The sequence below is a fragment of the Burkholderia sp. AU44665 genome, from assembly GCF_030504405.1.
In the GTDB taxonomy this organism is placed as follows: domain Bacteria; phylum Pseudomonadota; class Gammaproteobacteria; order Burkholderiales; family Burkholderiaceae; genus Burkholderia; species Burkholderia semiarida.
The window spans coordinates 57672-105660 of record NZ_JAUJRI010000019.1; the positions used below are offsets into that span (position 1 = coordinate 57672).

The 47989-nt window shown below is 67.9% G+C and carries 43 protein-coding genes and 1 tRNA gene (1 of these 44 running past the window's edge); 28 read left to right on the plus strand and 16 right to left on the minus strand.

The features are described 5' to 3' along the window. From kdsD to QZM15_RS27255, 11 genes are all read left to right on the plus strand, one after another. Positions 1–852: the 3' portion of an arabinose 5-phosphate isomerase KdsD gene (gene kdsD / locus QZM15_RS27205; RefSeq protein WP_059575664.1), read on the plus strand. Its footprint begins 132 nt before the window's first position; the window shows 852 of its 984 coding nt (coding positions 133–984); its start codon lies off the left edge, out of view; it ends in the stop codon at positions 850–852. Further along, a complete protein-coding gene (locus QZM15_RS27210; protein ID WP_059575662.1) occupies positions 852–1388 on the plus strand; it encodes an HAD family hydrolase in 537 nt (178 codons plus the stop codon). The genes kdsD and QZM15_RS27210 overlap by 1 nt, the downstream gene beginning before the upstream one ends. Before the next feature lie 3 nt (positions 1389–1391). Next, complete coding sequence (gene lptC, locus QZM15_RS27215) at positions 1392–2006, plus strand: LPS export ABC transporter periplasmic protein LptC (protein WP_059506659.1); 615 nt, start codon at positions 1392–1394, stop codon at positions 2004–2006. Positions 2007–2026: 20 nt separating this feature from the next. Further along, the gene (gene lptA / locus QZM15_RS27220) at positions 2027–2692 is read left to right on the plus strand and encodes a lipopolysaccharide transport periplasmic protein LptA (RefSeq protein WP_049030379.1); all 666 of its coding nucleotides are present in this window, start codon (positions 2027–2029) and stop codon (positions 2690–2692) included. Then, positions 2689–3465 (plus strand): LPS export ABC transporter ATP-binding protein, encoded by a 777-nt coding sequence (lptB, locus tag QZM15_RS27225; RefSeq protein ID WP_059575659.1) that lies wholly within the window; start codon positions 2689–2691, stop codon positions 3463–3465. The genes lptA and lptB overlap by 4 nt, the downstream gene beginning before the upstream one ends. 172 nt (positions 3466–3637) lie before the next feature. Further along, a complete protein-coding gene (locus QZM15_RS27230; protein ID WP_059642617.1) occupies positions 3638–5143 on the plus strand; it encodes an RNA polymerase factor sigma-54 in 1506 nt (501 codons plus the stop codon). Between the two features lie 159 nt (positions 5144–5302). Next, a complete protein-coding gene (gene raiA, locus QZM15_RS27235; protein ID WP_006477786.1) occupies positions 5303–5662 on the plus strand; it encodes a ribosome-associated translation inhibitor RaiA in 360 nt (119 codons plus the stop codon). A gap of 194 nt (positions 5663–5856) precedes the next feature. After that, on the plus strand, positions 5857–6369 hold the full coding sequence (locus QZM15_RS27240; RefSeq protein WP_179231743.1) for a PTS sugar transporter subunit IIA: 513 nt from the start codon (positions 5857–5859) through the stop codon (positions 6367–6369). A gap of 129 nt (positions 6370–6498) precedes the next feature. Further along, positions 6499–7467 (plus strand): HPr(Ser) kinase/phosphatase, encoded by a 969-nt coding sequence (gene hprK / locus QZM15_RS27245; RefSeq protein ID WP_006483133.1) that lies wholly within the window; start codon positions 6499–6501, stop codon positions 7465–7467. 74 nt (positions 7468–7541) lie between these two features. Beyond that, positions 7542–8450, plus strand: coding sequence for an RNase adapter RapZ (gene rapZ, locus QZM15_RS27250; RefSeq protein ID WP_059575656.1), 909 nt, complete (start codon positions 7542–7544; stop codon positions 8448–8450). A gap of 27 nt (positions 8451–8477) precedes the next feature. Further along, positions 8478–9113: an LON peptidase substrate-binding domain-containing protein gene (locus tag QZM15_RS27255; protein WP_011546241.1), complete on the plus strand. Its 636-nt coding sequence runs from the start codon at positions 8478–8480 to the stop codon at positions 9111–9113. Between the two features lie 149 nt (positions 9114–9262). On the opposite strand, the gene mutY is transcribed toward QZM15_RS27255, so the two are convergent. Both mutY and mutM read right to left on the minus strand, forming a co-directional pair. Further along, positions 9263–10369: an A/G-specific adenine glycosylase gene (gene mutY / locus QZM15_RS27260; RefSeq protein ID WP_059642623.1), complete on the minus strand. Its 1107-nt coding sequence runs from the start codon at positions 10367–10369 to the stop codon at positions 9263–9265. 24 nt (positions 10370–10393) lie between these two features. Then, positions 10394–11221 (minus strand): bifunctional DNA-formamidopyrimidine glycosylase/DNA-(apurinic or apyrimidinic site) lyase, encoded by an 828-nt coding sequence (gene mutM / locus QZM15_RS27265; RefSeq protein ID WP_059575651.1) that lies wholly within the window; start codon positions 11219–11221, stop codon positions 10394–10396. Between the two features lie 246 nt (positions 11222–11467). Between mutM and QZM15_RS27270 the strand changes: the two genes are divergently transcribed. The 8 genes from QZM15_RS27270 to hisC all read left to right on the plus strand — a co-directional run bounded on the left by QZM15_RS27270 (position 11468) and on the right by hisC (position 18631). Further along, positions 11468–13291 (plus strand): tetratricopeptide repeat protein, encoded by a 1824-nt coding sequence (locus QZM15_RS27270; RefSeq protein WP_059642629.1) that lies wholly within the window; start codon positions 11468–11470, stop codon positions 13289–13291. After that, positions 13291–13911, plus strand: coding sequence for a lipoprotein insertase outer membrane protein LolB (gene lolB, locus QZM15_RS27275; protein WP_059575648.1), 621 nt, complete (start codon positions 13291–13293; stop codon positions 13909–13911). Before QZM15_RS27270 ends, lolB begins: the two co-directional genes overlap by 1 nt. A gap of 28 nt (positions 13912–13939) precedes the next feature. Further along, positions 13940–14821: a 4-(cytidine 5'-diphospho)-2-C-methyl-D-erythritol kinase gene (ispE, locus tag QZM15_RS27280; protein ID WP_302107605.1), complete on the plus strand. Its 882-nt coding sequence runs from the start codon at positions 13940–13942 to the stop codon at positions 14819–14821. A gap of 55 nt (positions 14822–14876) precedes the next feature. Continuing rightward, positions 14877–14953, plus strand: a tRNA-Gln gene (locus QZM15_RS27285). A gap of 44 nt (positions 14954–14997) precedes the next feature. After that, on the plus strand, positions 14998–15960 hold the full coding sequence (locus tag QZM15_RS27290; protein ID WP_059575643.1) for a ribose-phosphate pyrophosphokinase: 963 nt from the start codon (positions 14998–15000) through the stop codon (positions 15958–15960). 161 nt (positions 15961–16121) lie between these two features. Beyond that, positions 16122–16727, plus strand: coding sequence for a 50S ribosomal protein L25/general stress protein Ctc (locus QZM15_RS27295; protein WP_059575641.1), 606 nt, complete (start codon positions 16122–16124; stop codon positions 16725–16727). Between the two features lie 118 nt (positions 16728–16845). Beyond that, positions 16846–17445, plus strand: a complete 600-nt coding sequence (gene pth, locus QZM15_RS27300) for an aminoacyl-tRNA hydrolase (RefSeq protein ID WP_060009005.1) — start codon at positions 16846–16848, stop codon at positions 17443–17445. A gap of 118 nt (positions 17446–17563) precedes the next feature. Beyond that, positions 17564–18631, plus strand: coding sequence for a histidinol-phosphate transaminase (hisC, locus tag QZM15_RS27305; RefSeq protein WP_302107606.1), 1068 nt, complete (start codon positions 17564–17566; stop codon positions 18629–18631). An 80-nt stretch (positions 18632–18711) separates the two neighbouring features. Here the strand turns inward: hisC and QZM15_RS27310 are convergent, their stop codons facing one another. From QZM15_RS27310 to rsmD, 3 genes are all read right to left on the minus strand, one after another. Then, complete coding sequence (locus QZM15_RS27310; RefSeq protein ID WP_006477774.1) at positions 18712–18978, minus strand: YfhL family 4Fe-4S dicluster ferredoxin; 267 nt, start codon at positions 18976–18978, stop codon at positions 18712–18714. Positions 18979–19037: 59 nt separating this feature from the next. Then, the gene (gene coaD, locus QZM15_RS27315; RefSeq protein ID WP_014895999.1) at positions 19038–19535 is read right to left on the minus strand and encodes a pantetheine-phosphate adenylyltransferase; all 498 of its coding nucleotides are present in this window, start codon (positions 19533–19535) and stop codon (positions 19038–19040) included. Positions 19536–19646: 111 nt separating this feature from the next. Next, positions 19647–20261 (minus strand): 16S rRNA (guanine(966)-N(2))-methyltransferase RsmD, encoded by a 615-nt coding sequence (gene rsmD / locus QZM15_RS27320; RefSeq protein ID WP_124862546.1) that lies wholly within the window; start codon positions 20259–20261, stop codon positions 19647–19649. A 218-nt stretch (positions 20262–20479) separates the two neighbouring features. Here rsmD and ftsY point away from each other — a divergent pair, with 218 nt between their 5' ends. After that, positions 20480–21625 (plus strand): signal recognition particle-docking protein FtsY, encoded by a 1146-nt coding sequence (gene ftsY / locus QZM15_RS27325; protein WP_275905553.1) that lies wholly within the window; start codon positions 20480–20482, stop codon positions 21623–21625. A gap of 59 nt (positions 21626–21684) precedes the next feature. Here ftsY and maiA read toward each other — a convergent pair whose 3' ends face one another. Further along, positions 21685–22329 (minus strand): maleylacetoacetate isomerase, encoded by a 645-nt coding sequence (gene maiA / locus QZM15_RS27330; RefSeq protein WP_302107607.1) that lies wholly within the window; start codon positions 22327–22329, stop codon positions 21685–21687. A 180-nt stretch (positions 22330–22509) separates the two neighbouring features. On the opposite strand from maiA, the gene ybiB reads away from it, so the two are divergent. Then, positions 22510–23481: a DNA-binding protein YbiB gene (gene ybiB, locus QZM15_RS27335; RefSeq protein ID WP_060312535.1), complete on the plus strand. Its 972-nt coding sequence runs from the start codon at positions 22510–22512 to the stop codon at positions 23479–23481. 378 nt (positions 23482–23859) lie between these two features. Further along, positions 23860–25506: a 2-isopropylmalate synthase gene (gene leuA, locus QZM15_RS27340; protein WP_059575628.1), complete on the plus strand. Its 1647-nt coding sequence runs from the start codon at positions 23860–23862 to the stop codon at positions 25504–25506. A gap of 155 nt (positions 25507–25661) precedes the next feature. On the opposite strand, the gene QZM15_RS27345 is transcribed toward leuA, so the two are convergent. Together QZM15_RS27345 and QZM15_RS27350 are read right to left on the minus strand one after the other, a co-directional pair. Further along, on the minus strand, positions 25662–26045 hold the full coding sequence (locus QZM15_RS27345; protein ID WP_059642650.1) for a nuclear transport factor 2 family protein: 384 nt from the start codon (positions 26043–26045) through the stop codon (positions 25662–25664). A gap of 45 nt (positions 26046–26090) precedes the next feature. Continuing rightward, the gene (locus QZM15_RS27350; protein ID WP_059575624.1) at positions 26091–26660 is read right to left on the minus strand and encodes an acyloxyacyl hydrolase; all 570 of its coding nucleotides are present in this window, start codon (positions 26658–26660) and stop codon (positions 26091–26093) included. 359 nt (positions 26661–27019) lie between these two features. Here QZM15_RS27350 and rpoH point away from each other — a divergent pair, with 359 nt between their 5' ends. The 6 genes from rpoH (at position 27020) to QZM15_RS27380 (ending at position 34584) form a co-directional block, all read left to right on the plus strand. After that, on the plus strand, positions 27020–27955 hold the full coding sequence (gene rpoH, locus QZM15_RS27355) for an RNA polymerase sigma factor RpoH (protein ID WP_060966632.1): 936 nt from the start codon (positions 27020–27022) through the stop codon (positions 27953–27955). Positions 27956–28324: 369 nt separating this feature from the next. Then, positions 28325–28606, plus strand: a complete 282-nt coding sequence (gene cydP / locus QZM15_RS27360) for a cytochrome oxidase putative small subunit CydP (protein ID WP_226224961.1) — start codon at positions 28325–28327, stop codon at positions 28604–28606. Beyond that, a complete protein-coding gene (locus QZM15_RS27365) occupies positions 28596–30176 on the plus strand; it encodes a cytochrome ubiquinol oxidase subunit I (RefSeq protein WP_059575619.1) in 1581 nt (526 codons plus the stop codon). Before cydP ends, QZM15_RS27365 begins: the two co-directional genes overlap by 11 nt. Positions 30177–30207: 31 nt before the next feature. Then, entirely contained in the window at positions 30208–31344 is a 1137-nt protein-coding gene (gene cydB / locus QZM15_RS27370) for a cytochrome d ubiquinol oxidase subunit II (RefSeq protein ID WP_059575617.1), read from the plus strand. A 69-nt stretch (positions 31345–31413) separates the two neighbouring features. Further along, positions 31414–31536, plus strand: coding sequence for a cytochrome bd-I oxidase subunit CydX (cydX, locus tag QZM15_RS27375; RefSeq protein WP_006477761.1), 123 nt, complete (start codon positions 31414–31416; stop codon positions 31534–31536). A 597-nt stretch (positions 31537–32133) separates the two neighbouring features. Continuing rightward, positions 32134–34584, plus strand: coding sequence for a family 20 glycosylhydrolase (locus QZM15_RS27380; RefSeq protein WP_302107608.1), 2451 nt, complete (start codon positions 32134–32136; stop codon positions 34582–34584). 176 nt (positions 34585–34760) lie between these two features. On the opposite strand, the gene nagE is transcribed toward QZM15_RS27380, so the two are convergent. From nagE to imuA, 8 genes are all read right to left on the minus strand, one after another. Next, positions 34761–36521, minus strand: a complete 1761-nt coding sequence (gene nagE, locus QZM15_RS27385) for an N-acetylglucosamine-specific PTS transporter subunit IIBC (RefSeq protein WP_180278213.1) — start codon at positions 36519–36521, stop codon at positions 34761–34763. An 87-nt stretch (positions 36522–36608) separates the two neighbouring features. Continuing rightward, a complete protein-coding gene (gene ptsP, locus QZM15_RS27390) occupies positions 36609–39191 on the minus strand; it encodes a phosphoenolpyruvate--protein phosphotransferase (protein ID WP_302107609.1) in 2583 nt (860 codons plus the stop codon). Between the two features lie 15 nt (positions 39192–39206). Next, positions 39207–40223: an SIS domain-containing protein gene (locus QZM15_RS27395; RefSeq protein WP_302107612.1), complete on the minus strand. Its 1017-nt coding sequence runs from the start codon at positions 40221–40223 to the stop codon at positions 39207–39209. Then, positions 40216–41319, minus strand: coding sequence for an N-acetylglucosamine-6-phosphate deacetylase (gene nagA, locus QZM15_RS27400; RefSeq protein WP_099316839.1), 1104 nt, complete (start codon positions 41317–41319; stop codon positions 40216–40218). Before nagA ends, QZM15_RS27395 begins: the two co-directional genes overlap by 8 nt. 123 nt (positions 41320–41442) lie before the next feature. After that, a complete protein-coding gene (locus QZM15_RS27405; RefSeq protein WP_059575605.1) occupies positions 41443–42177 on the minus strand; it encodes a GntR family transcriptional regulator in 735 nt (244 codons plus the stop codon). Positions 42178–42488: 311 nt separating this feature from the next. After that, entirely contained in the window at positions 42489–45707 is a 3219-nt protein-coding gene (locus QZM15_RS27410) for an error-prone DNA polymerase (RefSeq protein WP_302107610.1), read from the minus strand. A 6-nt stretch (positions 45708–45713) separates the two neighbouring features. Then, a complete protein-coding gene (locus QZM15_RS27415; protein WP_302107611.1) occupies positions 45714–47210 on the minus strand; it encodes a DNA polymerase Y family protein in 1497 nt (498 codons plus the stop codon). After that, positions 47143–47850 (minus strand): translesion DNA synthesis-associated protein ImuA, encoded by a 708-nt coding sequence (gene imuA, locus QZM15_RS27420; RefSeq protein ID WP_060966623.1) that lies wholly within the window; start codon positions 47848–47850, stop codon positions 47143–47145. The genes QZM15_RS27415 and imuA overlap by 68 nt, the downstream gene beginning before the upstream one ends. Between the last annotated feature and the right edge of the window lie 139 nt (positions 47851–47989).

Below are 47989 nucleotides of genomic sequence, written 5' to 3' on the forward strand. Positions count from 1 at the left end.
GGCTGCCGCGGCCGCGTCGTGGTCTCGGGCATCGGCAAATCGGGGCATATCGCCCGCAAGATCGCGGCCACGCTGGCCAGCACCGGCACGCCGGCCTTCTTCGTCCACCCTGCCGAGGCCAGCCACGGCGACCTCGGGATGGTCACCTCCGACGACGTCTTCATCGGCATCTCCTATTCCGGCGAATCGGAAGAACTCGTCGCGATCCTGCCGCTCGTGAAGCGGATCGGCGCGAAGCTGATCGCGATCACGGGCCGTGCGGAGTCGAGCCTCGGCACGCTCGCCGACGTGAACCTGAACGCCGCGGTCTCGAAGGAAGCATGCCCGCTGAACCTCGCGCCCACCGCGAGCACGACCGCCGCGCTCGCACTCGGCGACGCGCTCGCCGTCGCCGTGCTCGACGCGCGCGGCTTCGGCTCGGAAGATTTCGCGCGCTCGCATCCGGGCGGCGCGCTCGGCCGGCGCCTGCTCACCTACGTGCGCGACGTGATGCGCTCGGGCGACGACGTCCCGGCCGTCGGGCTCGACGCGACGCTATCGGACGCGCTGTTCCAGATCACCGCGAAGCGCCTCGGCATGACGGCCGTGGTCGACGCCGACGGCAAGGTCGCCGGCATCTTCACGGACGGCGACCTACGCCGCGTGCTCGCGCGCGACGGCGATTTCCGCACGCTGCCGATCACCGAAGTCATGACGCGCGAGCCGCGCACGATCGCGCCGGATCACCTGGCGGTCGAGGCCGTTGAACTGATGGAGCGCCACCGGATCAACCAGATGCTGGTCGTCGATGCCGACGGCGCGCTGATCGGCGCGCTGAACATGCACGACCTGTTTTCGAAGAAGGTGATCTGATGAGCGCAGCGCTGACTGCGGCCGAACGCGCGAGCCGCGTGAAGCTGATGATTTTCGACGTCGACGGCGTGCTGACCGACGGCGGCCTGCTGTTTACCGCGGCCGGCGACACGATGAAGTCGTTCAATTCGCTCGACGGCCACGGCGTGAAGCTGCTCGGCGAGGCCGGCATCGCGACCGCGATCATCACGGGCCGCCGCTCGGACATCGTCGCGGCGCGCGCGAAGGAAATGAAGATCGCGCACCTGTTCCAGGGCGTCGAGAACAAGCTCGCCGTGTTCGCCGACCTGATCGCATCGCTCGGCCTGACGGCCGACGCATGCGGCTACATGGGCGACGACTGGCCCGACCTGCCGGTGATGCTGCGCTGCGGCTTCGCCGCGGCCCCCGCGAACGCGCACCCCGAGGTGATCGCCCGCGCGCACTGGGTCGCCGAGGCCCGCGGCGGCCACGGCGCGGTGCGCGAAGTCTGCGATGCGGTCCTGCGCGCGCAGCGCCGCTACGACGCGCTGCTCGCCGCCGCCTGCGGAGCCTGACCGATGAGCACGCATTTCCGCTGGACCCAGATGCTGCCGCTCGCCGCGGTCGCCGCGCTCGCGGGCGTCACGTGGTGGCTGCTGCAGGCCACGCTGCCGCCGCCCGGCGAGGGCGCCGCGCAGCCGAAGCGCCACACGCCCGACTATTTCGCGGACAACTTCTCGGTCACCGAGCTCGACCAGTCCGGCACGACCCAGTACCGGCTGACGGCCGCGAAGCTGGTCCATTACGAAGATACCGAAAGCAGCGACCTGACCGATCCGGCCATGCGCGCGTTCCAGCCCGGCAAGCCGGTCGTGACGACCACCGCGAAGCGCGGCACCGTCAACGGCGACGTGTCGATCGTCGACTTGTACGACGACGCGCGCATCCTGCGCGCGGCCGGCGGCGGCGATCCGCAGATGCAGGCCGATTCCCAGCATTTCCGGATCTTCGTCAATGACGATGTGATCCAGACCGAAAAGCCGGTTAAACTTCAGCGCGGCCTGTCGCTCGTCAACGCGACCGACGGCATGAAGTACAACAACGTCACCCGGGTCATCGAGCTTTACGGCAACGTGCGCGGCACGATCGCCGCGGCGGACACGTCCGGCGGCTCGAAAGGTCAACCCAAGTGACGCATCCCTCACGTGACTGCATGAACGAACCGTTCCCTCGACAGATTTCCGGCGGCGCTGCGCGCGCCGTCCGCGTCGCGCTCGCCGCGACGCTCGTGGCGCTCCCGCTCGTCGGGCTGGCGCCGCTCGCCCATGCCGAGAAGGCCGACCAGAACAAGCCGATCAACGTCGAGGCCGACAACCTGACCTATGACGATCTGAAGCAGGTCACGGTCGCGACCGGCAACGTCGTGATCACGAAGGGCACGATCATCATCAAGGGCGATCGCGTCGAAGTGCGCCAGGACCCGGAAGGCTATCAGTACGCGACGTCGTTCGGCAGCGGCAAGAAGCACGCGACGTTCCGCCAGAAGCGCGAAGGCCTCGACGAGTACATCGACGGCGACGCCGAACGCATCGACTACGACGGCAAGCAGGATCTGACCACGCTGACCACCGCCGCGACCGTGCGCCGCCTGCAGGGCACGTCGACGGTCGCCGACACCGTGCACGGCAGCGTGATCACGTACGACGGCCAGCGCGACTTCTACACCGCGAAGGGCGGCAAGGACGTCGCCGCGCCGGGCAACCCGAACGGCCGCGTGCGCGCGATGCTGTCGCCGAAGAACGGCGGCCCCGCGCCGCTGAACGGGGCGCCGGCCAAGCTGTCGCCGTCGACCACGATCCAGGGAGCGCCGGGCCAATGAACGCGCTCCCCAACCGCCAGCCGGCCGGCACCACGAGCTCGCTCGTCGTCCGCAACCTGAAGAAGCGCTACGGCTCGCGCACGGTCGTCAAGGACGTGTCGCTCGACGTGAAGAGCGGCGAGGTCGTCGGCCTGCTCGGCCCGAACGGCGCCGGCAAGACCACGTCGTTCTACATGATCGTCGGCCTCGTACCGACGGACGCGGGCGAAATCTCGCTGAACGGCAGCTCGATCGGCCTGCTGCCGATCCACAAGCGCGCGTCGCTCGGCCTGTCGTACCTGCCGCAGGAAGCGTCCGTGTTCCGCAAGCTGACCGTCGAGGAAAACATCCGCGCGGTGCTCGAGCTGCAGCACGGCGAAGACGGCAAGCGGCTGTCGAAGGACGCGATCTCGGCGCGCACCGAAGCGCTGCTCGACGAGCTGCAGATCGGCCACCTGCGCGAGAACCCCGCGCTGTCGCTGTCGGGCGGCGAACGGCGCCGCGTCGAAATCGCGCGCGCGCTCGCGACCAACCCGAGCTTCATCCTGCTCGACGAACCGTTCGCCGGCGTCGACCCGATCGCCGTGCTCGAGATCCAGAAGATCGTCAAGTTCCTGAAACAGCGCAACATCGGCGTGCTGATCACGGACCACAACGTCCGCGAAACGCTCGGCATCTGCGACCACGCTTACATCATCAGCGACGGTTCGGTGCTGGCCGCTGGCGCGCCGAGCGAAATCATCGAAAACGAAAGCGTGCGCCGCGTGTACCTCGGCGAGCACTTCCGCATGTAACGTCCTCCTCGTGGCTGGCTGCACCCCGCCCGGCAGCGCCGCGCGGGGCTGCGCCCCGCTTTGCATCCACGCCCGCGGGCATGCCCGCGGCCGGGCGGCGCGCCACGCGTAATCGCGGATGGCTCAACGCGCCTGGGTCGTGGCAAACTGCCGGTATGACTCCCTCCTTGCCATGAAAGCCAGCCTTCAACTCCGCCTGTCGCAACATCTTGCGCTGACGCCCCAGCTGCAGCAGTCGATCCGGCTCCTGCAGTTGTCGACGCTCGAATTGCAGCAGGAAGTCGCGATGGCCGTCGCGCAGAACCCGCTGCTCGAGAACGACGACGAATGGATCGCGAGCCCGCTGCGCGTCGCCGCGGACGGATCGCTGATCGCGCAGACGCCACCCGCATCGAACACCGAACCCGCCGCGGCCAACGGCACCAGTACGTCCAGCGATCGCGCGGAACGCGACGAGCCGGCAGGCGCCGACGAATACGACGGCTATGCGTCCGGCGACGGCAGCGACGGCCCGCAGTGGAATCTCGACGAATACGGCCGCTCGAGCGGCGCGTCCGACGACGACGATCTGCCGCCGCTGCAGGTGCAGGAAGCCGCGACGTCGCTGCGCGACCACCTGTCCGCGCAGTTGCGCGTCACGCAGGCCGGCCCGCGCGATCGCGCGCTCGTGATGTTCCTGATCGAATCGCTCGACGACGACGGCTATCTGACCGCCACGCTCGACGAAGTGCTCGCCGATCTGCCGCCCGAGCTGGAAATCGACTGCGACGAACTGAACGCGGCGCTCGCGCTGCTGCACAGCTTCGACCCGGCCGGCGTCGGCGCGCGCTCGGCCTCCGAATGCCTGAAGCTGCAGTTGCTGCGTCTCGATCCGTCCCCCACGCGCACGCTCGCGCTCGAGATCGTGTCGCAGCATCTCGAACTGCTCGCCGCACGCGACTTCACACGGTTGCGCAAGCACCTGAAGGCGACCGACGACGCGCTGCGCGACGCGCACGCGCTGATCCGCTCGCTGGAGCCGTTCCCCGGTGCCGCTTACGGGAAGGCCGAGGCCGACTACGTCGTGCCCGACATCATCGTGAAGAAGGCCGGCCAGGGCTGGCTCGCGGAGCTCAATCCGGAGGTCGTGCCGCGCCTGCGGATCAACAACCTGTACGCGAACATCCTGCGCAACAGCCGCGGCGACCCGTCGGCCGGATCGTTGAAACAGCAGCTCCAGGAAGCGCGCTGGCTGATCAAGAACATCCAGCAGCGTTTCGACACGATCCTGCGTGTCGCGCAGGCTATTGTCGAGCGTCAGAAGAATTTCTTCGCGCACGGTGAAATTGCCATGCGCCCCTTGGTTTTGCGGGAAATAGCTGATACGCTGGGCCTACACGAGTCGACTGTCAGCCGTGTGACAACCGGGAAGTACATGCTGACCCCGTTCGGGACGCTTGAATTTAAGTACTTCTTCGGATCTCACGTCTCGACCGACACCGGTGGCGCCGCCTCGTCGACCGCCATCCGAGCCCTCATCAAGCAACTGATAGGAGCTGAAGACCCAAAATCGCCACTTTCGGATAGCCGCATTGCCGAGCTGCTGGCAGAACAGGGTTTCGTGGTCGCGCGCCGCACGGTTGCGAAATATCGCGAAGCCCTCAAGATCCCGGCAGTGAATCTGCGCAAGTCTCTTTAAGCCTGCTGCCTGCCCGGCGGCAGGCGTGTCCCGACCACCGCGCACACGGGGAACAGGCCGGGCGACCTGTCCGCGATACGCCGCCTTCGTGCGGCACGGGCAAGTCGACCGGAGCGCCGCCTCGATGCGGCCGGGTGGTCACTCGCTTGGAGAAGCACTATGAACCTGAAGATCAGTGGACATCATCTCGAAGTCACGCCTGCAATTCGCGAATACGTGATCACCAAGCTGGACCGGGTGCTACGGCATAGCGATCAGGTGATCGATGGCACTGTGATCCTCTCGGTCGACAACCACAAGGAAAAGGACAAGCAGCAGCGCGCGGAAATCAACCTGCACCTGAAGGGCAAGGACATCTTCGTCGAAAGCGCGAACGGCAACCTGTACGCCGCGATCGATCTGCTGATCGACAAGCTGGATCGCCAGGTCGTCAAGCACATGGAGCGCCTGCAAACGCACGCGCACGACCCGATCAAGCTTCAACCGTCGATCGACCAGATCGAACTGCCGCCGCAGTAATCGTCACCGCAACACGCACGCCGCCCGGTTCGCCGGGCGTTTTTTTTGCCACTCCGAGCGCAGGTGCAACCGGTCCGACCGTGCTGCGCCACGCGCGCGGCTGTGCTCTATAATGTCCCGGTTATCGCCGGGGGGTGTTGGATGCGGTAGCGGCGTTGCAGGTTGCCATGCCACATGCCTTGATATCGCCGAACATGGAAAATCAGTCCGCCGCCGCAAGGAGACCCCAGGCCGCCCAATCGCCTGCCAACATGAATCGCCTAGCCAAAATCCTGCCCATAGAGAACGTCGTCATCGACCTCTCGGTCACCAGCAAGAAACGCGTCTTCGAACAAGCCGGGCTGATGTTCGAGAATCAGAACGGCATCGGCCGCAGCACCGTCACGGACAACCTGTTCGCGCGCGAGCGCCTCGGTTCGACCGGGCTCGGCGAAGGTGTCGCGATTCCGCACGGCCGCATCAAGGGCCTCAAGCATCCGCTCGCCGCGTTCGTCCGCCTCGCCGATGCGATTCCGTTCGAAGCGCCCGACGGCCAGCCGGTCAGCCTCCTGATCTTCCTGCTCGTCCCCGAGCAAGCCACGCAGCAGCACCTCGAGATCCTGTCGGAGATCGCGCAACTGCTGTCCGATCGCGACGCGCGCGAGCGTCTGCACAACGAAACGGATATCGCCGAGTTGCATCGCCTGCTCACTCAGTGGCAACCTTGAGTTGTTCCGGGCGGAATATTTCCCCGTACGAGGCGGCGCATGCCGCCGTCCAGGGCCGCCCGGCGCCGGCCCGGCATGGCGACGTCCGTCGCCGCGCGCCCGCACCGGCCCATTGGAGTGACGAGAGTCATGGATACGTCCAGCATCAACGCCCAGAGCATCTTCGACGACAACGCAGCCACGCTGAAACTGAGCTGGCTGACGGGGCATGAAGGCTGGGAACGCGGCTTTTCGGCCGACACGGTCGGCAACGCGACATCGAGCGCCGACCTCGTCGGCCACCTGAACCTGATCCACCCGAACCGGATCCAGGTGCTCGGCGAAGCCGAAATCGACTACTACCAGCGCCAGACCGACGAAGACCGCTCGCGCCACATGGCCGAGCTGATCGCGCTCGAGCCGCCGTTCCTCGTCGTCGCCGGCGGCGCGGCGGCGCCGCCCGAACTGGTGCTGCGCTGCACGCGCTCGTCCACGCCGCTGTTCACGACGCCGATGTCGGCCGCCGCGGTGATCGACAGCCTGCGGCTCTACATGTCGCGCATCCTCGCGCCGCGCGCGACGCTGCACGGCGTGTTCCTCGACATCCTCGGGATGGGCGTGCTGCTGACCGGCGATTCGGGCCTCGGCAAGAGCGAGCTCGGCCTCGAGCTGATCAGCCGCGGCCACGGCCTCGTCGCCGACGACGCGGTCGATTTCGTCCGTCTTGGCCCCGATTTCGTCGAAGGGCGCTGCCCGCCGCTGCTGCAGAACCTGCTCGAAGTGCGCGGCCTCGGCCTGCTCGACATCAAGACGATCTTCGGTGAAACCGCGGTGCGGCGGAAAATGAAGCTGAAGCTGATCGTCCAGCTCGTGCGGCGCCCCGACGGCGAATTCCAGCGCCTGCCGCTCGAAAGCCAGACCGTCGACGTGCTCGGCTTGCCGATCAGCAAGGTCACGATCCAGGTCGCGGCCGGCCGCAACCTCGCGGTGCTCGTCGAGGCGGCCGTCCGGAACACGATCCTGCAGTTGCGCGGAATCGACACGTTGCGCGATTTCATGGATCGGCAACGACTCGCGATGCAAGATCCCGACAGTCAGTTCCCCGGCAAACTGGTGTAACCCGCACGCGCCGGCCGCGCAACGCCGACGCGTCGAGCCGGTGCTATGATGAAACGTCAGGATTCTCTGTTCCCATGCGCATCGTCCTCATCACCGGCATCTCCGGCTCAGGCAAGTCCGTCGCGCTGAACGCGCTCGAGGACGCAGGCTATTACTGCGTCGACAACCTGCCGCCGCACGTGCTCCCCGAACTCGCCCGCTACCTTGCGCAGGACGGCCAGCGCCGGCTCGCGGTCGCGATCGACGCGCGCTCGAGCGCGTCGCTCGATGAAATGCCCGGCCTGATCCGCGAGCTGTCCCGCGAGCACGACGTGCGCGTGCTGTTCCTCAACGCGAGCACCCAGGCGCTGATCCAGCGCTTCTCCGAAACGCGTCGCCGCCATCCGCTGTCCGGCTCGCGGTCGCACGATGCCGACGTCGGCCTGCTGTCGTCGCTCGAGGAAGCGATCGAGCGCGAGCGCGAGCTCGTCGCGCCGCTCGCCGAATTCGGCCATCAGATCGATACCAGCACGCTGCGCGCGAACGCGCTGCGCACCTGGGTCAAGCGCTTCATCGAGCAAAAGAACAACGACCTGATGGTGATGTTCGAATCGTTCGGCTTCAAGCGCGGCGTGCCGCTCGACGCCGACCTGATGTTCGACGTGCGCGCGCTGCCGAATCCGTACTACGACCACGAGTTGCGCCCGCTCACCGGGCTCGACCAGCCGGTCATCGCCTTTCTCGACGCACTGCCGATCGTCCACCAGATGATCGACGACATCCATGCGTTCCTGATGAAATGGCTGCCGCACTTCCGCGATGACAACCGCAGCTACCTGACCGTCGCCATCGGCTGCACGGGCGGCCAGCATCGCTCGGTGTTCATCGCGGAAACGCTCGCCGCGCGCCTGGCGCGCGAGGCGAACGTGATCGTGCGGCATCGTGACGCGCCGGTGGATGTCGACGCGTCGTCGCGGCTCGTCTCCGAGGTCGACCGACCCTAGCGACACCCGCCCCCACGCCCGCGCGCCATGTCCTCCCTATCGACCACCCTGATCGACCTGCCGCTGTTTCCGCTGCACACGGTGCTGTTTCCGGGAGGGCTGCTCCCGCTCAAGGTGTTCGAGGCGCGCTATCTCGACATGTCGCGCGCCTGCCTGCGCGACGACGCACCGTTCGGCGTATGCCTGCTCAAGAGCGGGCCCGAAGTCGCGCAGGATGGCGCGGTGTCGGTGCCCGAGACCATCGGCTGCATGGCGCGCATCACCGAGTGCGATACCGGCGAATTCGGGATGCTGTATCTGCAGGCGGTCGGCACGCAGCGTTTCGAGCTGCTGTCGTATCGCGTCGAAGGCAACGGGCTGCTGGTCGGCATCGCGGAGCCGCTGCCCGACGACATCCCGCTCGAAGGCGAACAGGCGCTCGCGCAGTTCGGCTCGTGCGCCGAGGTGCTCGAGCGCATCATCGACGCGCTGAAGAAGTCCGATCCGGAGAAAATGCCGTTCGGCGAGCCGTTCCGCCTCGACGATCCGAGCTGGGTATCGAACCGCCTCGCGGAACTGCTGCCGCTCGACCTGCGCGCACGGCAGAAGCTGATGGAGTTTCCGGACGTCGGCGCGCGCATCGACGCCGTGCACCACGTGCTCGACCGGCACGGCTGGCTGTAACGCCCGCGCCCGCTCCGTCGCGCATCGCGCGTCGCGCCCGCCCGAAAACCTCTCCTGCGCGCGGCCACCCGGCGCCTTCCCGCACGCGGCCCGCGCCGCGCCCTTCCCGTTCGTTACAGCAGCGGCCCGCGCCGCGCCCTTCCCGTTCGTTACAGCAGCGGCCCGCTCAGCGCGTCGAGCAGCTTGCGCACGGGCGCCGGCACGCCGTACGCGTCGAGCCGGCTCAGCGGCACCCACGCGGTGTCCGCGTCCCGCGCCTGCGACGGCAGGCCGCCGCCGTCCGCCACATCGCTCAGCCGCGGCTCGATCTCGAGCCGGAAATGCGTGAACGTGTGCGTGAGCGGCGCGAGCGGCACCGTGCCGCCGCCGCCGAAGCCGCGCGCGAGATCGGCCAGCGCGGCATCGCCGTCCGCTTGCGGCAGGCTCCACAGCCCGCCCCAGATGCCGGTCGGCGGCCGTCGCTCCAGCAGCACGGCGTCGCCGTCGCGCAGCACGAGCATCCAGGTCTTGCGCGTCGGCACGGCCTTCTTCGGCCGCGCGGCCGGCAGTTCGCGCTGGCGGCCGGTCGATTGCGCGACGCAGTCGCCCGCGAACGGGCAGCGCGCGCAGTCGGGCTTGCCGCGCACGCACAGCGTCGCACCCAGATCCATCAGCCCCTGCGTATACGCGCTCACGTCGGCCGCGTTCGCGGCATCGGGCAGCAGCGATTCGGCGAGCGCCCACATGTCGTTCTCGACACGCTTCTCCCCCGGAAAGCCCTCGACGCCGAATACCCGCGCAAGCACGCGCTTCACGTTGCCGTCGAGGATCGTCGCGCGCGCGCCGTACGCGAACGACGCGATCGCGGCGGCCGTCGAGCGGCCGATGCCCGGCAGTTCGGCCAGCGCGTCGGGCGTCGCCGGAAACGCGCCGCCGTGCTCGGCGACGACGACCTGCGCGCAGCGGTGCAGGTTGCGCGCGCGCGAGTAGTAGCCGAGCCCCGCCCACAACGCCATCACGTCGTCGCTCGGCGCGGCCGCGAGCGCGGCGACGTCGGGGTAGCGGTCGAGAAAGCGCGTGTAATACGGAATGACGGTCGACACCTGGGTCTGCTGCAGCATGATTTCCGACAGCCAGATCCGGTACGGATCGCGGGTGTTCTGCCACGGCAGGTCATGGCGGCCATGCTCGCGCTGCCACGCGACGAGACGCGTGGCGAACGTGCGATGCAGCGGCGTGACGGGGAACGGAGCGGGGGCGATGCGGGGCGGCTTCAAGTTGTCTGATCGTGGAAAAGGGTTTCAACGCTGGCACGTCGGGCAGAAATAGGTCGACCGCTGGCCCTGCACGATCTGGCGAACCGACGTGCCGCAGACGCGGCACGGCTGGCCCGCACGATCATAGACGAAGCAGTCGAGCTGGAAGTAGCCGCTTTCGCCGTTGCTGCCGACGAAGTCGCGCAACGTGCTGCCGCCGCGCTCGATCGCGTCGGCGAGCGTCGCGCGCACCGCGTCGGCCAGCCGCTCGTAGCGCGCCAGCGAAACCTTGCCGGCGGCCGTCGTCGGCCGGATGCCCGCGCGAAACAGGCTCTCCGACGCATAGATGTTCCCGACGCCGACGACCATGTCGCCCGCGAGCAGCGCCTGCTTGACCGATACCGTGCGGCCGCGCGTGCGCGCGTGCAGCAGCGCGCCGGTGAACGCCGGCGAGAACGGCTCGACGCCGAGGCTCGCGAGGAGCGGATGCGCATGCACGTCGCCTGCTTCGCGCGGGTGCCACAACACGGCGCCGAAACGGCGCGGGTCGCGAAACCGCAGCACGAACTCGTCGAAGATCCAGTCGATGTGGTCGTGCTTCGCGGCGACCGGCACGCCGGCCGCGGGCAGCACACGCAGCGTGCCGGTCATCCCGAGATGGACGATGAACCAGCCGGCATCGACTTCGAACAGCAGGTACTTGCCGCGGCGCTCGACGGCGAGCACCTCGCGCGCGCGCAACTGCTCGGCGAGCCCCGCCGGCACGGGCCAGCGCAGCATCGCGGTACGGACGTCGACACGCTCGACGCGGCGGCCCGCGACAAAGGGCTCGATGCCCCGGCGCGTGACTTCGACTTCTGGCAACTCTGGCATGTTTTGCGGGTCTGAGGCTACGGTCTGCTTGCATGGGGAACGCGCATGCGCTGCCGCGCGAGCGGCCGCTCTCGCGACTCCCCCGAATGAAACACGGGAATGCCCGAAATCGCCCGCCCGGCAGCACGCGAGGCGCGCGATTTCGGGCATTCGCATGGGGATTCCACAGGCAAGCGGACCCTATCACGATCGTGCGTGTATTGTAGCGAGCGCGTTACAATCGGTTGAAACATCGAACGGATTTCCATGACTCTGCCCTCGAAGCTGCTTCAGAAGCGCCCCGCCGCCGTGCGCGGCGCGCGCGCCTTCCCGGTCCGTCGTGCACTCGGCGCCGCGCTGTTTGCCGCCTGGACCCTCACCGCCTTCCCGGCCCACGCGCAGGATCCGGCATCGGACGACGCGCAGCCGCAGGGTGCGTTCGAGCATGTGATGCCGGACGAGCAGAAGAATCTCCCCGGCGTGCCGCTGACGAGCCAGATCGTCTACCAGGTGCTCGCCGCCGAGGTCGCGCTCCAGCGCAACCAGCCGGCGCCGGCCTACCAGACCTACCTCGCGCTTGCCCGCGACACGCGCGATCCGCGCATGGCGCAGCGCGCGACCGAAATCGCGCTCGGCGCACAGAGCCCGGCCGACGCGCTGTCCGCCGCGAATCTGTGGCGTCAGTACGCGCCGGATTCGAACCGCGCGTCGCAGGTCGACGCCGCGCTGCTGGTGCTCGCCGGCAAGCCGGCCGACGCGCAGCCGATGCTCGCGCGCGAGCTGGCCCGCGCGACCGGCGAGACGCGCGGCCCGGCGATCCTCGCGCTGCAGGCGCTGCTCGTGCGCGGCCCCGACCGCGTCGGCGGCCTCGCGGTGCTGAAGGACATGCTGAAGAACGACATGAGCCGCCCCGAGGCGCAGCTCGCGATCGCACGCCAGCAGCTCGCGGTCGACGACAAGGACGGCGCCGCGCAGTCGCTGAAGCAGGCGCTGCAGATCCGCCCCGACTACCTGCCGGCTGCGTTGATGCTGTCGCAGATGGGGCCGGCGGAACGCGCGGCGGGCATCGCGTCGTTCGAGAAGTATGTTCAGCAGAATCCGAAGTCGCGCGACGCACGGCTCGCGCTGTCGCAGCTCTATCTCGCCGACGACCGCCTCGACGATGCGCAGAAGCAGTTCGAGACGATGCGCAAGCTCGACGCGAAGGATCCGACGCCGCTGATGGCGCTCGCGCTGATCAAGATCCAGCAGAAGAAACTCGACGAGGCGACCGGCTACCTGAAGCAGTACGTGCAGCTCGGCGACAAGCAGCCGAACCTCGACGTCGGCCAGGGCTACATCTACCTCGCGCAGATCGCGATCGACCAGAACAACGATGCGCAGGCGTCGCAATGGCTCGACAAGGTCGACCAGACGAGCCAGCACTACCTGCCCGCGCAGATCACGCGCGCGCAACTGCTGCAGAAACAGGGCAAGACCGACGAGGCGCGCAAGGTGCTCGACAACCTGCCGATCACGGATCCGCGCGACGCGGCCGTGGTGGCGCGCACGGATGCGTCGATCCTGTTCACCGCGAAGCGCTATCCGGAAGCGGAAGCGCGGCTCGGACAGGCCGTCCAGGACTTCCCGGACGATCCCGACCTGCGCTACGACTACGCGATGGCGGCCGAAAAGACGGGCCACTACGCGACGATGGAAAAGCAGTTGCGCGAGCTGATCCGTACGCAGCCCGACAACCCGCAGGCCTACAACGCGCTCGGCTATTCGCTCGCCGACCGCAACCAGCGCCTGCCCGAGGCCAGCAAGCTGATCGACAAGGCGATGTCGCTCGCGCCGAACGACGCATACATCATGGACAGCCTCGGCTGGGTGAAGTACCGGATGGGCGACACGGCCGGCGCGACGAAGGTGCTGCAGCGCGCATACGAACTGCAGCCGAACGCCGAAATCGGCGCGCATCTCGGCGAAGTGCTGTGGAAGAGCGGCGCGCAGGACGACGCGCGCAACGCGTGGCGTGCCGCGCGGAAGCTCGAACCCGACAACGAAACGCTCGTGCAGACGCTGAAACGCCTACAGATCAACGACCTTTGATGCGGATGTTCCCGATGTTTTCCCTGCCCTCGCGCGCGCAGCGCACGCTGGCCGCGGCCGGCGCGGCGCTCGCGCTCGCCGGCTGCGCGAGCACGCCGCCGTCGGCCAACGCGCCGACGGGCGCCGTGCTGCAGACGGCGGCGACCCATGCGTACCACGGCCGCTTCGCGGTGCGGTACGACGATCGTCTCGGCAACCCGCAGAACGTGTACGGCAACTTCGACTGGCAAGAGCACGGCGACGACGTGTCGCTCGAACTGCGCAGCCCGCTCGGCCAGACGCTCGCGGTCGTGAAATCGACGCCGCGCGCGGCGTCGCTCGAATTGCCGAACCGCCCGACCCAATATGCGCCCGACGTCGGCGACCTGATGCAGAAAGCGCTCGGCTTCGAGCTGCCGCTCGCGGGCCTGCGCTACTGGCTGCTGCCCACCGCCGCCCCGGCGACGCCCGCGGAAACGGTGCGCGACCCGGCCGACGGCACGCGCATCAAGCAGCTCCGCCAGGACGGCTGGACGATCGACTACCTTGCCTACGCGGATGCCCCGGCCACGGGCGTCAAACGCGTCAACCTCGTGCGTGCGACGCCGCCGCTCGACATCAAGCTCGTGCTCGATCAGTGAGCACGCGCGCTTAAGCCTCGATACCCGCATGACCGATTCGACCCGCTCGCTGCGCAACTGCCTGGCGCCCGCGAAACTCAACCTGTTCCTGCACATCACCGGCCGCCGTCCGAACGGCTATCACGATCTGCAGAGCGTATTCCAGCTGCTGAACTGGGGCGACACGCTGCACTTCACGCGCCGCGACGACGGCCGCGTCGCACGCGTCACCGACGTGCCCGGCGTGCCCGAGGAAAGCGATCTCGTCGTGCGCGCGGCCAATCTGCTGAAAGCGCATACGGGCGCGGCGCACGGCGTCGACATCGAGATCGACAAGATCCTGCCGATGGGCGCCGGGCTCGGCGGCGGCAGCTCCGACGCGGCGACGACGCTGCTCGCGCTGAACCGCCTGTGGCAACTGGATCTGCCGCGCGCGGAACTCCAGTCGCTCGCGGTCAAACTCGGCGCCGACGTCCCGTTTTTTATTTTCGGAAAAAATGCGTTCGCGGAGGGTATCGGAGAAGAATTAGCTGAGGTAGAATTGCCGACTCGCTGGTTCCTGGTTGTGACGCCACGCGTTCATGTCCCGACCGCTGAAATATTTTCAGATGAGTTGTTGACAAGAGATACGAAGCCCGTCACAATTGCTGACTTTCTTGCACAGCAAACCAGCGATGCGGGATGGCCAGATAGCTTCGGCCGGAACGATATGCAGGAAGTTGTAACAAGGAAGTACGCGGAAGTTGCGCAGGCGGTCAAATGGTTGTATGATGTGACCCCCGCGAGGATGACCGGCTCCGGAGCAAGCGTGTTTGCAGCGTTTCACAGCAAGCACGAGGCAGAAGCGGCGAAAGCCAAACTGCCCGCCAGTTGGAATGGCGCAGTTGCCGAGAGCCTGAACGAGCATCCGCTCTTCGCTTTCGCGTCATGAAGTTTTACTTTGCCGAACGGCCTACACGAGTTCGGTGAAGTTATCAGTTAAGTGTAGGGGAGTCGCCAAGTTGGTCAAGGCACCGGATTTTGATTCCGGCATGCGAGGGTTCGAGTCCTTCCTCCCCTGCCAAAAATTTTCCCGCATTTCCCGCCCAAGCCTGAAGCAGGTGCACGATGAGCAGCCACAGCCATGATGGCCTGATGGTCTTTACTGGCAACGCGAATCCCGCGCTCGCCCAGGAAGTCGTCAGTATCCTTGGTATTCCCCTCGGCAAAGCAATGGTCAGCCGTTTCTCCGACGGCGAGATCCAGGTCGAGATCCAGGAAAACGTGCGCGGCAAGGATGTCTTCGTCCTGCAATCCACGTGCGCACCGGCGAACGACAACCTGATGGAACTGATGATCATGGTCGATGCGCTCAAGCGCGCATCCGCCGGCCGGATCACCGCTGCCATCCCCTACTTCGGCTACGCCCGTCAGGATCGCCGCCCGCGTTCGGCGCGCGTCGCGATCTCGGCGAAGGTCGTCGCGAACATGCTGGAAATCGCCGGCGTCGAGCGGATCATCACGATGGATCTGCACGCCGACCAGATTCAAGGCTTCTTCGACATCCCGGTCGACAACATCTACGCGACGCCGATCCTGCTGGGCGACCTGCGCAAGCAGAACTACTCGGATCTGCTCGTCGTGTCGCCGGACGTCGGCGGCGTGGTGCGTGCCCGGGCGCTCGCGAAGCAGCTCAACTGCGATCTCGCGATCATCGACAAGCGTCGCCCGAAGGCGAACGTCGCCGAAGTGATGAACATCATCGGTGAAGTCGAAGGCCGCACCTGCGTGATCATGGACGACATGGTCGATACGGCCGGCACGCTCTGCAAGGCCGCGCAAGTGCTGAAGGACCGCGGCGCGAAGCAGGTGTTCGCCTACGCGACGCACCCGGTGCTGTCGGGCGGCGCCGCGGACCGCATCGCCGCATCGGCACTCGACGAGCTGGTCGTCACCGATACGATCCCGCTGTCGGCCGAATCGCTGGCGTGCTCGAAGATCCGCTCGCTGACGAGCGCGAGCCTGCTGGCCGAGACGTTCTCGCGGATTCGCCGCGGCGATTCGGTGATGTCGCTGTTCGCGGAATCCTGATCGCGAATCGACGCAACAAAGCATGCGCGAAAAGCGAAGCGGCAACGCTTCGCTTTTTGCACAATCGGACGGGATAGACGAAACCCCGGCCGTTTCATCGGGGGCCGCCATTTGATGGCCCCGTTTTACTGCCTGGTCGCGGGCAGCCATTGGAGAATCACATGAAAGTCGTCGCTTTCGAGCGCCAACAGCAAGGTACGGGTGCGAGCCGCCGCCTGCGCAACGCCGGTAAGACCACGGGTATCGTTTACGGTGGCGAAGCCGCCCCGCAAAAGATCGAACTCGATCACAACGCCCTGTGGCACGCCCTGAAGAAGGAAGCTTTCCACTCGTCGATCCTCGATCTCGAAGTGGCCGGCCAGTCGCAACAGGTTCTGCTGCGCGACGTGCAATACCACCCGTTCAAGCAACTGGTGCTGCACGTGGACTTCCAGCGCGTCGACGCGAAGAAGAAGCTGCACACGAAGGTGCCGCTGCACTTCCTGAACGCTGAAGTCAGCCCGGCCGTCAAGCTGTCGAGCGCGGTCGTTTCGCACGTCGCGACGGAAATCGAAGTCGAGTGCCTGCCGGCTGCCCTGCCGGAGTTCCTCGAAGTCGACCTGTCGAAGATCGAAGCCGGTCAGTCGCTGCACGCGAAGGACATCGCACTGCCGAAGGGCGTGACGCTGGTCGCGCACGTCGACGCGGAAAACCCGGTTGTCGCGTCGGCGACGATCCCGGCTGGTGCCGTGTCGGACGCAGCAGAAGGCGAAACGCCGGCTGCCTGAGCGGCTGCCTGCGCCCCATCGATCCGTTTCGCGAAACGGTCGACGCAACCCGCCGCGGCTTGCCCGGCGGGTTTTTCTTTTTCTGCGCCCAGGCGGCCGCCGCCGCCTTCGAAACGTCATGATCAAACTGATCGTCGGCCTCGGCAATCCCGGGGCGGAATACACCGCGACGCGCCACAACGCCGGTTTCTGGCTGGTCGACCAGCTCGCCCGCGAAGCCGGCACGACGCTGCGCGACGAACGCCGCTTCCACGGCTTCTACGCGAAAGCGCGCCTGCACGGCGAGGAAGTCCATCTGCTCGAGCCGCAGACCTACATGAACCGCTCCGGCCAGTCGGTCGTCGCGCTCGCGCAATTCTTCAAGATCCTGCCCGACCAGATCCTCGTCGCGCACGACGAGCTCGATCTGCCGCCCGGCACCGTGAAGCTGAAGCTCGGCGGCGGCAGCGGCGGCCACAACGGGCTGAAGGACATCACCGCGCATCTGTCGTCGCAGCAATACTGGCGGCTGCGGATCGGCATCGGCCATCCGCGCGATCTGATTCCGGAAAGTGCGCGCGCCGGCGCGAAGCCCGACGTCGCGAACTTCGTGCTGAAGCCGCCGCGCCGCGAGGAACAAGACGTGATCGACGCATCGATCGAACGCGCGCTCGCCGTGATGCCGATGGTCGTCAAGGGCGAACTCGACCGCGCGACGATGCAACTGCATCGCAACTGATCGCCCGTCGCACCGGCCCGGTGCATCGGCCGTCCCGCGCAACCCGGCGGCCTCGCCCGCCCCACCGCGACGCGCACATGCGGTAATCTGGACGTTTTTGCCCGACAGGAGCCAAGCGGTGAGCCGTTACTGGAGCGACGTCGTTCAGCAACTCGTGCCTTACGTGCCGGGCGAACAGCCCGCGCTCGCGCACCCCGTCAAGCTGAACACCAACGAGAATCCCTATCCGCCGTCGCCCCGCGTCGTCGCGGCGATCGCACGCGAACTCGGCGACACCGGCGACACGCTGCGCCGCTATCCGGACCCGGTCGCGCGCGCGCTGCGCGAGACGGTCGCGGCCCATCACCGCATCCAGCCCGGGCAGGTGTTCGTCGGCAACGGCTCCGACGAGGTGCTCGCGCACGCGTTCCAGGCGCTGCTCAAGCACGACCGGCCGCTGCGCTTTCCCGACATCACGTACAGCTTCTACCCGACCTACGCGCGCCTGTACGGCGTCGAGACCACGGTCGTGCCGCTCGCGGACGATTTCTCGATCCGCGTCGACGATTATCTCGACGACGCCGGCGGCGTGCTGTTTCCGAACCCGAATGCGCCGACCGGGCGCGCGCTGCCGCTTGCGGACGTCGAGCGGATCGCGGCCGCGAATCCGTCGTCGGTCGTCGTGATCGACGAAGCGTACGTCGATTTCGGCGCGCAGTCGGCGATTACGCTGATCGACCGTCATCCGAACCTGCTCGTCGTGCATACGACGTCGAAGGCGCGCTCGCTCGCGGGCATGCGCGTCGGCTTCGCGTTCGGCGATGCGGCGCTGATCGACGCGCTGAACCGCGTGAAGGACAGCTTCAACTCGTACCCGCTCGACCGGCTCGCGCAGGTTGCCGCACAGGCCGCGTATGAAGACACCGATCATTTCAACGCCACCTGCCGGCGCGTGATCGACAGCCGCGCGCGGCTCACGCAGGCACTCGGCGCACTCGGCTTCGAGATCGTGCCGTCGGCCGCGAATTTCGTGTTCGCGCGCCATCCCGCGCACGATGCGGGCACGATCGCGGCGAAGCTGAAGGAACGGGAAATTTTCGTGCGGCACTTCCGGCTGCCGCGGATCGACCAGCACCTGCGTATCACCGTCGGCACCGATGCCGAATGCGATGCGCTCGTCGCGGCGTTGCGCGCGCTGCTGGCCTGACACGGAAAGATCGGCGCCGGGCGGCGCCGATCCGACAGCGCGGCGCGCGGGCCAATCGAGACGCGCGCGTCAGCGCAGAATCACGATGCGTCGTCGCCCTTCACGGCGATCAACGCGTGATACTTCTCCATCAATTGCGCGTGCGATTCGTCATGCTGCGGATCGCGCGGAATGCATTCGACCGGACACACCTGCTGGCACTGCGGTTCGTCGAAATGGCCGACGCACTCGGTGCACTTGTTCGGGTCGATCACGTAGATGTCCGGGCCCATCGAAATCGCGCCGTTCGGGCACTCGGGCTCGCACACGTCGCAATTGATGCACTCGTCGGTAATCATCAAAGCCATACTGATCTCACTTCTTCAGGCCGTCGGCCGGCCTCGCAACGAAACCGGCCGACGCCGCGTCACGCGGCGGGGCCTCCCATCGCGGCGACTTTCTCGGTCAACCATTTCTCGACGGACGGAAACACGAATTTGCTGACATCGCCGCCCAATTGCGCGATTTCACGCACGATCGTTCCCGAGATGAACTGGTACTGATCGGACGGCGTCATGAACATCGTCTCGACGTCGGGCAGCAGATAGCGGTTCATCCCCGCCATCTGGAACTCATACTCGAAATCGGACACGGCGCGCAGCCCGCGCACGATCACGCGCGCATTGTTGACGCGGACGAAATCCTTCAGGAGGCCTGTGAAACTCATCACCTTCACGTTCGGGTAATGGCCGAGCACCTCGTTCGCAATCGTCAGACGTTCTTCGAGCGAGAAAAACGGCTTTTTCGCGCGGCTGTCGGCAACGCCCACCACCAGCGTATCAAAAATGCTCGACGCGCGCCGCACGAGGTCTTCGTGCCCGCGCGTCAGCGGATCGAACGTACCGGGATACACGGCGACTACCATGTCGCTCCTCCTGTCATCACGCAAACGGGATGGCAGCCGTGCGATGCACGCGCCGCTGCCGAGATGGGCATGCGTCGCCTTTGCGGCGCGCCGCCTCGTATGGAACGCGCATTATTCATCATTTTCGCGCCGCAGCAAATGATAGTGAACCGCCCCCGCCTTGCCGCGCTTCACCACCTGCCAGCCAGCCAGCGCGTCGTGCGCGGCCGGATCGAGTTCCGCCCCCGTTTCGACGTACAGCGCGCCGTCCGCCGCGACGAGCGGCGCCGCCAACGCGATCGCGCGCTCGAGCGCGGCCAGGTCGTCGAACGGCGGATCGAGGAACACGACGTCGAACGCGCCCGGCGTAAGCCCGGCCGCGAGCCGCAGCGCATCGGCTTCGGCGATCTCGACCGAACGGGCGCCGAGCTTGTCCTTGATCGCACGCAGTTGGTGCGCCGCGCGCGGATGGCGCTCGACCATCACGACGCTCGCCGCGCCGCGCGACGCGGCCTCGAAGCCGAGCGCGCCGGTGCCCGCGAACAGGTCGAGGCAGCGCCAGCCTTCGAGATCCTGGCCGAGCCAGTTGAACAGCGTCTCGCGTACGCGATCGGGCGTCGGGCGCAGGCCGTCGAGATCGAGCACCGCGAGCGGCGTGCGTTTCCAGTCGCCGCCGATGATGCGGATCGTGTGCGGCTTGCCGCGGCCGGAAGGGGCCGCTGAGCGGCCGGAAGAGGAACGGGACATTCGGGAATATCGACAACGGAGGGACCGGACGCGCGCAGCCGCGCGCCGCCAAACAGGCGCACGTTACCACAGCGGCGACGCGCGCTGACGCGAGCGCCACGCCGCACTGATAAAATGCACGGTTTCGGCCGCCGAGCGCCGCGCCCACGCGAACGCAGAACGGCCCGTCCGGCGCCCCCGCCCCCGGCGGCGGCCCGCCCTCTTCCCGACGCCAGACCATGTTCAGTTTCTTCAAACGATTCAAGAAAACGCAGGAGCCCGATCCGGCGGAATCGCAATCGGCCGACGCGCAGCAAGCGGACGAAGCGTCCGACGCCGACGCGCCACCCGCGGCCGAGCTGCCGCAGGCGAGTGCCCAACCGGCCGCGCCGGCCGTCGTGATGACGGTCACGCCGACCAACGACGGCCGCGACGAAGTCGTCGAGACGGTCGAGATCGTCCCGCCGCCGCAGCAGGACGCCTCCGCGAAGAAGTCGTGGCTCGCACGCCTGAAAACGGGGCTCGCGAAGACGGGCTCGAGCATCACCGGCGTCTTCGTCAACACGAAGATCGACGAAGACCTGTACGAGGAGCTCGAAACCGCGCTGCTGATGTCCGACGCGGGCGTCGACGCGACCGAATACCTGCTCGGCGCGCTGCGCGAGAAGGTGCGCGCGGGCCGGCTGACCGATCCGCAGCAGGTGAAGGATGCGCTGCACGACCTGCTCGTCGAGCTGCTGGCGCCGCTCGAGAAATCGCTGATGCTCGGCCGCGCGCAGCCGCTCGTGATGATGATCGCCGGCGTGAACGGCGCGGGCAAGACGACCAGCATCGGCAAGCTCGCGAAGCATCTGCAGAGCTTCGACCAGTCGGTGCTGCTGGCCGCCGGCGACACGTTCCGCGCGGCGGCGCGCGAACAGCTGGCGGTCTGGGGCGAGCGCAACAACGTGACGGTCGTGCAGCAGGAAAGCGGCGATCCGGCCGCGGTGATCTTCGACGCGGTCAGCGCCGCGCGCGCGCGCAAGATCGACGTGATGATGGCCGACACGGCCGGCCGCCTGCCGACGCAGCTGCACCTGATGGAAGAGCTGAAGAAGGTGAAGCGCGTGATCGCGAAGGCGCACGACGGCGCGCCGCACGAGGTGCTGCTGGTGATCGACGCGAACACCGGCCAGAACGCGCTCACGCAGGTGAAGGCGTTCGACGACGCGCTGGGCCTGACCGGCCTGATCGTCACGAAGCTCGACGGCACCGCGAAGGGCGGGATTCTCGCCGCGATCGCGCGGCAACGGCCGGTGCCCGTCTACTTCATCGGCGTCGGCGAGAAGGTCGAGGACCTGCAGCCGTTCAGCGCGGTGGAATTCGCGGACGCGCTGCTGGGCTGACCGCCGCCGGCTCGCCTCGCACGGGGCGCCTTCGGGCGCCCTTTTTCATGCGGTCGCGCTCATTCCGCGTCGGGCTGCACACCCGGCTCGGCGGCCTTGAACGCATCGATCGTCGCCGCATGGTCGACGATCCGCTGGATCGTCGGGAAACGCGTCGTATCGATCGAGAAGCGGTTCGCGTTGAACACCTGCGGCACGAGGCACACGTCGGCGAGCGTCGGCGTGTCGCCGAAGCACAGCTTGCCGGTGCGCGGATCGTTCGCGAGACGCGTCTCCAGCGTGTCGAAGCCCGCCTCGATCCAGTGCCGGTACCACGCGTTCTTTGCGTCCTCGGGCACCTTCAGCGTGTGCTTCAGGTACTTCAGCACGCGCAGGTTGTTGAGCGGGTGGATTTCGCACGCGATCTGCAGCGCGATCGCGCGCACGTACGCGCGATCGACCGGCTGCTTCGGCAGCAGCGCGGGCTCGGGATGGGTTTCGTCGAGATATTCGATGATCGCGAGCGACTGCTGCAGCGTCGCGTCGCCGTCGATCAGCGTCGGCACGACCGCATCCGGATTCAGCGCGCGGTACGCGTCCTTCAGTTGCTCACCGCCGTCGCGCAGCATGTGCACGGGCGCATAGTCGAACGGCAATTGCTTCAGGTTCAGGGCGATCCGCACGCGGTACGACGCGGAACTGCGGAAATAGCTGTAGAGCTTCATGGGATGTCTCGCTTTTGGTCGTATTCGGCCGGCGGCGGCACGGGCGCGGCGCAGCCGGTGCGCGCGGCGCCGGGAACCAGAGTGTAGCGCGGCGCGATGCGCGGCCGCGCCCGTGCGATACTCGGGGCATTCCTCACCGCTCACCGCGCGGCCGATGCCGGCCGCCCGCCCCACGTTCCGATGACCGCTTCCCACGATCCCGCCGCCCCGTTCCCTTGCGCCCGCTTCATCAAGGAAATCGGCCGCGGCCCGAACGGCGCGCGCGCCCTGTCCGCCGAGGACACGTTCGAGCTCTATCGCGCGATGCTCGATGCGCGCGTGTCGGACCTCGAACTCGGCGCGATCCTGATCGCCTATCGGCTGAAAGGCGAATCGGCCGACGAGCTGGCCGCGATGCTCGCCGCCGCGCAAGCGTCGTTCGAGCCCGTGCACGTGCAGGACGCCGCGTTCCGCCCGGTGTCGATCCCGAGCTACAACGGCGCGCGCAAGCAGCCGAACCTCGTGCCGCTGCTCGCGTTGCTGCTCGCGCGCGAAGGCGTGCCGGTGCTCGTGCATGGGGTGGAGCGCGATCCGGGCCGCGTGACGAGCGCGGAGATCTTCTCGGCGCTGTCGCTCGCGCCGTCGACGTCGCACGATGCGATCGAGGACACGCTCGCCGAGCGCCGCGTCGCATTCGCGCCGATCGACGTGCTCGCGCCGCGCATCGCGCACCTGCTGTCGATGCGCAGCGTGCTCGGCGTGCGCAACTCGACGCATACGCTCGTGAAGATTCTGCAGCCGTTCGCGCCGGCCGGGCTGCGGCTCGTCAACTACACGCACCCGCCGTACCGCGACAGCCTCGCGCAGCTGTTCCGCGATCATCCGGACGCCGCGCTCGGCGGTGCGCTGCTCGCGCGCGGCACCGAAGGCGAAGCGGTGGCCGACACGCGGCGCCAGGTGCAGGTCGACTGGCTGCACGACGGCGTGTGCGACACGCTGATCGACGCCGAGCGTTCGTCGACCGACGCGCCGCCCGTCGCGCTGCCCGAGTCGCGCGATGCGGCCACCACGGCCGCGTGGACGGACGCCGTGCTGCGCGGCGAGGTGCCGGTGCCCGACACGGTCGCGCGGCAGGTCGCGACGATCGTGCGGATCGCCCGCGTCGCGCGCTGACGGCGCGGCGGCGCCCGCCCCGTTATCCCGATATTTGACACGGGAGCGCATCCTGGCATAGAGTTGGCGTCATGCGTTCCTTTCCGAACACCCTCCGAATTACCTCCGGCCGCCTAGCGCGGCCGCTATCGCTACGACTAGCCTAAGGCTGTCGTAGCGCCGTGTGCTGTCCGCACGGTCCTCCCAGCAGTTCCTCGCCGTACCCCTCTCGCAGTTTTTACAACCCGAAGTCGTCAGCCTTCGTCCGTCCATCCGTCGGCCGATTCGCGAAGATCATCCGCATCCATGGCGCCATCGCGCGCCGGGGGTGCGAGGCAGCGCCAACCATCGCCCATGCCGCCCGTCTTCGCTCGCGACTTGAGACCCGAGGTCCAGAAGATGATGCGCAATCCGCAAGACAAGTACCGTCCGTTCGAGCCCGTCCGCCTCAATGGCCGCCGCTGGCCGGCCCGCACCATCGAGCGCGCGCCCGTGTGGATGAGCACCGACCTGCGCGACGGCAACCAGTCGCTGATCGAGCCGATGAGCATCGAGCAGAAGCTCGAGTTCTTCGAGATGCTGATCGCGATCGGATTCAAGGAGATCGAAGTCGGCTTTCCGTCGGCGTCGCAAACCGATTTCGATTTCGTCCGCAAGCTGATCGACGACAAGCGGATTCCCGACGACGTGACGATCGAGGTGCTCGTGCAGTCGCGCGAAGACCTGATCGCGCGCACGTTCGACGCGCTGGAAGGCGTGCCGCGCGCGATCGTGCACCTGTACAACGCGGTTTGCCCGTCGTTCCGCCGCATCGTGTTCGGGATGTCGAAGGACGACGTGAAGGCGCTCGCGATCGACGGCACGCGCATCATCAAGGAACACGCCGCCGCGCGCCCCGATACGCACTGGACGTTCCAGTACTCGCCGGAAACCTTCAGCATGACCGAGCTGACGTTCGCGCGCGAGATCTGCGACGCGGTCGCGCAGACGTGGCGTCCGACCCGCGATCACAAGATGATCGTCAACCTGCCGGCCACCGTCGAAGCCGCGACCCCGAACGTGTTCGCCGACCAGATCGAATGGATGGACCGCAACCTCGCGTATCGCGACAGCATCGTGCTGTCCGTGCATCCGCACAACGATCGCGGCACGGCGGTCGCGGCGGCCGAACTCGCGCTGCTCGCGGGCGCCGACCGCATCGAGGGCTGCCTGTTCGGCAACGGCGAGCGCACCGGCAACGTCGATCTCGTCACGCTCGCGTTGAACCTCTACACGCAAGGCATCGACCCGGGCCTCGATTTCTCCGACATCGATGCGGTGCGCCGCGTCGTCGAGCGCTGCAACCAGATTCCCGTGCATCCGCGCCACCCGTACGCGGGCGACCTCGTGTTCACCGCGTTTTCGGGCTCGCACCAGGACGCGATCCGCAAGGGCTTCGCGCAGCAGCGCGCCGACGCGGTCTGGGAAGTGCCGTACCTGCCGATCGACCCGGCCGATCTCGGCCGCAGCTACGACGCGGTGATCCGCGTGAACAGCCAGTCCGGCAAGGGCGGCGCGACGTTCCTGCTCGAACGCGGGATGGGCTTCACGCCGACGCGCCGCGTGCAGATCGAATTCAGCCAGGCGGTGCAGACGCTCGCCGACGCGTCGGGCGAGGAAGTGACGGGCGACGCGATCTGCGCGCTGTTCGCACGCGAATTCCTCGAAACCGACGGCCCGGCCGCACGCCACGGCAGCGGCGCGCGCTGGCGGAACCGCGAGATCGCGGCGGCGCCCGCCGCTGACGCGACGCCCGACGACACCGTGCGACGTTTCGCCGCGGCCTTTGCGACGGCCGCCGGCGCCGCCGTCGACATTGCGTCGTGCGAACACGTGCGCGCCGCGGACGGCCGGATCGCGGTATCGGTCGGCTGCCGGGTCGGCGACGCGCCGCTGCGGCACGGCGTCGGCGTGCACGCCGATGCGGCGAGCGCGGCGCTCGATGCGCTCGTCAGCGCGATCAACCGCTCGGCATGGCACTGCGCGGATCGCCGCGCGGCGGCCTGAGCGCCGGGCTTCGATGCAGGGTTGAATGTCAGCGAGCGGTGCGTGACCGCCCGTGCGCCGCGCGATCCGCGCCGCACGAGGCAGCAAAAAGCGGCTCAGAAGGCCGCTTCGGTCGAGGCATGAAAAGGGACACTACCCGGGGGCGCCACCCGCGCTCATGTTTCGGTCGCGCACCGCGTCGCCTGCCACGCGAGCAGCCGCCACTGCCCGTGCTCGTGCGTGTGCACGGCCGTGTAGGCAATCGGAAACACGAGGCCGCCATTGTTCGTTTCCATCTCGATCAACGCGCGCCCGGTCACGACGCAGGTGGCATCGCCGACGGGCAGCAGGTCCTGCGACTGGACCTCGATCTGACGATAGCGGCGGCGGCCGGCGACGATGGCGTCGATGAACTGCTGCTTGGTTTCGCGTTTGCCGTTGGTGTGCACGAAGAACACCTTGTCCGACAATTGCGCGTCGAGCGCCTCGCCGTCGCCGTCCACCATCGCCCGGAACCGATCGCGCTCGAGCGCGCGGATCGCATCGACCACCTTCGCCATCGCCTGACTCCTCGGCAACGCGCCCGCCGTGCGCCGGCGTGCGGATCAGAAGTTGTACTGCAGGTAGAACTGGTGGAAATTTATACCAGGATTCGGCTCTTTGATACCCGCGTTAGACACATGTTGGAAACGGTAACCAACCTGATACTGTTGCCGTTCGCCGAACTGCGCGCCGACGCCGACGACGTCCGCGAACTGGAACGATGTCGACAGCGACAGATTGTTCGAGATCGTCGGATGCGTAAGGAACCGGATGCCGGCGCCGGCCTCGACGAACGGGCGAACCTGGCCCGCGCTCTTGATGAAACGGAACATCGGCGTCGCGCCGAATTCACCGATGTTGGCGTGCACGTTGCCGCCGGTGTGCCAGTAGCCGACATGGCCTTCCATCACGAACGCGAAGTGCCAGCCGCCGATTTCCCACCAGTTCCAGCCCGGATCCCAGACCACGCCGAGATCGGCCTTGTCGATCCCGTGGCGATCGGAAAATCCGCCGCCCGCCTGGATTCCCCAGCGATCCGCGAAAGCCGCACCCGATCCGCCCAGGAGAGACGCCGCCAGCGTCGCGTGCAGCACCACCCGGCCGCGGGGCCGACGGTTCTTCTTATTGTTCATCTGACACTCCAACTTTGTGGGTTGAATGGAGCCTGCCGCGACGGCCCGGCCCGAGCGAACTGAATGGTATGGTAAAGGACTTTTCGGATCGGCATCACGAAGCGAAATTGTTTGCTTCCAAAACGACAAAAATCGAAATCGTCTCCCGATTCCCATCAGAAACAACGGCTTACGGAACTTCGCGGCGGAGGCCTTGTCGCAGAATAGACTATCGACTCGACTGATTCGATAGAAAATAGGGAACTTGGATGCCCCCGTGGCCTCTAAGGAATTAGCACTCATCTTGCGGGAGTGCTAAGATGGCCTCCGGAATCTCAACCGAGACCGGGGGTTTGCCCCTGATTCCAAAGGAGTTTTTAGTGAGCAACGCCCTGACCCTCCCGAACACCCTGCGCCCGACGCCGGCCAAGGCCGAATCGGCAGGCTCGCTGGCGCTCGCAGCCCAATCGATGTTGCCCGGCCAGCTCGGCAACATCGACGCGTACATCCAGGCCGTCAATCGCATTCCGCTGCTGACCGCCGAAGAGGAACGCCGGTACGCAACCGAATTCCGCGAGGACAACAACCTCGACGCGGCGCGTCGGCTCGTGCTGTCGCACCTGCGTCTCGTCGTGTCGATCGCGCGCAACTACCTCGGCTACGGCCTGCCGCACGGCGACCTGATCCAGGAAGGCAACATCGGCCTGATGAAAGCCGTGAAGCGGTTCGACCCGGCGCAAAACGTGCGCCTGGTGTCGTATGCGATTCACTGGATCAAGGCCGAGATCCACGAGTACATCCTGCGCAACTGGCGCATGGTGAAGGTCGCGACGACGAAGGCGCAGCGCAAGCTGTTCTTCAACCTGCGCAGCCACAAGAAGAGCATGCAGGCGATGACGCCGGAGGAAATCGACGGCCTCGCGCAGGAGCTCAACGTCAAGCGCGAGGAAGTGACCGAGATGGAAACGCGCCTGTCGGGCGGCGACATCGCGCTCGAAGGGCAGGTCGACGACGGCGAGGAGTCGTACGCGCCGATCGCCTACCTGGCCGACTCGCACAACGAGCCGACCGCCGTGCTCGCCGCGCGCCAGCGCGACATGCTGCAGACGGACGGCATCGCGCAGGCGCTCGACGCGCTCGACGCGCGCAGCCGCCGCATCATCGAGGCGCGCTGGCTGCACGTCGACGACGACGGCTCGGGCGGCTCGACGCTGCACGATCTCGCCGCCGAGTTCGGCGTGTCGGCGGAACGCATCCGCCAGATCGAAGCGAGCGCGATGAAAAAGATGCGCACGGCCCTCGCCGAATACGCGTAAATCCCGGCGATTCAGAGCACTGCATCGAAACCGCTGCCCGACCGGCAGCGGTTTTTTTTCGTCCGTTTTCCACTGCTTTTGACGCGCTTTTCAGCGCGTTTCACACCCCGTTTTCCACCCCGCCTTCCACCCGTTAATTGAACTGATTCATCCGGCATTGCGCTATTTGCAACGCTCATCCGCATAACCTTGATCCACCTCAATTTTTAACCCCTGTTTCGCGACGGTCTGCCGCAGCGCAGCACTCGGCATCGGAAAGCAGTCCTTTTAAAATTGGCACGTCAGGCGTAAAAGGATTAAAACAGCTTCACGGCCGTCACCAATCCGACGTAAAGTCGCCCCCAATCCGACCTAAATCGATTCAGGATAATCGCCTTGATCTCGATCAATAAAGAGCCTGCGCCGCCCTCGCGGCCGGCCGGCCCGATCGGCTGGCGCGCGCGCATCGCCGCATGGGCGCGCGGACCGACCCTCACCCGCGACATCACCCTGGTGCTGATCGTCAAGCTGATCCTCCTGATGTCGCTCAAATACGCATTCTTCAATCATCCGCAGGCCGAGCACATGTCGTTGCCGCCTGCCGCCGTGGCCGAGAAGCTGCTCTCGGTGCCGGCGCCTGCACCCACCGAGGGAGACCACCATGATAAGTAGCGAAGTCGTCGATCTGTCGCGTCTGCAGTTCGGCATCACGGCGCTCTACCACTTCCTGTTCGTGCCGCTGACGCTCGGCCTGTCCTGGCTGCTCGTCATCATGGAAGCCGTCTACGTGATGACCGGCAAACAGGTGTACAAGGACATGACGCAGTTCTGGGGCAAGCTGTTCGGGATCAACTTCGCGATGGGCGTGACGACCGGCATCACGCTCGAATTCCAGTTCGGCACGAACTGGTCGTACTACTCGCACTACGTCGGCGACATCTTCGGCGTGCCGCTCGCGGTCGAAGGCCTGATGGCGTTCTTCCTCGAATCGACGTTCGTCGGCCTGTTCTTCTTCGGCTGGAACCGCCTGTCGAAGGTCAAGCACCTGATCGTCACGTTCCTCGTCGCGCTGGGCTCGAACCTGTCCGCGTTGTGGATCCTCGTCGCGAACGGCTGGATGAACAACCCGGTCGGCGCCGAATTCAACTACCAGACGATGCGCATGGAAATGACGAGCCTGTTCGACGTGCTGTTCAACCCGGTCGCGCAGGTGAAGTTCGTGCACACCGTGTCGGCCGGCTACGTGTCGGCGGCGATGTTCGTGCTCGGCGTGTCGTCGTGGTACCTGCTGAAGAAGCGCGACGTCGACTTCGCGCTGCGCTCGTTCGCGGTCGCGGCCGGCTTCGGCCTCGCGGCCACGCTGTGCGTGATCGTGCTGGGCGACGAATCGGGCTACACGACCGGCGAAGTGCAGAAGATGAAGCTCGCCGCGATCGAATCCGAATGGGAAACGCAACCGGCGCCCGCGTCGTTCACGCTGATCGGCATCCCGAACCAGGAGGAACAGCGCACCGACTACGCGATCAAGATCCCGTACGCGCTCGGCCTGATCGCGACGCGCTCGATCGACGAACCCGTGATCGGCCTGCGCGACCTCGCGAAGCACAGCGAGGAGCACATCCAGAGCGGGATGATCGCGTACGGTGCGCTGCAGAAGATCAAGCAGGGCGACACGAGCGACGCGACGCGCGCGCTGTTCGACCAGCACAAGCAGTATCTCGGCTACGGGCTGATGCTCAAGCAGTTCACGCCGAACGTGACCGACGCGACGCCCGAGCAGATCAAGGCCGCCGCGAAGAAGACGATCCCGCCCGTCGCGCCGGTGTTCTTCTCGTTCCGGATCATGGTGTTCCTCGGCTTCCTGTTCGTCGCGACGTTCGTTGCCGCGTTCTGGTTCTGCGCGCGCCGGCAACTGCTGCAGGACAACCGCCGCTGGTTCCTGCGCTACGCGGTGTGGGCGATCCCGCTGCCGTGGATCGCGATCGAATTCGGCTGGATCGTCGCCGAGCTCGGCCGCCAGCCGTGGACGATCGCCGGCGTGCTGCCGACGCACCTGTCCGCGTCGAGCCTGCAGCCGAGCGACCTGTACCTGAGTCTCGCCGGCTTCATCCTGTTCTACACCGCGCTGTTCGTCATCGAGATCAAGCTGATGTTCAAGTACGCGCGCCTCGGCCCGTCGTCGCTGCATACCGGCCGCTATCACCACGAACTCGCCGCTGCCGGCGAGCGGGCCGCGGTTTGAACACGCCCTCGCAACGGAACAAGGAATCGCTATGGACTATGCAACGCTCAAGCTGATCTGGTGGGTGCTCGTCGGCGTGCTGCTGATCGGCTTCGCCGTCACCGACGGCTTCGACATGGGCGCGACCGCGCTGCTGCCGTTCCTCGGCAAGACCGACGAGGAGCGCCGCATCATCGTCAACACGGTCGGCGCGACGTGGGAAGGCAACCAGGTGTGGCTGATCACGGCGGGCGGCGCGATGTTCGCGGCCTGGCCGCTCGTCTACGCGGCGTCGTTCTCCGGCTTCTACTTCGCGATGCTGCTCGTGCTGTTCGCGCTGTTCTTCCGGCCGGTGGGCTTCGACTACCGCAGCAAGCGGCCGGACCCGCGCTGGCGCGCGGGCTGGGACTGGGGCCTGTTCGCCGGCGGCTTCGTGCCGGCGCTCGTGTTCGGCGTCGCGTTCGGCAACCTGCTGCAGGGCGTGCCGTTCAAGTTCGACAGCGACCTGCGCGTGACCTACTACGGCGGCTTCTGGGCGCTGCTGAACCCGTTCGCGCTGCTGTGCGGGCTCGTCAGCCTCACGATGCTCGTCGCGCACGGCGCGGCGTTCATCAAGATGAAGACCGACGGCGCGATCGCGCGCCGTGCGTCGATCGCGCTGCGCGTGGCGTCGTTCCTCGCGGTCGTGCTGTTCGTGCTGGCCGGCGTGCTGGTGGCCTCCTACATCGGCGGCTTCCACATCACCCACGCCGCGCCGACCGACACCGTCGCGAACCCGCTGCTCAAGGACGTCGCCGCCGGTTCGGGCCTGTGGCTCGCGAACTACGGCGACTATCCGTGGATGATCGCGGCGCCGGTCGTCGGGATCGCGGGCGGCGTGCTCGCGCTGCTGCTCGCCGGCTCGAAGCAGGAAAAGACGGCGTTCTTCTGCACGGGCCTGATGATCGCCGGCGTGATCCTGACCGCGGGCTTCTCGATGTTCCCGTTCATCATGCCGTCGTCGCTCGACCCGCGCAGCAGCCTGACCGTGTGGGATTCGACGTCGAGCCACATGACGCTGCAGGTGATGCTGTTCGCGGTGATCGTGTTCCTGCCGATCGTGCTGATCTACACGAGCTGGGTGTATCGCGTGATGCGCGGGAAGGTCACGCACCAGACGCTCGAAGAGAACAAGCACTCGATGTATTGATGCATTGAACCGGGTCGGGGCGCGCGGGCGCCTCGCCCGCCGTTCCACCGTTTCGCAAGGAGTCGGACCATGTGGTATTTCAGCTGGATTCTCGGTATCGGCGTCGCGCTGTCGTTCGGCATCGTCAACGCGATGTGGCTCGAAGCGCGGCAGAAGACGCAGGAAGCGCCCGTGCGGGCACGCCGCGACTGATTGCATCGGCGCACCGGCGCACTGACGCGTGACGCGCGCGCCGATCGCGCGCCGCCACCGCCCGGAAGGGAAAGAACCTCGCTTCACGCGAGGTTTTTTTCGTCCTGGCCGCGCGCGGCAGGCGTCATGCATCGATGCCAATTTAGCGCCAGATTGATACCACTTGAATACCAATAAAAGGTTTCATAAGATCGTTGGACACGGCCGCTGACAGGCCGATTCCTTCTGGGTGGGGGAGACATGCGAATCCCGTGTGTGGCGTGCGCGTGCGCGCCGTGTCGACGTCCGTGTGCCGCGGCGCGCGCCGTCGTCGCGATCGTGTGCGGCCGCACGTATGCCGTCGGCCGCGGCCGCGGCCGCGTCGTCGTCGCGGCGGTTGCCGCGCGCCGCCGATGAATCCGCGCACGCGGCCGCGCCGATCCGATCGGCACGCATGCCCGCCTCCCGTTCCGTAACGCACGCTCCCGCGTGCCGAATGCGCGCGGTGCAGCCGCATCGCCCCGCGTGCAGGCATCTCCCGCAGCTCCACTGAAAGACCCGATCGCAGCGACGTCGCGTCACGACGCCGCCACGCCCTCTTTTTCTCAGGAGTTCGAATTGAAGCGTACCTTGCCTTCCCTCATTGCCGGTCTGCTGCTCGCGGTGCTGCCCCCCACCGCGATCGCCGCGGTACCGGCGTCGGCCGCCGCGCAAGCAGCCAGCCTCGCGACGGTGCTGTCGAACGGGCTCGCGTTGCGCGTGGCCGTCGACAACAACCATGCGGCCACCGCCGGCGTACCCTGCGCCGATCTCGGCGCCGACGGCGCGGCCTGCGCGACGGGCCGCCTGATCCTGCAGAACCGCGGCCACCAGGCGATCGCCGACGGCGGCTGGAAACTCTATCTGCACAGCATCCGCCGTCTGCTGCGGATCGACCGCCCGGGCTTCGCGCTGCGGCGGCTCACCGGCGACCTGTACGAACTGACGCCGCAACCGGGCTCGGTGCGGCTCGCGCCCGGCGAGCGCATCGAGTTGCCGTTCGTCGCCGAATACTGGCTGCTGCGTTACAGCGACGTGATTCCGCGCCCGTATGTCGTCGTCGACGGCGCGCCGCCGGCCGTGCTGCGCTACAACGATACCGACAACGAACTGCGCTACGTCGAATCGCTGCCGGCCGACGCGCAGAACAATTCGACCGGCAACGCGCCGCCCGTGGCCGCACGGCCCGATCCGGGCCGCGCGCTGCCGAGCGTGAAGCGCGAACTGCCGCTGCCCGGCACGCTCGAGCTGCGCGGCGTCGAACTCGCGCTGCCGGACCTGCCGGACGCGCAAGTCGCGGCGCTGCGCGAGCGCGCGACGACGCTCGGGCTCGACGGCGCACGCGTGCCGGTTCGCGGCTTCGTCGCGCCGCGCCGGCTGCCGGCCGACCTCGCGACACCGGGCGGCTACCGGCTCGCGATCGGGCCGCGCGGCGTGCTGATCGAAGGCTACGATCGCGCGGGCCTCTACTACGGCGTGCAGACGCTCTACTCGCTCGCGCCGGCCGGCGGCGGCCCGATTCCCGCGATGCTCGTCGAGGATGCGCCGCGCTTCACGCATCGCGGCATGCACGTCGACCTCGCGCGCAACTTCAAGCAGCCGGCGACGCTGCGCCGCCTGATCGACCAGATGAGCGCGTACAAGCTCAACCGGCTGCACCTGCATCTGTCCGACGACGAGGGCTGGCGCATCGAGATTCCCGGCCTGCCCGAGCTGACCGAGATCGGCTCGCGCCGCTGTCACGACCCGGACGAGACGCGCTGCCTGCTGCCGCAGCTCGGCTCCGGCCCCGACAACCGCTCGGGCGGCGGCTACCTGACGCGCGACGACTACGTGGCGCTCGTGCGCTACGCGGCCGCGCGTTTCGTGCAGATCATCCCCGAGATCGACATGCCCGCGCACGCACGGGCTGCCGTCGTGACGATGGAGGCGCGCTACCGGCGGCTGCATGCGGCCGGCCGCGAGCAGGAAGCGAACGCGTATCGGCTGCTCGACCCGCAGGACACGACGAACCTGACGACGGTGCAGTTCTACGACCGGCGCAGCGACCTGAACCCATGCGTGCAGGGCGCGCTGAACTTCGCGTCGAAGGTGATCCGCGAGATCGCGGCGATGCACGCGGACGCGCAGGCGCCGCTGCAGACCTGGCACTACGGTGGCGACGAAGCGAAGAACATCTTCCTCGGCGGCGGCTTCCAGCCGCTGAACGGCACCGACCCGAACAAGGGGCGCATCGATCTGGCCGCGCAGGACAAGCCGTGGGCGCGGTCGCCCGCGTGCACGGCGCTGCTCCAGCGCGGCGAGATCAAGTCGATCGACGAGCTGCCGACGCGCTTCGCGAAACAGGTGAGCGCGGCGGTCGACGCGAACGGGATCGGCACGATGGCCGCGTGGCAGGACGGCATCAAGCATGCGAACGGGCCGCGGGATTTCAGCACGCGCCACGTGATGGTGTCGCTGTGGGATACGATCTTCTGGGGTGCGTCGGACAGCGCGCGCGACCTGAGCGGCAAGGGCTACCAGACGGTGCTCGCGCTGCCCGACTACCTGTACTTCGACTTCCCGTACACGCTCAATCCGCGCGAGCGCGGCTACTACTGGGGCTCGCACGCGACCGACGAGTACAAGGTGTTCTCGCTCGCGCCGGAGAACCTGCCGCAGAACGCCGAGGTGATGGGCGACCGCGACGGCAACGCGTTCGAGGTGACGGGCACGGGCCCCGCGCCGCGCATCGAGGGCATGCAGGGCCAGGCGTGGGGTGAGGTGATGCGCAACGACACCTTCCTCGAATACATGACCTACCCGCGGCTGCTCGCGCTGGCCGAGCGCGCGTGGCACCGGGCCGACTGGGAGCTGCCGTATGCGGCCGGCGTGCGCTTCAAGCGCGGCGACACGCACCACGTCGACATCGCCGCGCTGCAGCGCGACTGGGCCGGCTTCGCGACGCTGCTCACGCAACGCGAATTGCCGAAGCTCGACCGGGCCGGCATCGGCTACCGGAAACCGACCTTCACGCTGACGAATCCGTGAACGGTTGAAAGGCCTGGCAGTCGGCGCGACAGGCGAAGCGCGCCCACGCATCGCCTGTCGCGCATCGAGCATTGCCCGCGCGAAAGAAAAAACGGCTTGCGACGTACGCGTCGCAAGCCGTTTTTCGTTTCATCCCCGGCCGGACCCGCCACGCGGCTCCGGCCGGCTTCACCGCCTCACGCCGGTTGTGCCGCCGCCCCGCCGCCCGACGGCGGCAGGCGCGCGCCGAGCTGTTCGGCATAGCGTGCGGCCGCGTTGCCGCAGACGATGTGGAACGTGTCGAGCGACACCCATGCGACGTCGAGCGCGCCGAGACGCTCGCGATCGACCGCCGACGGATCGCGCACGACCACGCGCAGGCGCGTGGTGGCCACCGCATCGAGCGACACGACGTTGGTCGCGCCGCCGAATACCGCGAGCCAGCGCGTCGGCTCCGGATCGAGCGGGCCGGCGGCCGCGCCCGTGACGGGCTGCGCGGCGGCGGCCGGCGCCGTCGCTGCCGCGCCGCTGCCGATCGCGGCGCGCATCTCGTCGGCGATGATGTCGGCCTCCGGCCCGATGATCACCTGCACGCTGTTGCCGCCGCGCTTGAGCACGCCGCGTGCGCCGATCGACTTCAGTTCCGGCTCCGATACCTTTTCCGGATCGACGACGCTCAGGCGCAGGCGCGTCGTGCACGCGTCGACGACCGACAGGTTGGCCGCCCCGCCGAGCGCGGCGATGTAGCGTTGCGCGCGCGGTGCGGCGGCCGTTGCAGCCGCGCCCGCGGCCGGCGCGACGAAGCCGCCCGATGCGTACGATTCCGTGGCCGCATCGGCCGAGGCCGGCTCACGGCCCGGCGTGGCCATGTTGAACTTGCGGATGAAGAAGCGGAACAGCCCGTAGTACGCGACGCCGTACGCAATGCCGAGCGGGATCGCGATCCAGCCCTTCGTCGACAGCCCGTAGTTCAGCACGTAGTCGATCGCGCCGGCCGAGAACGTGAAGCCGAGCTTCACGCCGAGGATCTGGCAGATCGCGAGCGACAGCCCGGTGAGCACCGCGTGGATCACGTACAGCACCGGCGCGAGGAACATGAAGCTGAATTCGATCGGCTCGGTCACGCCGGTCAGGAACGACGTCAGCGCCATCGAGAACAGCAGGCCGCCGACCATCGCGCGGCGCTCCTTCGGCGCTTCGTGCAGCATCGCGAGACACGCGGCCGGCAGGCCGAACATCATGATCGGGAAGAAGCCGGCCATGAAGGTGCCCGCGGTCGGATCGCCCGCGAAGAAGCGGTGCAGGTCGCCGTGCACGATTTCGCCGCCGGCCGGCGGCGTGAAGTTGCCGAACACGAACCATGCAAGCGAGTTGATGATGTGGTGCAAGCCCGTGACGAGCAGCAGCCGGTTCAGGAAGCCGAACACGAACGCACCGATCGCGCCCGCCGTCGTCAGCCACTGGCCGGCCGCGTCGATCGCATGCTGGATCGGCTGCCACACGTACCCGAACGCGATGCCCAATATCACGCACACCAGCCCCGTGATGATCGGCACGAACCGCTTGCCGCCGAAGAACGCGAGGTAGTCCGGCAGCTTGATGTCCTTGTAGCGGTTGTACAGCAGCCCCGCGACGACACCCGCGATGATCCCGGACAGCACGCCCATGTTCAGCTTGGGATCGATGTCCTTCATGATCGCGGTTTCGATCAGGTAGCCGATCGCGCCCGCGAGCGCCGCCACGCCGTTGTTGTCCTTCGCGAAGCCGACCGCCACGCCGATCGCGAACAGCAGCGGCAGGTTGTCGAAGATCGCGCCGCCGGCGTCGGCGATCATCTTGATGTTGAACACGTCCGGCTGGCCGAGCCGCAGCAGGATGCCGGCGACCGGCAATACCGCGATCGGCAGCATCAGCGCCCGGCCCAGGCCCTGTATTTTCAGAAACGGATTCCCGTCCATTCGATCCTCCAATCCATGTCTCGTCGTTAAGCGTCGTTGACCTAATTGCTTTCGTAGTAAAACGGGCCGCGAGCCCGCCGTCGACGCTCAGTCGAGCGGCCAGACCTCGCGGCTTGCTGCCCTTACCGCCTGTGCCGAATCGAGCGCGAGCAGATCCTGCGCGCGCTGACGACACAACTGGTAATCGAGACGGCGCACACGCGCCTTGATGCCCGGCACCGCCACCGGATCGACCGACAGCTCGGTCACGCCGAGGCCCACCAGGACCGGCACCGCGAGCGGATCGCCGCCGAGCGCGCCGCATACGCCGACCCACTTGCCGTGCTTCGCGGCGCCGCGCACCGCGATGTCGATCAGGCGCAGCACGGCCGGATGCAGGCCGTCGGACTGCGCGGCGAGATCGGCCTGGCAGCGATCCATCGCGAGCGTGTATTGCGTGAGGTCGTTGGTGCCGATCGACAGGAAATCCGCATGCTGCGCGAGCTGGTCGGCCAGCAGCGCGGCCGACGGCACCTCGATCATCACGCCCACCTCGATCGGCTCGGTGCGGCCCTGCGCGCGCGCGAATTCGTCGATGCGCTTCCTCAGCCGCACGAGTTCGCCCGCGTCGGTCACCATCGGCAGCAGGATGCGCACCGCGCCGAACGGTTTCACCGCGAGCAGGCCCTGCAACTGATCGTCGAGCAGATCGGGGCGCACCTGCGCGAGACGGATGCCGCGCAGCCCGAGCGCCGGGTTCGGCTCGGGCGGCAGCGTCAGGTAGTCGACTTCCTTGTCCGCGCCGACGTCGAGCGTGCGGATGATCGCCGTGCGGCCCTGCAGCGCGTCGACGATCGACTGGTAGCTCTGCTGGTGCTCGACGACCGTCGGCGCGGCCTGGCGGTGGATGAACATCAGTTCGGTGCGCAGCAGGCCGACCGCATCGGCGCCGTTGTCGACCGCGGTGTTCGCGTCGTCGAGCGTCGCGATGTTCGCGGCGACCTCGATCGCGCGGCCGTCGACGGTCGCGGCCGCAACGCCGGCCAGTTGCCGGTTCGCCTCGCGCACGCCGTCCAGGCGCTGGCGCTCGTGCCGCGCGCGCTCGACGTCGAGCGCGGTCGGCGCGTGTTCGAGCCGGCCCGCGCTCGCATCGACCACGACCTGCGTGCCGTCCGGAATCGTGTACAGCGCATCGCCGACCGCCACCAGCGCCGGGATGCCGAGCTGCCGCGCGATGATCGCCGCGTGCGACGTCGCGCCGCCGCGCGCCATCACGAGCGCGGTCACGCGCTCGCGATCGAGCGACGACAGGTCGGACGGCGTGAATTCGTCGGCCGCGAGCACGGCTTCGTCGGGTAGCGTGCGCGCCGCGCCATTCGTGTGGCCGAGCGCACGCAGCACGCGCTTCTCGATGTCGCGGAGGTCGGCCGCGCGTTCGGCGAGCAGCGCGTCGTCGAGCTTCGACAGCGTGTCGATCTGCGTGCGGATCGTCGCGCGCCACGCGAAGCCCGCGCCCTTGCCGAGGCTGATCAGGTCGCGTGCCGCGTCGATCAGCGTCGGGTCTTCCAGCAGCACGCGATGCACCGCGAAAATCCCCGCCTCGCCGACCGCGCCGCGCGCCGACGCGTTGCGAACCGTTTCGGCGAGTTCGGCGTCGACCGCCTTCAACGCCTGGTCGAGCCGGCGGCTTTCGGACGCGGGCGTGCCGGACGCCTGTTCGGGCGGCACGATGTCCGCATCGTCGAGACGCACCAGCGTGCCGACCGCGATGCCGGGCGCCGCGCACACGCCGGCGAGCGTGTTCGGGTCGAGCGCCGCGCCGGTGGCGTGCACGATGGTTTGCGGCGCGGGCGATTTCAGCCGCGCCGGCTTTTCCTCCACTTCGCCGTGCGCCTCGCGCAGCAGCTCGCGCTCGACCGCATCGACGGCCTGCTGCGCGTGCGCGCCGCGGCCGACCAGTTCGACCGTCGCGCCTTCGCCGGCGCCGAGACCGAGCAGACCGACGACGCTCGCGATCGACGCCTTGCGGCCGTCGAACAGCACGTCGACGCTCGCGTCGAACCCGCGCGCGGCTTCGCGCGCCCGCGCGGCCGGCCGCGCATGCAGGCCGCCCGGCTGCGCGAGCACGATTTCGCGGCGCACTTCGTTGTGCGCGGCCGCGCCGGCCTGCGCCGCCTGCGCGGCGGCTTCGCCCTTGCCGCGCAGCACGAGCAACGGCGTCTCGCCGGCCGTCGCGAAACCGCTCGCGCGGTCGACCACCTCGAACGCATCGGAATTCGCGATCGCGATCACCGACACGAGCGAATGCGCGTGACGCGCCACCGCGTCCTGGTCGAACTCGATCAGCAACGCGCCCGCTTCGACGCGTGCGCCGGCTTCGACGTGCGCGATGAAGCCCTGCCCGTTCAGCTCGACGGTGTCGATGCCGATGTGCAGCAGCACTTCCGCGCCTTGCGGCGTCGTGATCGTCACCGCGTGGCCGGTGCGCGCGAGATGCGACACGACGCCCGCGCACGGCGCGACGAGCCGGCCCGCGAGCGGGTCGATGCCGATGCCGTCGCCGAACATCCCGCCGGAGAACACCGGATCGGGCACGTCGGCCAGTGCGACGATCGGCCCCGTCAACGGGCTGAGCAGGATGATCTGATCGTGGGTGGGGCTCTTCAACTGGGACTCCTCGGCGCGTCTCATCGGCTTTCTCGGCTATCAGTGCGTTTCGGTGACTTTGTTCAGGTGGCGCGGCGTATCGGGATTGCGGCCGCGCGCGACGGCGAGATCCGCCGCCATCACGTAGAACGAAAGAATGGCGGCGATCGGGTCGAGCGCCGGATGGGCGGACTGCGCGAGCGGCAGCACGGTGCCCTTTACGTCGGGCGTGCCGGCGGGCGCCGCGAGCAGCACGGCGGCGCCGCGTGCGCGCATGTCGGCGGCGAGCTGCAGCAGCCCGGCCTGTTCCGGCCCGGGCGGCGCGAACACGAGCAGCGGATAGTCGCGGTCGATCAGCTCCATCGGGCCGTGACGGACTTCGGCGCTCGAGAATGCCTCGGCCTGGATGCCGGACGTTTCCTTCAGCTTCAGCGCGGCTTCCTGCGCAATGGCGAGACCGAGGCCGCGGCCGATCACGATCATCCGCTCGACGCCCGCGAGCGCGGCGACGGCCGCCGACCAGTCGAGCCGGCCGGCCTGCGCGAGCACGTCGGGCAGGCCGCGCAATGCGGTGACGAGCGCGGCGTCGCGCTGCCAGTACGCGACGATCTGCGCGGAGGCCGACAGCATCGCGATATAGCTCTTGGTCGCCGCGACCGACAATTCGGGGCCGGCCAGCAGCGGCAACTGGTGCTCGCACGCGTCGGCGAGCGGCGACGGCAGCACGTTCACGGCGGCGACCGTGCGCGCGCCGGCTTCGCGCAGCGCGGCCATCGTGTTGACGAGATCGGGGCTCTTGCCCGACTGGGAGAATGCGATCGCGAGCTGATCCTGCACCTTCAGCGGCGCCTGCTGCAGCGTCGCGACCGACATCGGCAGCGACGCGACCGGCACACCGAGGCGGCTCATCGTCAGGCTCGCGAAATAGCTGGCGGCATGATCCGAGCTGCCGCGCGCGACCGTCAGCGCGACGGCCGGCGGGTGATCGAGCAATTGGCCGGCGAGCGCTTCGACGCGCGCGGTGTCGGCGAGTTGCGAGGCGACGACCTGGGCGGACTCGCGCGCTTCCTTAAGCATATTCGACAATCGATTCTCCTTCGACGTAGGTCGCGGTGAGGTTCAGGTCGCGATCGAACACCGCGAGGTCGGCCCATGCGCCGAGCGCGAGGCGGCCGCGATCGGCGATGCCGAGGTAGTCGGCCGCGTAGCGCGACATCCGGTTCGACACGTCGGCGATCGGCAGGCCGAGCGACACGAGGTTGCGCAGCGCCTGGTCCATCGTCAGCGTGCTGCCGGCGAGCGTGCCGTCGGCGAGCCGCACGCCGCCGAGGCATTTCGTCACGTGCTGGCTGCCGAGCCGGTATTCGCCGTCGGGCATGCCGGTGGCGGACGTGCTGTCGGTCACGACGTACAGGCGCGGAATCGCGCGCAGCGCGGCGCGAATCGCGCCCGGATGGACGTGCAGCAGATCGGGAATGATTTCCGCGTATTCGGCATGCGCGAGCGCCGCGCCGACGAGGCCCGGGTTGCGGTGATGCAGCGGCGACATCGCGTTGAACAGGTGCGTGAAGCCGCACGCGCCGTGCTTGAGCGCGGCGACCGCGTCGTCGTAGGTCGCGAGCGAATGGCCGAGCTGCACGCGCACGCCGCGCGCGGCCATCTCGCCGATGATCTCGATGTGGCCCGCGATTTCCGGCGCGAGCGTGACGACGCGGATCGGCGCGATCGACAGGTACTTCAGCACTTCGTCGAGCACGGCCGACACGGCCGCGTCGGGCTGCGCGCCGAGCTTGCCGGGGTTGATGTACGGCCCCTCGAGATGCACGCCGAGCACCCGTGCGCCGCCCGGCGTGCGCGTGCGCGCGACGGTGCCGAGATTCGCGACGACCTCCATCAGCTCGTCGCGCGGCGCGGTCATCGTCGTCGCGAGCAGGCTCGTCGTGCCGAATTGCGCATGCGTGCGGGCGATCGTTTCGATCGCGTCGCCGCCTTCCATCACGTCGGCGCCGCCGCCGCCATGCACGTGCAGGTCGATGAAGCCGGGCAGGATGTACGGCGCGTCGTTCGTCGCGGGATCGACGGGCGTGCCGTCCAGCGTGGTGATGCGGCCGTTCTCGCTATCGAGCGAGCCGTGAATCCAGCCGTCGGGGGTGAGGATGTTGCCAGTCAGCATGACGTGTCTCTTGATGATCGGGTGACGCGGGCATCCGCGTCGCGATTGGCCAATTCGTTGCGATTCATTGCGCGCGATTGCGTTCCATCGCGATCGCGCGGGGTGCGCGGGCAGTCTCGCGCGTCAGCGTTTCAGTTCGGCGACGAAGTCGTAGTAGTCGTCCCGGCAATACGTTTCGGTCACTTCGATCGCGCGCTGGTCGACGCCGTAGCCGATGCGCGTGATCACGAGGAGCGCCGAGCCCGGCTTCACCGCCATCCATTTCGCGATCGCGTGCGTCGCGTTCGCCGCGCGAAAGTGCTGCAGCGCGCGCACGACGGTCATGCCGCGCGCCTCGAGGTATTCGTACAGCGACGCGCCGAGCACCTGCGGATCGGGCACCACCGCGGCCGGCAGCGTCGAATGCTCGACCGCCATCACGATGCCGTCCGCGCGGCGCAGCCGTTCGAGCCGCGCGACCGTCGCACCGGGCGCGAGGCCGAGATGCGTGAGCTCGTCGCGGCTCGCGGCGCGCAGCGTGCGCGACAGCCACACCGAATCGGGCACGAAGCCGCGCTGCCGCATCTTCGCGGTGAAGCCGACGAGACGCGACAGCGGGTCGGCGACGCGCGGCGTGATGAAGCTGCCCGCGCCGCGCGCCCGCTTGATCAGGCCTTGCTCGACCAGCAGCGCGAGCGCACGACGCGCGGTGATCCGCGATACGCCGACCGACACCGACAGCAGCCGCTCCGACGGCAGCGCCTCGCCAGCCCGCCACGCGCCGGCGTGGATCGCGCTCGCCAGATTGCGGGCGAGCTGCAGATAGAGCGGCGTGTCGTCAAGGGGATCGGGCGCCAGTTCGGCCCAGCCGGTTTCCATGTGCCTCCGCGTGTCGGACGACGATCTCGGACCGTCGAAAGTGAATGCATTATATAACCACCATAATACCAGTCAACGAACTGGTATTAGCGCCGCGGAAACCGCCGAAAGCCTTGCACGGCAAGCGTTTTAGTCGCGGGAAAGCCTTTGTTTACAATGCGGTGCGGGATAGGGATTTACCCGAAGTGGTATGCAAGGGGACAGTTCGAGTGCACGGTTCGACCAGATTTCGGGCGTGAAGATGAGACCGGAATAGAACCAGTTAGGCCAACTGGTATGCACCTGCCGAGCAGGCCGGCGCGATGCAAGCGTCAGTGGAATTCGCGGCTCGACGTGCGCAGCCCGCCGAGCAACGGCGTCAGATCCTCGAAATGCTGCGCGACGAGGTGCCGCACGTCGCTCACAACCTGCCACACGCCGGACGCCGCGAGCAGCCGCGAATCGAGCGTTTCGCGGCGCTGCCGCGCGAGCAGCTCGGGCCGGACGATCACGTTCACGCAGCCCGTTTCGTCCTCGAGCGTCATGAACATCACGCCCTTCGCGGTGCCCGGCATCTGCCGTGCGATCACGAGCCCGCACGCGCGCGCGAGCCGGCCGTCGGGACGGTCGCGCAACTCGGCCGCGGACGACAGGCGCTGCGCGCGCAGCGCCGGCCGCAGCAGCGCGACCGGGTGGCGGTTCAGCGTGAGGCCGGTGGTGTGATAGTCGGCGAGGATGTCGTCGGCTTCCGACGGCGCGCCGAGCGCGGGCTGCTCCGCCTCGTCGATCGGCGCGGCGGCCAGCAGGTCGCGCTCCGGCGCCGCGGCGACGGCCTGCCACAACGCATCGCGGCGATGGCCGGCAAGCGTCGCGAGCGCGTTCGCGGCGGCGAGCGCTTCGAGATCGCGGCGTTCGAGCTGCGCGCGGCGGGCGAGGCTGTTCACGGTGTCGAACGGGCCGGCGGCGCGGGCAGCTTCGATGCGCCGCGCGGCGGCTTCGCCAAGGCCGCGCACGAGCGACAGGCCGAGCCGCACGGCCGGTTGGCCATGTGGAGGCGGCTGATCGGGCAGCGCCTCGAGCGACGCTTCCCAGCCGCTTTGCGTGACGTCGATCGGCAGCACCTTCACGCGATGGCGCTTCGCATCCTGCACGAGTTGCGACGGCGGATAGAAGCCCATCGGCTGGCTGTTCAGCAGCGCGGCGAGAAAGATCGCGGGCTCGTGGCATTTGAGCCAGCTGCTCGCGTACGCGAGCTTCGCGAAGCTGGCCGCGTGGCTTTCGGGGAAACCGTATTCGCCGAAGCCCTTGATCTGCTCGAAGATCTGTTCGGCGAATTCGCGCGTGTAGTTGCGTTCGAGCATCCCGCTGATGATCTTGTCCTGATATTTCTCGAGATTGCCCTTGCGCTTCCATGCGGCCATCGCGCGACGCAAGTCATCCGCTTCGCCAGGTGTAAAACCCGCGGCGACGATCGCGATCTGCATGACCTGCTCCTGGAAGATCGGCACACCCAGCGTGCGAACGAGCACTTCCTTGAGCGCGTCGCTCGGATACGTGACCTCGCCCTCCTCTTCGCCGGCGACGATCCTGCGCCGCTTCAGGTACGGATGCACCGCGCCGCCCTGGATCGGGCCGGGCCGCACGATCGATACCTGGACGACGAGATCGTAGTAGTTGCGCGGCTTCAGCCGCGGCAGCATCGACATCTGCGCGCGCGATTCGATCTGGAACACGCCGACCGTATCGGCACGGCAGATCATGTCGTAGGTTTCCTTGTCATCCTGCGGAATGTGTTTCAGCGTGAACGGTTCGCCGTCCGGTTCCGGCGGCCCGCGCCACGCGGTGCGCAGGTCGAACGCGCGATGCAGCGCCGACAGCATGCCGAGCGCGAGCACGTCGACCTTCATCAGCCCGAGCGCCTCGAGATCGTCCTTGTCCCACTGGATCACGCGCCGCCCGTCCATCGCCGCGTTCTCGACCGGCACGAGCCGCGTGAGCTTGCCGCGACTGATCACGAAGCCGCCCGAATGCTGCGACAGGTGACGCGGAAAATTGAGCAAGCGCCCCGCCAGTTCGGCCCATGCCTTGATCATGGGCGTCGCCGGATCGAGCCCGGTCGACGCGAATTGCTGCAGCAGATCGCGGCTGCCGTCGAACCAGCGATGCCCCTTCGCGACCCGATCGACCAGCATCGGATCGACGCCGAGCGCCTTGCCGGTTTCGCGCAGCACGCCACGCGGGCGATACGTCGAGACGGCGGCCGCGAGCGCGGCGCGGTCGTGCCCGTATTTTTCGTAGATGTGCTGGATCACCTCTTCCCGACGCTGATGTTCGAAGTCGACGTCGATGTCGGGCGGCTCGCCCCGTTTCTCGCTGATGAAGCGCTCGAACAGCATCGTGCTCTGATCGGGATCGACCTCGGTGATGCCGAGGCAATAGCAGACGACCGAATTCGCGGCCGAGCCGCGGCCCTGGCACAGGATATTCTGGCTGCGCGCGTATTTGACGATGTCGTAGACGGTCAGGAAAAACGGTTCGTAACTCAGCTTCGCAATCAGGTCGAGTTCATGGCGGATCAGCTTCTCTACCTTTTCCGGGATGCCGTTCGGATAACGCACGGCCGCGCCCGCCCGGGTTTCCTGTTCCAGATAGCGCGTCGGCGTGAGCCCCTTCGGCACGATCTCGTCGGGATATTCGTAGCGCAGCTTGCCGAGATCGAAATCGCACGCATCGAGCATCGCGCAGGTTTCGCCAATCTCTTGCGGCGAAAACAGCTTCGCTATCCGTCCACGCGCACGCAGATGCTGCTCCGCATTCGGCGCGAGCGCATACCCGCACTCGGCCACCGGCATGCCGATGCGAATCGCCGTCATCACGTCCTGCAACGCCTTGCACGAACGCCGGTGCATCGTCACGTCGCCGAGCGCGACGATCCGCACGCCGCGCCGTTTGCCGGCCGCACGAATCTCGTCGCGCTGCGCGCCGTCGAGCGCACGCTGCAACTGCACGAGCCCGAGCCGCGCGCGCTCGCCGAACGTCGCGCGAAACCAGGCGACCTGCGCATCGAGCACGTCCGCCCGCACTGGATACGTCGGCATGAGGATCGCGAAGCAGTCGGGCATCCCGCGCAAGTGGGCAAACTCCGCCGGCGGCGCCGACAGCATCCGCGACGTCAGCGTGTAAGTGCCCTTCGGCGCCGCCATCCGCCGCCATGAAATCAGCTCGGAGAGATTGCCGTACCCGTCGCGGTTCTGCGCGAGCAGCACGAGCCCGAACGCACCGGGGCCCGGATCGTGGCCGGGCGCGACTTCATCCGGCGTGACGTCGAAATACGAACCGACGACGAGCGGCAGCCCTTTCGCCTTCGCGGCGACATGCATGCGCGGCGCGCCGGCGAGCGAACACTCGTCGGTGATCGCGATCCCGCGATAGCCGAGTTCCGCCGCGCGCTCGACCAGTTCTTCCGCATGCGACGCGCCATGCAGGAACGAAAAATTCGAGCGGCAGAACAACTCCGCGTAATCGGGCAGCAAACTGAATTCCGCAACCATCTCCGCTCACCCGAACAAACCGTGCAGAAACCAGCGCGGGGCCGCCTGACTGCTCGTCCGCTCCTTGAATACCCAGTAGCACGCGCCCTCTTCGTCCTGCGCGACGTGGTAATCGCGTGCGATCAACTGCCCGTCGAACCACCCGGCTTCGATTCGCTCGGCCGACGACATCATCCGGAGCGGCGTATGGAATACCGGCCGCTCGCCGCGCATCAGCAGCGGCAACGGTTCGGCCAGCAACCACGCGGGACGCGGCGGCGCAGCGGGCGGACCGGCGACCGGCTTGCCCGCTTGCGCATCGAGCGGCAGCCAGCGGTTCGCGGCCTCGGGCCGGTAATCGGCGACGGGCGCCGCGCGCAGCACGTTGTCCGCGCCGAGCCGCGCCACCAGCAGTTCGAGCAACCGCTCGCGGGTTTCCCGCGTACCGCCCGGCTCCGGAAAAAGATCGTCGGCCGGCGGCGCGACCGATTCGACGCGCGTGGCCTTCAGCCGCACCGCGATCACCGCGGCCGGCAGCTCGACGCGCGCGAGCCGCTCGCCGAGCAGCCGCATGAAATGCACCTCGTCGCGCACGGGTGCGGCGAACGCGAGCGCGAGCGGCGTCGGCGGCACGGCCTGACGGCCGCGCTCGTGCTCGAGATCGAACGTCATCGCGGCCAGCGACAGTTGCCGCGCGGCCAGCCAGCCGCATAGCTGCACGACGAGCCGCCGCGCGGCGAACAGCACGGCTTCCGCGTATTCGACGCGCTCCGCCAATTCGAGCCGCACGTCGAATACCGGCGGCACCGCCATCCACGCAAGCGGCTCGACCGCTTCACCGTATGCACGATCGAGCACGGCCAGCAGCGCGGGACCGCAGCGCCGCTGCAGCCCCGCGCGCGGCAGGCGGCGCAGATCGGCGAGCGTGCGGCAGCCGAGACCGTCGAACCAGCCCGCATATGGGCGCGCATCGGGCAGCAGCACACAGGGCAGCCGGTCGAGCGTGCGGACGAGCGAGGCCTGACGCGCGACACGCCGCCGGATGCGGGCGCGGGCCGACGTGCGCGCGAGCAGCCACGCGCCGCGCCCGGTCGGCGCGGCGGACAGGCGCACCGCATAGCCGAGCGCCGCGAGCGTCGCCCGCACCTGGCGGCACAGCGACGGCAGGCCGCCGAACAGGCGCAGGCTCGGGCCGACGTCGACGATCAGCGTGGCTTCGTCGTCGAGCGCGACGCACGGCGAGAAGCGCAGCAACGCGAGCGCGACCGCGCGCAGCGCATCGGCTTCGCGGGCGGGATCGCGTTCGACGAGCTGCGTCGCGGGTGCGAGCGTGAGCACGCCGCCGCGCTTCATGCCCGCACGTACGCCCTGCCGGCGCGCGGCCGCATCGGCGATCAGCACGACACCCTGCTCGAGCACCGCACAGCCGGCCTCGCTGGACTCGCCGGCTGCTGCATCAGACGGCGGCGGGACGCACACGTCGAGCGGCAGGCGCGGCAGATGGATGCCGAGCAAGACGCGCATAGCGGCTCTCCACGATGGGTGACGGCAAATCGAGCACGAGCGGCTCGCTGCGCGCGGGCCCGCGACGCTTGACGATGTCGAGCGATACGCCGCCCGGCACCGGATGCAGCGCGACGCGCAGCACGGCCGGCGACGGCTGCCGCGCGACCGACAGCGGACGCAGCATCACGAACAGCGTGTCGCCCGTGCGCGCGGCCGCGAGATGCAGACGCCGCAGCGCATCGGGCCGCGCGTCCTGCCAGAGCAGCAGCGCGCCGCAACAGCCGGTCTTGAGCGCCTGCTCGGCGGCCCACAGCGCATCGGTGCGGCTGCCGGCGCGCAGCCACAGCAGTGCGTCGGCCGGCACCCCGAGACTGGCGAGCGCGGTGGCATGCGGCGCCTGCGGCGGCGCGACGAGCGCGAGCGGCCGCCGCGCGCTGACGGTGCGGGCGAGCGCGGGCGCGAGCAGCCGCATCTCGCCGCAGCCGGGCTGCGCGGCCAGCAGTTCGACGAGACCGCCGACCGGCCAGCCGCCGCCCGGCAACTCGGCGGACAGCGGCGCGAAGCCCGTTTCGACCGTGCGGGGACCGCCGCGCGCGAGCTGCGAGCCGCGCCAGAGGGACGGATGAAGGGATTCGGGAGTAATGGAGGATGCGAGCATGACGCCACCCACAAGTCGGGTAGCGACGACGCATTGCTGCGCCGCCGCCCCCTAAGAACCGTACGTGCGAGTTTCCCCGCATACGGCTCAAGCCTCTATAAGGCCAGTGGTTAAACTAACCCGGCGGCACAACGTACCG

Coding starts and splice junctions, on each gene's coding strand:
- ptsP (WP_302107609.1), bottom strand. CDS start 39,191: ATGAGACGCGCCGAGGAGTCCCAGTTGAAGAGCCCCACCCACGATCAG.
- nagA (WP_099316839.1), bottom strand. CDS start 41,319: ATGCTGACTGGCAACATCCTCACCCCCGACGGCTGGATTCACGGCTCG.
- raiA (WP_006477786.1), top strand. CDS start 5,303: ATGAACCTGAAGATCAGTGGACATCATCTCGAAGTCACGCCTGCAATT.
- lptC (WP_059506659.1), top strand. CDS start 1,392: ATGAGCACGCATTTCCGCTGGACCCAGATGCTGCCGCTCGCCGCGGTC.
- rapZ (WP_059575656.1), top strand. CDS start 7,542: ATGCGCATCGTCCTCATCACCGGCATCTCCGGCTCAGGCAAGTCCGTC.
- QZM15_RS27310 (WP_006477774.1), bottom strand. CDS start 18,978: ATGGCTTTGATGATTACCGACGAGTGCATCAATTGCGACGTGTGCGAG.
- pth (WP_060009005.1), top strand. CDS start 16,846: ATGATCAAACTGATCGTCGGCCTCGGCAATCCCGGGGCGGAATACACC.
- QZM15_RS27405 (WP_059575605.1), bottom strand. CDS start 42,177: ATGGAAACCGGCTGGGCCGAACTGGCGCCCGATCCCCTTGACGACACG.
- QZM15_RS27270 (WP_059642629.1), top strand. CDS start 11,468: ATGACTCTGCCCTCGAAGCTGCTTCAGAAGCGCCCCGCCGCCGTGCGC.
- ispE (WP_302107605.1), top strand. CDS start 13,940: ATGACCGATTCGACCCGCTCGCTGCGCAACTGCCTGGCGCCCGCGAAA.
- cydX (WP_006477761.1), top strand. CDS start 31,414: ATGTGGTATTTCAGCTGGATTCTCGGTATCGGCGTCGCGCTGTCGTTC.
- ybiB (WP_060312535.1), top strand. CDS start 22,510: ATGACCGCTTCCCACGATCCCGCCGCCCCGTTCCCTTGCGCCCGCTTC.
- lptA (WP_049030379.1), top strand. CDS start 2,027: ATGAACGAACCGTTCCCTCGACAGATTTCCGGCGGCGCTGCGCGCGCC.
- coaD (WP_014895999.1), bottom strand. CDS start 19,535: ATGGTAGTCGCCGTGTATCCCGGTACGTTCGATCCGCTGACGCGCGGG.
- lolB (WP_059575648.1), top strand. CDS start 13,291: ATGCGGATGTTCCCGATGTTTTCCCTGCCCTCGCGCGCGCAGCGCACG.
- QZM15_RS27240 (WP_179231743.1), top strand. CDS start 5,857: ATGGAAAATCAGTCCGCCGCCGCAAGGAGACCCCAGGCCGCCCAATCG.
- QZM15_RS27410 (WP_302107610.1), bottom strand. CDS start 45,707: ATGGTTGCGGAATTCAGTTTGCTGCCCGATTACGCGGAGTTGTTCTGC.
- cydB (WP_059575617.1), top strand. CDS start 30,208: ATGGACTATGCAACGCTCAAGCTGATCTGGTGGGTGCTCGTCGGCGTG.
- QZM15_RS27210 (WP_059575662.1), top strand. CDS start 852: ATGAGCGCAGCGCTGACTGCGGCCGAACGCGCGAGCCGCGTGAAGCTG.
- lptB (WP_059575659.1), top strand. CDS start 2,689: ATGAACGCGCTCCCCAACCGCCAGCCGGCCGGCACCACGAGCTCGCTC.
- QZM15_RS27395 (WP_302107612.1), bottom strand. CDS start 40,223: ATGCTTAAGGAAGCGCGCGAGTCCGCCCAGGTCGTCGCCTCGCAACTC.
- QZM15_RS27230 (WP_059642617.1), top strand. CDS start 3,638: ATGAAAGCCAGCCTTCAACTCCGCCTGTCGCAACATCTTGCGCTGACG.
- imuA (WP_060966623.1), bottom strand. CDS start 47,850: ATGCTCGCATCCTCCATTACTCCCGAATCCCTTCATCCGTCCCTCTGG.
- hprK (WP_006483133.1), top strand. CDS start 6,499: ATGGATACGTCCAGCATCAACGCCCAGAGCATCTTCGACGACAACGCA.
- QZM15_RS27415 (WP_302107611.1), bottom strand. CDS start 47,210: ATGCGCGTCTTGCTCGGCATCCATCTGCCGCGCCTGCCGCTCGACGTG.
- QZM15_RS27295 (WP_059575641.1), top strand. CDS start 16,122: ATGAAAGTCGTCGCTTTCGAGCGCCAACAGCAAGGTACGGGTGCGAGC.
- rsmD (WP_124862546.1), bottom strand. CDS start 20,261: ATGTCCCGTTCCTCTTCCGGCCGCTCAGCGGCCCCTTCCGGCCGCGGC.
- QZM15_RS27290 (WP_059575643.1), top strand. CDS start 14,998: ATGAGCAGCCACAGCCATGATGGCCTGATGGTCTTTACTGGCAACGCG.
- QZM15_RS27350 (WP_059575624.1), bottom strand. CDS start 26,660: ATGAACAATAAGAAGAACCGTCGGCCCCGCGGCCGGGTGGTGCTGCAC.
- maiA (WP_302107607.1), bottom strand. CDS start 22,329: ATGAAGCTCTACAGCTATTTCCGCAGTTCCGCGTCGTACCGCGTGCGG.
- ftsY (WP_275905553.1), top strand. CDS start 20,480: ATGTTCAGTTTCTTCAAACGATTCAAGAAAACGCAGGAGCCCGATCCG.
- leuA (WP_059575628.1), top strand. CDS start 23,860: ATGATGCGCAATCCGCAAGACAAGTACCGTCCGTTCGAGCCCGTCCGC.
- QZM15_RS27345 (WP_059642650.1), bottom strand. CDS start 26,045: ATGGCGAAGGTGGTCGATGCGATCCGCGCGCTCGAGCGCGATCGGTTC.
- QZM15_RS27365 (WP_059575619.1), top strand. CDS start 28,596: ATGATAAGTAGCGAAGTCGTCGATCTGTCGCGTCTGCAGTTCGGCATC.
- QZM15_RS27255 (WP_011546241.1), top strand. CDS start 8,478: ATGTCCTCCCTATCGACCACCCTGATCGACCTGCCGCTGTTTCCGCTG.
- mutM (WP_059575651.1), bottom strand. CDS start 11,221: ATGCCAGAGTTGCCAGAAGTCGAAGTCACGCGCCGGGGCATCGAGCCC.
- nagE (WP_180278213.1), bottom strand. CDS start 36,521: ATGGACGGGAATCCGTTTCTGAAAATACAGGGCCTGGGCCGGGCGCTG.